At 37.6% G+C, this 57,671-nt stretch carries 41 protein-coding genes and 1 pseudogene (1 of these 42 running past the window's edge); 24 read left to right on the top strand and 18 right to left on the bottom strand.

Annotated elements, in window-relative coordinates; translation table 11 throughout:
- The 4 genes from AC59HC_RS16140 to AC59HC_RS16125 form a co-directional block, all read right to left on the bottom strand.
- Positions 1 to 734, bottom strand: partial view of a TIGR02757 family protein gene (locus tag AC59HC_RS16140; RefSeq protein ID WP_395972929.1) — the 5' portion only. 37 nt of this gene lie to the left of the window's left edge; the window shows 734 of its 771 coding nt (coding positions 1–734); the start codon lies at positions 732 to 734; the stop codon falls past the left edge of the window.
- Between the two features lie 6 nt (positions 735 to 740).
- Entirely contained in the window at positions 741 to 1,655 is a 915-nt protein-coding gene (locus AC59HC_RS16135; protein ID WP_496558993.1) for a ribonuclease Z, read from the bottom strand.
- A 68-nt stretch (positions 1,656 to 1,723) separates the two neighbouring features.
- The gene (rdgB, locus tag AC59HC_RS16130) at positions 1,724 to 2,299 is read right to left on the bottom strand and encodes an RdgB/HAM1 family non-canonical purine NTP pyrophosphatase (protein WP_395972927.1); all 576 of its coding nucleotides are present in this window, start codon (positions 2,297 to 2,299) and stop codon (positions 1,724 to 1,726) included.
- A gap of 41 nt (positions 2,300 to 2,340) precedes the next feature.
- A complete protein-coding gene (locus AC59HC_RS16125; RefSeq protein WP_110009300.1) occupies positions 2,341 to 3,171 on the bottom strand; it encodes a CPBP family intramembrane glutamic endopeptidase in 831 nt (276 codons plus the stop codon).
- A 109-nt stretch (positions 3,172 to 3,280) separates the two neighbouring features.
- Here AC59HC_RS16125 and AC59HC_RS16120 point away from each other — a divergent pair, with 109 nt between their 5' ends.
- From AC59HC_RS16120 to AC59HC_RS16105, 4 genes are all read left to right on the top strand, one after another.
- On the top strand, positions 3,281 to 3,982 hold the full coding sequence (locus AC59HC_RS16120; protein ID WP_202838516.1) for a hypothetical protein: 702 nt from the start codon (positions 3,281 to 3,283) through the stop codon (positions 3,980 to 3,982).
- A gap of 1 nt (position 3,983) precedes the next feature.
- The gene (locus AC59HC_RS16115; protein WP_496558992.1) at positions 3,984 to 4,694 is read left to right on the top strand and encodes a hypothetical protein; all 711 of its coding nucleotides are present in this window, start codon (positions 3,984 to 3,986) and stop codon (positions 4,692 to 4,694) included.
- A gap of 161 nt (positions 4,695 to 4,855) precedes the next feature.
- Entirely contained in the window at positions 4,856 to 6,451 is a 1,596-nt protein-coding gene (locus tag AC59HC_RS16110) for a peptide chain release factor 3 (RefSeq protein WP_482399380.1), read from the top strand.
- Positions 6,452 to 6,894: 443 nt separating this feature from the next.
- A complete protein-coding gene (locus tag AC59HC_RS16105; protein WP_496558991.1) occupies positions 6,895 to 7,839 on the top strand; it encodes a DUF4349 domain-containing protein in 945 nt (314 codons plus the stop codon).
- A gap of 240 nt (positions 7,840 to 8,079) precedes the next feature.
- On the opposite strand, the gene AC59HC_RS16100 is transcribed toward AC59HC_RS16105, so the two are convergent.
- Both AC59HC_RS16100 and AC59HC_RS16095 read right to left on the bottom strand, forming a co-directional pair.
- Positions 8,080 to 8,445, bottom strand: coding sequence for a hypothetical protein (locus AC59HC_RS16100; protein WP_034695305.1), 366 nt, complete (start codon positions 8,443 to 8,445; stop codon positions 8,080 to 8,082).
- Positions 8,446 to 8,466: 21 nt separating this feature from the next.
- Entirely contained in the window at positions 8,467 to 9,606 is a 1,140-nt protein-coding gene (locus tag AC59HC_RS16095) for an acyl-CoA dehydrogenase (RefSeq protein ID WP_110009295.1), read from the bottom strand.
- Between the two features lie 345 nt (positions 9,607 to 9,951).
- Here AC59HC_RS16095 and AC59HC_RS16090 point away from each other — a divergent pair, with 345 nt between their 5' ends.
- Complete coding sequence (locus tag AC59HC_RS16090; RefSeq protein WP_496558990.1) at positions 9,952 to 11,730, top strand: AMP-dependent synthetase/ligase; 1,779 nt, start codon at positions 9,952 to 9,954, stop codon at positions 11,728 to 11,730.
- Positions 11,723 to 12,397, top strand: a complete 675-nt coding sequence (locus AC59HC_RS16085; RefSeq protein ID WP_062671147.1) for a hypothetical protein — start codon at positions 11,723 to 11,725, stop codon at positions 12,395 to 12,397. The genes AC59HC_RS16090 and AC59HC_RS16085 overlap by 8 nt, the downstream gene beginning before the upstream one ends.
- 323 nt (positions 12,398 to 12,720) lie before the next feature.
- Here AC59HC_RS16085 and AC59HC_RS16080 read toward each other — a convergent pair whose 3' ends face one another.
- The 3 genes from AC59HC_RS16080 to AC59HC_RS16070 all read right to left on the bottom strand — a co-directional run bounded on the left by AC59HC_RS16080 (position 12,721) and on the right by AC59HC_RS16070 (position 15,572).
- The gene (locus tag AC59HC_RS16080) at positions 12,721 to 13,497 is read right to left on the bottom strand and encodes a zinc ribbon domain-containing protein (RefSeq protein WP_110009291.1); all 777 of its coding nucleotides are present in this window, start codon (positions 13,495 to 13,497) and stop codon (positions 12,721 to 12,723) included.
- 2 nt (positions 13,498 to 13,499) lie between these two features.
- A complete protein-coding gene (locus tag AC59HC_RS16075; RefSeq protein ID WP_496558989.1) occupies positions 13,500 to 14,597 on the bottom strand; it encodes a Nif3-like dinuclear metal center hexameric protein in 1,098 nt (365 codons plus the stop codon).
- 126 nt (positions 14,598 to 14,723) lie between these two features.
- Positions 14,724 to 15,572, bottom strand: a complete 849-nt coding sequence (locus AC59HC_RS16070) for a phage tail-like protein (protein WP_343643186.1) — start codon at positions 15,570 to 15,572, stop codon at positions 14,724 to 14,726.
- A gap of 250 nt (positions 15,573 to 15,822) precedes the next feature.
- Here AC59HC_RS16070 and AC59HC_RS16065 point away from each other — a divergent pair, with 250 nt between their 5' ends.
- Positions 15,823 to 16,650, top strand: coding sequence for an ion transporter (locus AC59HC_RS16065; protein ID WP_202838523.1), 828 nt, complete (start codon positions 15,823 to 15,825; stop codon positions 16,648 to 16,650).
- A 43-nt stretch (positions 16,651 to 16,693) separates the two neighbouring features.
- Positions 16,694 to 16,852, top strand: coding sequence for a hypothetical protein (locus AC59HC_RS16060; RefSeq protein WP_202838524.1), 159 nt, complete (start codon positions 16,694 to 16,696; stop codon positions 16,850 to 16,852).
- 185 nt (positions 16,853 to 17,037) lie between these two features.
- Here AC59HC_RS16060 and AC59HC_RS16055 read toward each other — a convergent pair whose 3' ends face one another.
- The 3 genes from AC59HC_RS16055 to dnaE all read right to left on the bottom strand — a co-directional run bounded on the left by AC59HC_RS16055 (position 17,038) and on the right by dnaE (position 27,832).
- Positions 17,038 to 19,362: a GEVED domain-containing protein gene (locus tag AC59HC_RS16055; protein WP_496558988.1), complete on the bottom strand. Its 2,325-nt coding sequence runs from the start codon at positions 19,360 to 19,362 to the stop codon at positions 17,038 to 17,040.
- A gap of 175 nt (positions 19,363 to 19,537) precedes the next feature.
- The gene (locus AC59HC_RS16050) at positions 19,538 to 22,819 is read right to left on the bottom strand and encodes a fibronectin type III domain-containing protein (RefSeq protein ID WP_496558987.1); all 3,282 of its coding nucleotides are present in this window, start codon (positions 22,817 to 22,819) and stop codon (positions 19,538 to 19,540) included.
- A gap of 345 nt (positions 22,820 to 23,164) precedes the next feature.
- Positions 23,165 to 27,832 carry a DNA polymerase III subunit alpha gene (gene dnaE / locus AC59HC_RS16045; RefSeq protein ID WP_496558986.1) on the bottom strand — a complete coding sequence of 1,556 codons (4,668 nt, stop codon included), beginning with the start codon at positions 27,830 to 27,832 and terminating at the stop codon, positions 23,165 to 23,167.
- 424 nt (positions 27,833 to 28,256) lie between these two features.
- On the opposite strand from dnaE, the gene AC59HC_RS16040 reads away from it, so the two are divergent.
- The 4 genes and pseudogenes from AC59HC_RS16040 (at position 28,257) to AC59HC_RS16025 (ending at position 34,946) form a co-directional block, all read left to right on the top strand.
- Positions 28,257 to 30,377, top strand: coding sequence for a S8 family peptidase (locus AC59HC_RS16040; protein WP_411413634.1), 2,121 nt, complete (start codon positions 28,257 to 28,259; stop codon positions 30,375 to 30,377).
- Positions 30,378 to 30,452: 75 nt separating this feature from the next.
- Positions 30,453 to 32,525, top strand: a complete 2,073-nt coding sequence (locus AC59HC_RS16035; RefSeq protein ID WP_411413633.1) for an alpha-ketoacid dehydrogenase subunit alpha/beta — start codon at positions 30,453 to 30,455, stop codon at positions 32,523 to 32,525.
- A gap of 115 nt (positions 32,526 to 32,640) precedes the next feature.
- Positions 32,641 to 33,672 (top strand): bestrophin family protein, encoded by a 1,032-nt coding sequence (locus tag AC59HC_RS16030; protein ID WP_110009282.1) that lies wholly within the window; start codon positions 32,641 to 32,643, stop codon positions 33,670 to 33,672.
- A gap of 179 nt (positions 33,673 to 33,851) precedes the next feature.
- A pseudogene (locus AC59HC_RS16025) lies at positions 33,852 to 34,946 on the top strand (serine hydrolase domain-containing protein).
- Between the two features lie 38 nt (positions 34,947 to 34,984).
- Here AC59HC_RS16025 and AC59HC_RS16020 read toward each other — a convergent pair.
- On the bottom strand, positions 34,985 to 35,443 hold the full coding sequence (locus AC59HC_RS16020; protein ID WP_202838532.1) for an Lrp/AsnC family transcriptional regulator: 459 nt from the start codon (positions 35,441 to 35,443) through the stop codon (positions 34,985 to 34,987).
- Positions 35,444 to 35,600: 157 nt separating this feature from the next.
- Between AC59HC_RS16020 and AC59HC_RS16015 the strand changes: the two genes are divergently transcribed.
- Positions 35,601 to 36,830 carry an aminotransferase class I/II-fold pyridoxal phosphate-dependent enzyme gene (locus tag AC59HC_RS16015; protein ID WP_496558985.1) on the top strand — a complete coding sequence of 410 codons (1,230 nt, stop codon included), beginning with the start codon at positions 35,601 to 35,603 and terminating at the stop codon, positions 36,828 to 36,830.
- A gap of 197 nt (positions 36,831 to 37,027) precedes the next feature.
- Here AC59HC_RS16015 and AC59HC_RS16010 read toward each other — a convergent pair whose 3' ends face one another.
- Positions 37,028 to 38,032: a glycosyltransferase family 2 protein gene (locus AC59HC_RS16010; protein WP_202838534.1), complete on the bottom strand. Its 1,005-nt coding sequence runs from the start codon at positions 38,030 to 38,032 to the stop codon at positions 37,028 to 37,030.
- A 210-nt stretch (positions 38,033 to 38,242) separates the two neighbouring features.
- On the opposite strand from AC59HC_RS16010, the gene AC59HC_RS16005 reads away from it, so the two are divergent.
- Together AC59HC_RS16005 and AC59HC_RS16000 are read left to right on the top strand one after the other, a co-directional pair.
- The gene (locus AC59HC_RS16005) at positions 38,243 to 39,256 is read left to right on the top strand and encodes an SDR family NAD(P)-dependent oxidoreductase (RefSeq protein ID WP_496558984.1); all 1,014 of its coding nucleotides are present in this window, start codon (positions 38,243 to 38,245) and stop codon (positions 39,254 to 39,256) included.
- Positions 39,257 to 39,295: 39 nt separating this feature from the next.
- Positions 39,296 to 40,102 carry an AraC family transcriptional regulator gene (locus tag AC59HC_RS16000; RefSeq protein ID WP_496558983.1) on the top strand — a complete coding sequence of 269 codons (807 nt, stop codon included), beginning with the start codon at positions 39,296 to 39,298 and terminating at the stop codon, positions 40,100 to 40,102.
- Positions 40,103 to 40,169: 67 nt separating this feature from the next.
- On the opposite strand, the gene AC59HC_RS15995 is transcribed toward AC59HC_RS16000, so the two are convergent.
- Both AC59HC_RS15995 and AC59HC_RS15990 read right to left on the bottom strand, forming a co-directional pair.
- Positions 40,170 to 40,337, bottom strand: a complete 168-nt coding sequence (locus tag AC59HC_RS15995; RefSeq protein ID WP_202838537.1) for a hypothetical protein — start codon at positions 40,335 to 40,337, stop codon at positions 40,170 to 40,172.
- Between the two features lie 570 nt (positions 40,338 to 40,907).
- Complete coding sequence (locus AC59HC_RS15990) at positions 40,908 to 42,074, bottom strand: THUMP domain-containing class I SAM-dependent RNA methyltransferase (RefSeq protein WP_496558982.1); 1,167 nt, start codon at positions 42,072 to 42,074, stop codon at positions 40,908 to 40,910.
- A gap of 137 nt (positions 42,075 to 42,211) precedes the next feature.
- Here AC59HC_RS15990 and AC59HC_RS15985 point away from each other — a divergent pair, with 137 nt between their 5' ends.
- The 4 genes from AC59HC_RS15985 (at position 42,212) to AC59HC_RS15970 (ending at position 48,349) form a co-directional block, all read left to right on the top strand.
- Positions 42,212 to 42,937: a class I SAM-dependent DNA methyltransferase gene (locus tag AC59HC_RS15985; RefSeq protein WP_202838539.1), complete on the top strand. Its 726-nt coding sequence runs from the start codon at positions 42,212 to 42,214 to the stop codon at positions 42,935 to 42,937.
- Positions 42,937 to 43,665 (top strand): ZIP family metal transporter, encoded by a 729-nt coding sequence (locus AC59HC_RS15980; RefSeq protein ID WP_202838540.1) that lies wholly within the window; start codon positions 42,937 to 42,939, stop codon positions 43,663 to 43,665. Before AC59HC_RS15985 ends, AC59HC_RS15980 begins: the two co-directional genes overlap by 1 nt.
- 282 nt (positions 43,666 to 43,947) lie before the next feature.
- Positions 43,948 to 46,686 carry a SusC/RagA family TonB-linked outer membrane protein gene (locus tag AC59HC_RS15975; RefSeq protein ID WP_496558981.1) on the top strand — a complete coding sequence of 913 codons (2,739 nt, stop codon included), beginning with the start codon at positions 43,948 to 43,950 and terminating at the stop codon, positions 46,684 to 46,686.
- A 10-nt stretch (positions 46,687 to 46,696) separates the two neighbouring features.
- On the top strand, positions 46,697 to 48,349 hold the full coding sequence (locus tag AC59HC_RS15970; RefSeq protein ID WP_496558980.1) for a RagB/SusD family nutrient uptake outer membrane protein: 1,653 nt from the start codon (positions 46,697 to 46,699) through the stop codon (positions 48,347 to 48,349).
- A 109-nt stretch (positions 48,350 to 48,458) separates the two neighbouring features.
- On the opposite strand, the gene AC59HC_RS15965 is transcribed toward AC59HC_RS15970, so the two are convergent.
- Together AC59HC_RS15965 and AC59HC_RS15960 are read right to left on the bottom strand one after the other, a co-directional pair.
- A complete protein-coding gene (locus AC59HC_RS15965) occupies positions 48,459 to 49,844 on the bottom strand; it encodes an OmpP1/FadL family transporter (protein WP_238349568.1) in 1,386 nt (461 codons plus the stop codon).
- Between the two features lie 53 nt (positions 49,845 to 49,897).
- Positions 49,898 to 50,998, bottom strand: coding sequence for a prolyl-tRNA synthetase (locus AC59HC_RS15960; RefSeq protein ID WP_343643944.1), 1,101 nt, complete (start codon positions 50,996 to 50,998; stop codon positions 49,898 to 49,900).
- Between the two features lie 144 nt (positions 50,999 to 51,142).
- On the opposite strand from AC59HC_RS15960, the gene proS reads away from it, so the two are divergent.
- The 5 genes from proS (at position 51,143) to dnaJ (ending at position 57,498) form a co-directional block, all read left to right on the top strand.
- Positions 51,143 to 52,618: a proline--tRNA ligase gene (proS, locus tag AC59HC_RS15955; protein WP_343644218.1), complete on the top strand. Its 1,476-nt coding sequence runs from the start codon at positions 51,143 to 51,145 to the stop codon at positions 52,616 to 52,618.
- A 118-nt stretch (positions 52,619 to 52,736) separates the two neighbouring features.
- On the top strand, positions 52,737 to 54,068 hold the full coding sequence (locus tag AC59HC_RS15950; RefSeq protein WP_496558979.1) for a DUF937 domain-containing protein: 1,332 nt from the start codon (positions 52,737 to 52,739) through the stop codon (positions 54,066 to 54,068).
- Between the two features lie 114 nt (positions 54,069 to 54,182).
- Entirely contained in the window at positions 54,183 to 55,517 is a 1,335-nt protein-coding gene (locus tag AC59HC_RS15945) for an Nramp family divalent metal transporter (RefSeq protein WP_496558978.1), read from the top strand.
- 224 nt (positions 55,518 to 55,741) lie between these two features.
- A complete protein-coding gene (locus AC59HC_RS15940) occupies positions 55,742 to 56,281 on the top strand; it encodes a nucleotide exchange factor GrpE (protein WP_395974916.1) in 540 nt (179 codons plus the stop codon).
- Positions 56,282 to 56,379: 98 nt separating this feature from the next.
- The gene (gene dnaJ, locus AC59HC_RS15935; protein WP_202838550.1) at positions 56,380 to 57,498 is read left to right on the top strand and encodes a molecular chaperone DnaJ; all 1,119 of its coding nucleotides are present in this window, start codon (positions 56,380 to 56,382) and stop codon (positions 57,496 to 57,498) included.
- Positions 57,499 to 57,671 lie beyond the last annotated feature (173 nt).

Genomic DNA, 57,671 nt, shown 5'->3' with positions numbered 1-57,671 from the left:
GCAAAATCATATTTTGCAGGGTCTTTTTCATCAAATTTTCTGATGGCAATATCCAGCTCCTCCACTGTTTTCCAATCATTTTGTGTCCTCGAAACCAATCCCAGTTTTCTGGAAATGTTCCCGGTATGTACATCCAGAGGAATGGAAAGATATTTTTGATCAATATTTTCCCAGATTCCAAAATCTACTCCTCTTTTGTCTTTACGCACCATCCATCTTAAAAACATAATAATCCTTTTGGCAGAGGAATTCTTATAAGGTGAACTGATGTGTTTATGGCTTCTGTGCTTTTCTGTTTCCAGAAATCCGTTTCTGAATCTTTCTATGGCATGCAGAAAGTTATTTTCTGTCTTTTTTACTTTAAATAAACTTTCCAGACTCTCATTTTCATTATAAATTCTGTTGAACTGTCTGATAAAATAAGAGAAATCCTGTCCGTTGAACGTTCTGTGAATACTTTTATCCTGAATACTTTCCAGATCTTTTTCAGAATAACTCATTACAAAATCATAGGGTGAATTTCCCATAATATCAAGCATTTTATCTGCAGAATTAATGATCGACTTTCTGTTTCCCCAGGAAATTGTTGCTGCCAGAAATCCTGCAATTTCAATGTCCTGTTTTAAAGAAAAGCGATGCGGAATCTGTATCGGATCATTTTCAATAAAATCAGGAGCGTTATACTGATCTGCTTTTTCGTTGAGAAAATCTCTGAGTTCTTCAAATTTCAGCATATTATTTTAAATCTTTACACTCTCCAATGCTTTTGGCAGAAATGTATTGGGAAATATTTCTCTCGCCTCATCAGTAAATACGGTCAGGTCCCCGTATCTATTAGAAAAGTGGCCTAAAATCAACTTTCCGACCTGAGCTTTCTGAGCTATCGTAGCAGCTTCCAAAGCTGTGGTATGACCTGTATAATCAGCCATTTCCTTAAGATCATGTAAGAATGTGGATTCATGGTATAGAACCGTTACATTTTTAATAATCGGGATGACACTTTCAAGATAACGGGTATCACTGCAAAATGCATAGGATACCGATGGAGCCGGATCAACAGTCAGAATTTCATTTTTAAGAACATAGCCATCACTCAGTACAAAGTCCTTCCCTGCTTTGATATTGTGATAATCGCAGGTTTCAATTTCGCTGCATTTCGCAATCTCCTTCATATTAAGATGTCTGTCTTTCGGCTTTTCTTTAAAAAGATAACCGTTACAGTAGATTCTGTGATCCAGCGGAATAGTATATACTTCTACCCTGTTGTCCTCATATATTTTTTCAGAATAATCTTTATCCAGTTCATGATAAATCACTTCAAAACCACGGTGGGTTTCTGTGATCTGAAAAATAGTTTCCAGCATCTTCTTAATACCTTTAGGACCGTAAACATGCAAAGGCATATCTCTTCCTAAGAGACGGAAAGAAGCTATAAGCCCTGGCAGCCCAAAACAATGATCTCCATGAAGATGAGAGATAAAAATATGATTGATTTTTGAAAATCTTGCTTTTGCTTTTCTCAGCTGAACCTGTGTACCTTCTCCACAATCGATCAGGAAGAGTCTTTCTTCCATTTCCAGCAGCTGTGCTGTGGGTGACGTGTTGATGGTCGGAATCGCAGAGTTAAAACCTAATATTGTTAAATAAGTACTCAAATCAATAATTTATGATGACAAATGTACAACAGAAAAACTAAATGGGGATTTCGCCCTGATATGTAAACTTAATCGGTTACTTTTAAAAAATCCATAAACAGGTCTAATGCCTGTTTGCGGTGGCTGATTTTATTCTTGTCTTCAGGATCCATTTCTGCAAAGGTTCTTTGATATCCTTCAGGAACAAAAATCGGATCATATCCGAAACCTTTGAAACCTTTATTTTCTGTCAGTAAATTTCCATGAACTCTGCCTTCAAAATATTGCGCCCCGTTTTCATCATAATAGCAAAGAACCGTTACAAAATAAGCCTTTCTGTTTTCAATTCCCTGCATTTCTGCCAATACCTTTTCGATATTTTTTGCAAAATCATGGTCTCCGGCATAGCGGGCTGAGAAAATCCCAGGTCTTCCATCCAAAGATTCTACGACCAAACCGCTGTCATCTCCCAAACTTGGAACACCTGTTTTTTCAAAGCAATATTTAGCCTTGATCAGGGCATTGGCATGAAATGAATCTCCGTCTTCTACAATTTCTTCGTGAATATTATAATCGGTAAGACTTTTCACCACGCAGTCACTTCCCAGGATCTGTTGGATTTCTTCTTTTTTATGTTCGTTGTGTGTAGCTACTAATAATTCCATTTCTATATTCATTTTCAATTTTACTTTTTAAATCGGGTAACTTACATTTCAGCATAATGCACTTTATACTTTTTCATAAACAGGTAATAGAATAAGGAGAAAAGTACAATTCCTGCAGCTAATACAAGCCATTCTGAAATATGAAGAACTTTTGCAAAACTCTCATCTTTACCATAAAGAACCAACAATGACAGTGTTAAATTATTAAACGCATGCAGTAATATCGGCATCAGTAAAGATTTTGTTTTATAATAAACCAATCCAAGCACACAGCCCAGCATCACTGCACTGATAAACTGCCATGGATTTCCGTGAACTATTCCAAAAATAATGGAAGCATACAAAATTGCTTTCCAGGGTTCTACTCCTTTATTAATCAATCCTTTCTGGATAATTCCTCTGAAAATAATTTCCTCAAAAACGGGAGCCATAATAACAGTCATGATAATCATTATCACCGGATTATCTGTCAATTGACTCATCAGCCTTGTAAAATATTCATAAAAATCTCCAAAAAAAGGCCCTGTAGTTGGGATCTGAGCGGCTACAAATTCAGAAATAAACATCATTCCCGCCATCATTGGAAAGATGAGGAGATAGGTTGAAAAATTAACTGATGACATGTTGAAATTAAGCTTTTTTTGCGTGGTACGCCTTACGATAAAAAAGTCAAAAAAGGCAATAGCAGTAAGGAATCCTACAGAATTCGCTACCATCAGAAACCAGTCTTTCAATTCAATATTTTCCCTGAAAACCACTTTCCAGAAAGTACTGAATAAAGAAACAGCCATTGTTCCCACGAATAATCCAACCACCAAGACTACACCGCCCAACCATGTAAACGTAAACTTCGGATATTTGCTATTTTCCATCCTTTCTCTCTAAAAAAGTTTATGAAAACAAAGATAATTTTTTTGACTGCTACAGGCAACTAAAAAAGGATTTTCTTATTTTCGTTCCTTTATCCATGAACATCACAAAATGAATACAGAATTTCCATTCCAAAGATTTGAGTCTGCAACCAACAGGTGGATGACTGTTGTTCTGAATGCTCTTTTCTTTGTGATGTTTATTTCTTTCGTTTTGCTTTTTGTTTTAGGTCCTGCTTACGGAATTTACAGAAGAGGGTTTGAAGCTATGCTGTACCCTGCCTTGATCAGTTGGGGACTTTCATTGTTGATTTTGATTCCTGCGATCCGTTATATTATTAAAAGGAAAAAGCCGGCCCATACAATTGTGGTTGATGAAACCGGCCTCTTATTTTATAATTCAAGAAATGAAATTGCAGATCAGATCCTCTACACAGATCTCCGGCCTTCAAAACAGAATTTTGATATTTACACAGTCAATCCGGTAGGATCAGGAATCACTCCTTTACTGGAAGTAACAGTCTTATCAGATAAAAAAGAAGAAACAACAAGGCGTATTGATATGAATCTACCTTTTAAAGTGGTTAAAAATAAATCTGCTTTGTATGCTCATTTTCTGCACGGCATTGTTATTTTCCGTCCTGATTTAACGATAGATCCTTTTGCTTTCCGTAACTACTCTATTGACACAGAAACATGGAAAGTAAACAGCAATGGAATTTCTCTGGGAGGCTGGCTCTTATTTCTGGCAGCACTCATAATTACCGCACTTATATGCGGGCTAGTTTTTTTGTTAACTGAAATCAAGAATTAAAATGATTGAAAAATTCCAGGCCATAGAATCCAAAATCAATACACCGATTACTTATTTTCTCATGGGAATTCTCTGGATCGCTGTTATTCTGATTATGGTGGTAATCGGGGTTGTTTTTAATTTTATCTACAATAATTTCAGACAATATGCAGGAAATGATCCTGGAATCTTTTTCACGATTCTTATTGCCCTGCTTCTTCTTATTTTTTGCTGGGTCGCTTTGATCATGGCTTTAACATACCGTATAAAAGAAAGAGCCAGAAAAGTTGTTGTCAATGAAAAAGGAGTTACTTTTTACAACAATCAAAATACTATTATTGAAACGATCCTGTACAGCGATCTTCAGCCCGCTGAAAATTCATCTGATGATGTATATGTCCGCAACACTCAGACTATAAAATATGGCAAAACAACATTGCAGGTTTACCTGAAAAATAAAGTTGGGGAAATTATACCTTCAACGGTAGACTTTAATTTTAACTTAATAATTCTATGCAACCAATATCAGCTTTACCGTCATTTTCTTAAAGGAATTCAACACTTTCGTCCGGATCTGAAAATAAGCCAACAGACAATTGATCAGTACAATCTTAGTTCAGAACCACAAAAAACAAAATTTGGAATATTTGAATATATCATATCTGCAGTTTTTATACTGATTGCTGCCGGATTGGTTTATGTCTTTATATTGCTGATCAAAATGTTTGTCTGATAAGTAATGTTGACGCAAAGCCAATTACTGATGAGTTTATAGCCATATCTTTCATTCTCAAATGCGGTTATCCTTCTATTCTTCTGCATAATGAACATTGTCTTCATTTAAATTTGAAAACCTCATAAAAAATCACGATTTTTGCAACTTCAAAATACGATATGTCAGACTTAATCAAAGAAATACAAAAAAGAAAGACCTTCGGGATCATTTCCCACCCGGATGCCGGAAAAACAACTCTTACAGAAAAGTTACTTCTTTTCGGGGGAGCGATTCAGGAAGCAGGTGCGGTAAAATCCAACAAAATAAAAAAAGGAGCTACCTCCGACTTTATGGAAATTGAACGACAGAGAGGAATCTCTGTAGCGACTTCTGTATTGGCATTTGAATATAGAGATCATAAAATCAACATTCTCGATACTCCGGGTCACAAAGACTTTGCTGAGGATACGTACAGAACATTAACTGCTGTAGACTCCGTAATCGTTGTAATTGACGTTGCAAAAGGGGTTGAGGAACAGACGGAAAAGCTGGTTCAGGTATGTAGAATGAGAAACATTCCGATGCTGGTTTTCATTAATAAACTGGATCGTGAAGGTAAGGATGCTTTCGATCTGCTGGATGAAGTAGAACAAAAACTGGGTTTAACCGTTTGTCCGCTTTCTTTACCGATTGGTATGGGAAGTGACTTCCAGGGAATTTATAACATATGGGAAAACAATATTCAGTTATTCCTGGAAGAGAAAAAGCAGAAAGTTGGGGATTCTATTAAGTTTGATGATATCAATGATACTTCAATTGATGATGTTATTGGTGAAAAAGCTGCCAAAAATTTAAGAGAAGAGCTTGATCTGATCCAGTCTGTTTATCCTGAATTTAATCGTGAAGATTATATGAAAGGTGATCTTCAGCCGGTATTTTTCGGTTCTGCTTTAAATAATTTTGGAGTACGTGAACTATTGGATGCTTTCATTGATATTGCTCCTATGCCGCAGCCAAAAGAAAGTGATATGCGTCTGGTAAAACCTGAGGAAAGCACTTTCACAGGTTTTGTTTTCAAAATCCATGCGAATATGGATCCTAAGCACAGAGACCGACTTGCGTTCGTAAAGATTGTTTCAGGAACATTTAGGAGAAACGAAAACTATTTACTGGTAAGAGAAGGTAAAAAAATGAAATTCTCCTCTCCCAACGCATTCTTTGCTGATAAAAAAGAGGTGGTAGAAGAAAGTTTCCCGGGTGATATCGTTGGTTTACATGATACGGGAAGTTTCAGAATCGGAGATACATTAACAGGTGGAGAGAAATTAAGCTTCAAAGGAATTCCGAGCTTCTCTCCTGAACATTTCCGTTATATCAATAACAACGATCCGTTAAAAGCCAAGCAATTAGCGAAAGGTATTGACCAGCTTATGGATGAAGGAGTTGCACAGCTGTTTACCCTTGAAATGAACGGAAGAAAGATCATTGGAACGGTAGGAGCACTACAGTACGAAGTTATCCAGTACCGTTTGGAACATGAATATGGCGCAAAATGTACTTACGAACCTCTATCCATGCACAAAGCCTGTTGGGTAGAAGCTGACGAAAAATCTGAAGAGTTCAAAGAATTTGCAAGATTAAAGCAGAGATTCCTGGCGAGAGATAAATACAATCAATTGGTATTCCTGGCGGATTCTTCATTCACCATTCATATGACGCAGGAGAAATTCCCGAATGTGAAACTGCACTTCATCAGTGAGTTCAGAGAAAGTTAAGAAGCAATCAGGCAAACCGAAATTGTTTACAATACAGATCCGCAGAATATTTCTGCGGATTTTTTTATAATATATCGTATGAAACCACCTCGTCTAAAATTCTTCGAATTTTTGCCACCACTCCGGAGAATGGGAATTTTTAGATTTCCCAACTCATATTTGGTAAAACGACAAAGTGTATGAATAACTGAGTACTCTGTTTGTCATTCTATAGAAATCCAAATCCACAAGCAATAGAATACTGTTATTAAATGCTCCTTTGCGAAGTATAAATCCTAATCTTATTCCATCAAAACTCAGAAAAACGCTTTGTAAATCTTTTGTAAAACAAATACAAAACCGTGATAATATATGAGTTAGCATTTTACCAGTATAATACATTTCACTTACAATCTTTACAAGAACTTCCCTTCTAATTTTACTTCATCAAAAAAATTAATCTTATGAAAAAGTTCATCTTACTCGCTGCTGCAGCAGGCACTTTCATTATGTGCAAAAAAGCAGAAGCTACCCAGGATAGAATCAATGAAGCAATCCATTCAGCGGACAGTGTTGCCACTGTTGCTACAGAAACCATGGATCATGTCAGTAAAACGGCTGATAAAGTTCTGGACTCGGCCAGTATTAAAATAAAAGATTTTGAAAATTCGAAAAACGACCTCCGTCAAAAGGTAGAAAACACTTCCAAAATGGTAGATTCTTTATCGGATAAAATTGCGAATACAAAACTGGAATCCAACATAGAGAAAAAGGATTCGGTAGAAAAGAAGACTGAAAAGATTGCAGCAAAAGTTCCGGCTCCCAAGGTTATTAAAGAAACCAAAATCATCTATAAAGAAAAGCCTAAGAACGGCAGTTACGAACTGAATATGCCACAAGATAAAATGGTAAAATCAGGATATCTATCTATAACCGCAGAGAATGTGGAGACAGTAAAGGAAATCATCAGAGAAGAAATCAGCAGAAATAACGGCTATATCAAAAGTGAAAATCTTTCTTATGTAGAATCCGCCTATCTGCATGGGGAAAACCAAAAAGTATACAGTCTGGATATCAAAGTTCCTATGCAACATTTTGACAGTTTAATGAATGCTATTAACAGCAATGTTGGAGATATTGACACAAAAGATATTCAGATTTCAGGACGAAACTATACGGACAATGCAATCTGTACGATCAATGTAAATATCAGTGAGAAAGCTAAAACAGAAACAGAGCCTGAAACCTTCGGTGGAAAATCCCTGGCAGCCATTGAATCCGGATGGAATGTTATTACTTCTATATTCCTGTTTATCCTGCCGCTGTGGCCTTTATTTCTTATTGCCGGCATTGGATATTATTTCTATAAAAAGAAGAATGGGAACACCGCTGATCGTGATTCTCATTAGATTTTTAATTTTTTTTTAATGAGGTTTGGAATTGGTGTTCGATTCTTATGTTTAATTTTACCAAATATTCAACAGAAGTGTTGTTTATTAGAAAAATAACTCTTAACTTTAAGTATAAGCAAAATGCAATGAATCTCCGATCAGACGAGGTTCAAATAAATTTGGAAATTTTATTTCATATATTAATATTTTGTGATTTGGTGTAAAATAAGGCCCTCATATTGAGAGCCTTATTTGTTTTTATTTCATATTCACTACCTTATCTACGATAAATTTTGTGTTTCCTCTCCAGGGAAGTGCGCCATTATACTCTTTGTAATGCAGATCAAAAGTTTTACCACTGTTGGTTTCCAGTTGTTTGAAAACTTCAGGATCATCTACAGAAAATTCGAACTCATAACTTGTAATAGTTCCTGTTTTTCCTCTTCCAAAGCCTTCCTGAATCAGCTTGCCTTCATAAGTTTTGAAGACATAACCTTTTTTCATAGCATAATTCAGGTATCCGGATTTTACTCCTTCTCCGAAAACGAAATAGTACTTATACCAGACAAATACGCCCAGTAACAGCAGTACGACACCGAGGGTGATCCACAAAGATTTTTTCATAGGTAGTGTGTTTTATAAATGTTATTTTGCGATGCTTCTTGAAATAACGATTTTCTGAATTTCAGAAGTTCCTTCATAGATCTGAGTGATTTTCGCATCTCTCATTAATCTTTCTACGTGGTATTCTTTCACGTATCCATATCCTCCATGGATCTGTACTGCTTCAATAGTAGTATCCATTGCCACCTGAGAAGAGTATAATTTTGCCATAGCTCCGCTTTCAGAGATATCTTTTCCTGCATCTTTTTCACACGCAGCTTTGAAACATAACATTCTAGCAGCAGTGATCTGAGTTGCCATATCAGCCAATTTGAATGCAATCGCCTGGTGATTGATGATTTCAGTTTTGAAAGCTTTTCTTGTTTTAGCATATTTCAATGCCAGTTCGTAAGCACCTGAAGCAATACCCAATGCCTGAGAAGCAATACCGATTCTTCCTCCGTTCAACACTGCCATAGCAAAGTTGAATCCGAACCCGTCTTCACCGATTCTGTTCTCTTTTGGAACTTTTACGTTATTAAAGATCAAAGAGTGAGTATCACTTCCTCTGATTCCTAATTTGTCTTCTTTAGGTCCGATTTCAAATCCTTCCCATCCTCTTTCAACGATAAAAGCATTGATCCCTTTGTGTTTTTTCTCAGGATCTGTCTGTGCAATTACGATATAATAAGTAGCTGTTCCACCGTTCGTGATCCAGTTTTTGATACCATTTAAAAGATAGTAATCTCCTTTGTCTTCCGCAGTAGTTTTCTGAGAAGTAGCATCAGAACCAGCTTCCGGCTCAGATAATGCAAATGCTCCGATTACCTGTCCGCTGGCCAGTGGAGTAAGATATTTTACTTTTTGCTCTTCAGAAGCGAATTTTTCAAGACCGGCACAAACCAATGAGTTGTTTACAGACATTACAACAGCTGCAGAAGCATCTACTTTTGCAATTTCTTCCATAGCAAGCACGTAAGAAACGCTGTCCATACCTGCACCGCCGTATTTTGGATCTACCATCATTCCTAAAAGTCCCATTTCTCCCATTTTCTTCACCTGTTCAGCAGGGAATTTCTGGTCACGGTCTCTTTCAATCACTCCAGGTAAAAGTTCGTTCTGTGCAAAGTCTCTTGCTGCCTGCTGAATCATCAGCTGTTCTTCCGATAAATTAAAGTCCATAAAAAAAATAATTAGATAGCCGTAAATTTACACTTTTTAAGCAAATCTGAAAAAATAAATTAAAAGCGGGAAAAAGGCAGGTTTGGGGAGATTCAATGATGATGGATACGTGTTTCGGGAAACGGGATAATGCATTAGGAAGACAATATAAAATGTATTGAGAAAAATAAACCTTTATAAAAGATTAATTGAAAATATAAAATCCCCTTTTCAGGGCTTCCGGTCTCCTTTTTGATTCAAACTGTTATGGTAAGCATTTAACTAATTTCTAATTATTATCTTCGGATGGTTTCAATTAAAAAAAATGCTTATATTTAAATTTCTTTATAAATTACGTAAAAAATCATGACAATCAAGAGATTATTCGATATTCCACACTATGCTTTAGAAAAATATCCTAAAACGGATATGTTTGTAACCAAATATCATGGTGAGTGGAAAAAAACTTCTACACAGGAGTTTATTAATGAGGGAAATAAGGTATCCAGAGGATTATTGAAGCTTGGTATAAAACCAGGGGATAAAATCGCTTTAATTACAACCAATTCCCGCACAGAATGGGCCATTATGGATTTCGGACTTTCTCAGATCGGGGTTGTTTCAGTACCGGTTTATCCAAGTATTTCTCCTGAAGATTATGAATTCATCTTCAATAATGCTGAAATCCAGTATTGTTTTGTTTCTGATAAAGAGCTGTTGAATAAAGTAATGAAAGTAAAACATAATATTCCGAGTTTGCAGGGAATTTTTACTTTTGACAGTATCAGCGGGGCTGCCAACTGGAGAGAAATTCTGGATCTGGGCAAGGACGAATCTACACAAATTGAAGTGGATGATCTTTCTAATGCGATCAATACAGAAGATCTGGCAACGATCATTTATACTTCCGGAACCACCGGAAGACCTAAAGGAGTAATGCTTACCCATAATAATATTGTTTCAAACATATTGGGATCCATTCCAAGAATTCCAAAAAAGAGAGGCTTTGATTACAAAGATGCCAGAGCATTAAGCTTCCTTCCTATCTGCCATATTTTTGAAAGAATGCTTTTCTATCTTTATCAGTACAATGGTTTTTCTCTTTATTTTGCTGAAAGTATCGAGAAAATGGGTGAAAACGTAAAAGAAGTGAAGCCTCATTATATGACCGTAGTTCCGAGACTGGTAGAAAAGGTATATGACAAAATCTATAATACAGGATCTTCAGCCGGAGGATTAAAATCCAAAATATTCTTCTGGGCATTGAATCTGATCACCAAAAAGAAAACCATTTCAAAGCCATCCGGACTTCAGGAAATCATCGCAGACAAGCTTGTATTTTCTAAATGGAGAGAAGGTTTAGGCGGTGAAATCGTAACTTTGGTTTCAGGATCTGCTGCACTATCTACAAGACTTAATTTAATGTTCCAGAATGCCGGAATTCCAATTCTTGAAGGGTATGGTTTGACAGAAACATCACCTGTAATCTCTGTGAACAGTTTTGATAAGATGAAAGTGGGAACTGTAGGAATTCCATTGGATAATTTAAAGGTTAAAATTCAGGAAGATGGTGAAATTACGGTAAAAGGGCCATCTGTATTCAAAGGATATTTCCGGAATGAGGAAATGACAAAAGAAGCTTTCACAGAGGATGGTTTTTTCAAGACCGGAGATATCGGACATATCGATAGTGACGGATTTTTACAGATCACAGACCGTAAGAAAGAAATGTTCAAAACTTCCGGTGGAAAGTATATTGCTCCCCAGACTATTGAAAACCTGGCAAAAGCTTCAAAATTTATAGAGCAGATTATGGTGGTAGGTGATGGTGAAAAAATGCCATGTGCTTTGGTACAGCCTGATTTTGAATTTGCAAAAAACTGGGCTATGAGAAATAATCTTAGTTTAGGCTCAACACCTGAAGAAATTGCAAAAAGCCCTGAATTGAAGCAAAGAATTGAAAAGGAAATCGAAGGCATTAATGAACACCTTGGAAACTGGGAGAAAATCAAAAAAATTGAGCTTACTCCTGAAGTATGGAGCATTGAAAGCGGATTACTCACTCCAACATTAAAACTGAAAAGAAAGGCCGTAAAAGAGAAATTTATTGCTTTGTATAATAAGATGTACGATCATCATGATTAATTATTCAATGAAATTATGTAAGCATAGATTCATCTACCAATCCACTTTTGTAGGATTGGTATTTTTTATGTTTTCATGTAAACAACAGATAGAAAACACAAAATCAATATCTGAGAAAAAAATTGAAATTCCACAACTTTTGTCAGATTCCACTTTAAAAGAGAAAACATTGAATGATTATATTCAAACTGCTGAAACCATAAAACCCAATGTAAAAAACGGGGTTCCTTTTAACAAGCTTGATTATGATAAAATTATTGCTTATGATTTTGCTGGTGACGAAGAGACCTATCCTAATCCTATTGATAGAAAAGGAAAATTTACACCTGTGATCTTGAAACAACAGTTTCTGACTCAAAAACAAGCTGATCAGATCTTATCTGCTTTAGCAAAAAATTCAAGCTATGGTGAAAGCTCTGCGGCATGTTTTCAACCTCATCTGGGATTAGTATTTTTTAAAGGCAATAAAAAAATCAATCAGATCAGTATTTGTTTAAGCTGTAACACTTCGATTACAGAAATTGAAATTCCCGCCAGAACACATAAAATATTTAATAAGGGAACAGATAATGAGTATTCCTTTACTGGTTTCAAACCGTCTGGAAAAACAGCAATCATCAAACTGTGTAAGGAGATTAACTTTCATTATGGAAACAAGAAAGAGTAATATATTAATAAAATAGATTGAAGAATAACTTTTTATTTATAACAAAGTATTTTATTTCGGATATTTCTATAGTTTTGGCTAAAATTTTATTTTGATTAAACAGGCTAAAGCCCGTTCCTACTGATCCCCATCATTTAGTTTTTTAATCAATTACAACACTATCACCGTCATTCCGTATGAATCCATGCTATGTCGAAAAAAGAGCCGAGATTCTACGGAATGACAAAGACTCTGATTAAATTGTACTGCTATGTTTATATCAGTTCAGATAAAAAAAGCTGCTTCATTTTTGAAACAGCTTTTGTATGTTATAAAATCAATAATTAGAATTTAATTACAGATTTCATTTTTTCGTTTTCTTCCATTACCAACTCATCATCAACAAGGATTTTTCCAGAGTGCTCATCAATGATGATTTTCTTTCTCTGAGCAATTTCCATTTGCTTCTGAGGAGGAATAGTGAAGAAAGATCCTTTTGGAGCACCTCTTTCTAATCCTACAACAGCAAGACCGTTGATAGAGTTTGTTCTGATTCTGTTGTAAGAAGCCAATAATCTCTCATCGATTTTAGCTGCAAATTCTTTAGACTGCTCTAAAAGATATTCTTCTTCTTTCTGAGTTTCAGAGATCAAACCATCCAATTCTTCTTTCTTGAACTTTAAGTGGCTTTTCAAATCGTCGATCTTTGCATTCAGTTCAGCTAAAGTTTCGTTTTTGTGAGCAATTTTAGCTCCGAATTCTTTAATTCTTTTTTCAGCAAGCTGAATTTCCAGCTCCTGGAATTCCATTTCCTTTCCTAATGCTTCAAACTCTTTATTGTTTCTTACATTATCCTGCTGAGATTTGTATTTCTCAATTAAAGTTTTAGCATGGTTAATTACTTCATGCTTTGTTTTGATCTGATCTTCCTGATCTTTGATATCAGCATGAAATTTTTCAGCTCTTTTTTCAAGACCTTCAATCTCGATTTCAAGATCTTCAACTTCAATTGGCAATTCTCCTCTAGTATTTCGGATTTCATCCAATCTTGAATCTATGATCTGTAAATCGTATAAAGCTCTTAATTTTTCTTCAACTGAAATATCGTTGGTTTTTGCCATATTTAAATGAAATAATTTACTGGGTTTGTTTTTTCAATAGATTTTGAAATTGCAAATGTACTAAATTTTTGTGATAAAATTTCAAATAATTGTTGAGCAACAAATTGTTCGGACTCATAATGTCCTATATCACAGATCAGCATTTTAGACTCTGCTAAAAAATAATCGTGATATTTAAGATCTCCTGTAAGGTAAGCATCACATTTTCTGGCCGCTGCAGATCTTATCCCACTTGCTCCCGAGCCTCCCAGAACCCCCACTCTTTTGATTTTTTTATTGTTAAAAGAAGAATGTTTGATCACCTCCAGTCCAAATTTTTCTTTTACAAACCCAAGGAAATCTTTTTCATCCATTTCCTCTTCCAGATCACCGTACATTCCCAATCCGGCATGATGATTTTTATTATCCAGACTATAAACCTGATAGGCTACTTCTTCATAAGGGTGTGCTGACTTCATAGCGTCTACAATCTGCCCTTGTTTAAAGCCTTCAAAAATTACAGAAATCATATCTTCATCTGCATTTTCACGAATACCCTGCTGTCCGGAAAACGGATTTGAGCCTTCCACAGGCCTGAATGTCCCATTACCATTCACTGTAAAACTGCATTCGTCATAGAATCCTATATTTCCTGCTCCGGCTGAGAACATGGCTTCTTTTACTTTTTCTGAGTACTCTTTAGGAACAAAAACCGTTAACTGCTTTAAGTTATTTTCTTTGGGCTGAAGAATCTTCATATTCTTTAATCCTAACTGACTGCATATACCGTGGTTCACTCCAAAGAAATCATTGTCAAATGCAGTGTGGATGGCATAGATTGCTACTTTATTTTCAATAGCTTTTAAAACAGCCCGCTCTACATAATTTTTCCCTGTTAAAGATTTTAATCCGGAAAATATAATGGGATGAAAGCACACAATCAGATTACAGTTTCTCTCAATCGCCTCATCTACTACATTTTCCAGCGCATCATGACAAACCAGAATTCCTGATACATCACGATCATAAACACCACACAGCAATCCTACGTTATCAAAATCTTCTGCCTGCCTGATGCTTATCTCCTCTTCAATCTTTGCAATTACAGTTTTTAGCTTCATTAATTTATATTTTACGGTTACAGCGAAGATATTAATTTTACCAAAAACCTGGAAAAATTTGCAATAAAAAACCGGCTTTCTTCAACCGGTTTTGTTTTGATATTAAAAAAGAAATCAATAAGACTATTAATCTTTGAAAAGCGATACTCTTGTAAAGGAATCTACTACTACGCCACAGTTGATATCGGATTCCATAAAAAGCTGATAGCCTTTTCCCGGCTCAAGACTCGCTGGGTCCGCAATGGTATAGAAATAAAAGGTAAGAATATTACCTGTTCCACTGGAGCCGCTTGGAACCAGCTGGATAGAATTGATTTCAAAACCGGAATCGGGATTTTTAAAAGTAGCTTTTATGGATCCTGAAGAGTTGGAACCTGGAGTAATTGTAGCGATTGCTCTCCAAAAATGCACCTGCCCGTTAATTTCATTTTCCCTCCATTTACCGGTAGCCGCAATATAGATATTGCTCGTAACTCCCGGAAATGGAACGGTAGTTTCCGGCCAGCTTGTAGTAGGACTTGCCGCAAAAACCAGCGGTGTGGCATAAAGCACCTGTTGTCTCGGGCCATAGCCGCTTCCTGATGCACTTAAATTGAATGAGGGTTTTACATTTGCGTTTCCAGAATTTACTTTAACGACACCGTCGTTACCAGCCTGAGAAGATGTGGGAACAAAAAGCTGTCTCCAGAGGGTACCATCCCAATACTGGAAGTTATTCGTTGTCGTATTATAAATAAGAGTTCCTGCAGTAAGGTTAGCGTTTACTACACCTGCAGGAGGTACAGTGGAAACGTCATTATCAGCCAGGTTGGTATCCCGGTCAGTATCAGTAAGACGAGGAATGAGAATTCCTTTCTGGTTGGAAACTATATCCAGTACTGAAGCACTATTTGGCGTTACAGTATTAATCCCAACCTGAGCATACGCAAAACTGCTTATCAAAAACAGCATTAAAAAGGTTAAAATTTTTCTCATGATATAAAGCTTTTGTAGAATAAAATTACAAAGTTGAACTGTAAAAATGTTAAAAAAAATATTTTTATATGTCATATTTTATTCGTATTTTACTTAATATAATATATTGATAACCACTATATTAAATGATAATAATTCACTTTTACATGATGAATTTTATTTTAACATTTGCAGGATTCTTTTAACAATCATATATTTACCCTATTCTATATATAAATTATTAACTTCGCTGTGAAATAACCCTATCTAAATGGAAAGAGAACATAATCTTATTCCTGAGGAGACTCTATGGAAAAGATTCCTTTACCGGATAATTTATCGCTCCGATACGAAGCTTGGAAAACTGTTCGATATCATATTATTGTTTTTAATTCTTGCAAGTACTGCCATTATTATGATGGAAAGTGTACCTAAGCTTGATAAGAGATTCCATTATACTTTTCTGATTCTTGAATGGATCATCTCCATTTTCTTTACAATAGAATATTCCATGCGGATTGCAGTGGTAAAAAATAAGCGGAGCTATATATTCAGTTTTTTCGGAATTATAGATTTTCTGGCTCTGGTTCCCTTTTTTCTTAGTTTTTTCTTTCCTATTACCAAGTATTTTCTGATTTTCAGAATGTTGAGAATGTTGAGAATATTCAGGATTTTCAATTTACTGGATTTTATGAATGACGGGTATTTCATTGTAAGGGCTTTAAAGAACAGTTCGAGAAAAATTTACATTTTCCTTCTGTTCCTAATCATTTTCTCAGTCATTGTAGGCTCACTTATGTTTATGGTAGAAGGTGGAAGACCTGGATTTGAAACGATACCGCAATCTATCTATTGGGCAGTCGTTACGGTAACTACTGTAGGATATGGTGATGTATCTCCTATTACGCCTTTAGGCAAGTTTTTTGCGGTTATTCTTATGTTGGCCGGTTATTCTATCATCGCAGTTCCTACCGGTATTGTAACAGCAGAAATGAGAAACAAAAGACAAAACCTGGAAATGGTATGCGAACGCTGTGGTAATGAGGATATTGATGATGATGCAAGGTATTGTAAGAAATGTGGCAAGAAATTAGCTTAATATTTGATATAAGTAAAATTCATTAATCAAACACCACAAAATCATGGAACCAAAAAAGAAAAACAGACCCAATAGCTTAGTAATTATTCTTTTTGCACTGATTGTACTGATGGTCATCATTTATTTTATATTAGTAATGTTCTTCCCTGCTGTTTTTGATCTTATGAATACAGGCGATATACAGCCAGTATCCGATAAATGATGAGTGATGAGTAATGTGCAATTGATGACGATAAACAATTTACAAGCATTGCAAACCTGAATAAAATAAAAGATGGGCTGAACATTTCACTCATCTTTTTTATCAATATTTTCAAATACTGTTCAAGCTCAATAAAAAAGACGGATCACATATGACCCGTCTCATTTTTTTATTTAAATGATGAATTATTTTTTAATGGCTTTGATCGTTTGTTTAGATCCGTCTTTCATTTCAAGCGTTATCAGATAAACTCCCTGCGTTACATCTCTTAAATGGATCGTAGATTCGGGATTACCAATGGTTTTCACTAATCTTCCCGTAACATCTGTCACAGATACATTTTTCACATTTTTCACATCGGAGATATTCAACACATCTGTAAATGGATTAGGATAAATCTGGATATTATTCTTCGCTGCAGCGACTTCGGATGTTGCCAGGTTGGCATTGTTAATACTGATATCGTCTATATACAGATTATACTGATCCGGATCTGAATAAGCATTAAATCCAAAGAAATACACCCCTGTTGCAGGAACTGTAAATGTTATAGATTCTGTATGAGCAATTCCATCATTGATTGAAGGATAATCTGCTATAGAACCCGTCATAGCGGCCGCATCAGGCGAAGTACCATATGCTACTTTCAGTTTTTCAGCATAAGTTGATGAATTATTACCATATTGATAACTGATTGTATATTGTACCCCTGCTGTTAAGTTCAATCCTTGTGTAAAGAACCATGCGTTGGCAGAATTGGAAGAGTTATACTTATATTTCAGTACATTGGTAGTGAATCCCTGGCTGTCAGAAGGAGGATCCGCTGTTTCCCAGTCATTTGCAGCCCCTGCATTAACATTCATTGTACAACCTGGAAGTTCTGGAACAGTAACATTTTCAAAATCTACAACATAAGGAAGGTTTGCACTTGAACATAATGTTGCAAATGTGGCAGAATCACTCCATGCACTTTTGCTTGTTGCGCTACACGCAGATCTCACCCATACATAATATACAGAGGAAGATGCTAAACCTGGAATATTATAGGTAGTTGCTGTAACTCCCGTAAAATTAGGTGTGCTTGTTGCTGTAGGTGCTGTATTGGTTGTGCTGTAATAAATATCATATCCGTTTGCAGGAACGGGAGTAGCCGCTGCCCAGGAAACGGTAGCTCCTGCAGCAGTAATATTTGAAACAACTAATGCATTAGGTTCACTACAAGCCGGTGCTACATCAATTTTAATATCATCAACATATAATTGATTCATATTAGCATCAGAATACGCCTGGAATCCAAAATAATAAACACCTGTAGCTGCTGGCGTGAAGTTCACAAAAGCGCTTGTTGCTGTACTGGTAACAATATCCGGGTGATCCGCCAGTGTATTGACCATTCCTGCACTGGTAGCTGAAGTTCCATAGGCTACTTTTAATTTTTCTGCGTATACAGTTCCTTCTGCATTGGCATATTTGTATTTAATTCTGTAGGTAGTTCCTGCGGTAAGGTTAATTCCATTGGTAAAAAACCAGGTATCGGCGTTATTAGCATAATCGTAAGAATACTGAAGTACATTACCTGTAAATCCCTGGGCGTCCAGATCACCTGTTTCCCACATATTTCCGGCACCATCATTAATCACCGATGTACAATCCGGCATTTCAGGCGGAGTTATACTTTCGAAATCCAACGCGTAAGGTACTCCCACAGCGACACATGATGTCATAAATGTTGCCATCTGGGACCATGCACTTTTGTTCGAAGTACTGCATACAGAGCGTACCCATACATGATAGGTAGTGGCTGGTGCAAGGGATGGCAGATTTGTAGTCAATCCATTGATAGATCCGGAAACAACTGTTGTAGCAGTAGGATATGTACTGGAAGTTGAATAATAATATTCGTAACCGCTTCCCGGCGCAGAAGAAGGAGCTGTCCATCCGATCTGAGCAGAATTGGCCGTAACAGCAGATACGGTTAAAGCAGATGGCGCAAAACAGGTCGGAAGGGCACCAATGTTTACCGTATAATCATGTGCTTCTCCGTACCCATCCGTATTACAAGGTATAGGATCACTGGAGAACCTGTCTCCTACTCTCATCCTGTAAGTACCTGGAGTAACAGTAGCAGGAATGGTTATAAGTCCAGCCGTAATATTATTGCCTCCTACAAGAGTACTGCTTGCCGTAGCTACAAGTTCAGGAGCGGCATCATCAAAAGTTCCGTCGTTATTGAAATCTATCCAGATACGGACATTCTGATCACTGTAATCATGTTTAACACTAAAATCATAACTCAAACCTGCACTCAGGTTGATCGTCATAGAGGTATAATCTCCATAGGCATCAGTAGAACAACCTGTATTAGGATGATCAAATCCGGCACCCGGAATTGCAAAAGAATCTATCACATCTCCTCCACTACACCCACTGGCAAAAGCAGGCGTACAGTAAGTCTGCGCAGAAGATAAAAAGCCGGCCATTAAGAAACCAACAAGTAAAAAATTTCTCATATAAAAACAGTATTAGTTAATCAAATCTAGTGAAAATCAGCAATAAAAAAAATATTTATTTAATTATATCACAATGAATTAAACTTTTTCTTTAATAAAAGGCAATTTCACCTATATAAAGAGAGGCCGCTCAAATTGAGCAGCCTCTCTTTTCCTGTTTTTTCAAGAAACTATTTTATCTCTTAATTGCTTTAAGGGTTTGTTTAGATCCGTCTTTCATATTCAGGACCACTAAATATAACCCTTCTTTCAGATCTCTCAGCTGAAGCTCTGAAGATGGTTTATCAATGGTCTTAATCAACCTTCCGGAAACATCAACAATTAAAACAGACTGTACTTTGGATACATCAGAAATTGTCAGCATATCAGTAAACGGATTAGGATATATATTAATCTTGTTTTCTTTTACTGCAGTTTCAGACGTTGCCAGATTAGGATTTTGTTTTATTTCAACATTATCTAATAGAACATCATCATAGTAATATCCGCTACCATTCACATTTTTATCTACAGTAAATCTCACCTGGATAGTAGTTCCGATGTAAGAAGCCGCCAAAGGAACAGCAACTGTTCTCCATTGGTTTGAGTTGGTATTATCACTAAAAATAACTACCCATCCGTTTCCATCGTTTACTTCTACCGTAAGCTTGTTATTATCATAAGTGGAAGGTGAAACCGTTGTAGAAGAAGTGGTAGAATGGTTTTTAAACCAGTCAAAAGAAACAAGAGGTGCGGTTAATCCTGTTAAATTTACAGGAGGAGTAACCAGCTGAACCGTGTTGGCACCCGCTCCATTATATGGTGAACTTGCATCTACCCATGCATATGTACCTGCCGCTTTTTGGTTATTAGCCGGACTTGCACCATAATCTGCAGACCCTGAGAACTTCCAGAACAGATTGGCGTCGGTACCTGTTGCCGTAGGGTTTATACTGCTCCAACAGTTGGGTGCTGCTCCATTATCAAAGTTTTGAGCAAAAGGAGCCATAGCAGTTCCACAAAGTGTATTGAAAACAGCAGCCTGAGAACTCCACGCACTCTTATCGGAAGAACTACATACCGATCTCACCCATAAATAGTAAGTACTGGAAGGAGATAACCCGGACAAAGGAGCTGAAGTGGTAGTGCTGGTTCCGGAAGCTGTAGTAGACGCCGTAGGAGCTGTACTGCTTGTAGAATAGTAATACTCATATCCACTTCCAGGAGCAGTAGCCGGAGCAGTCCAGGAAGCATCCGCTCCATTGGTTGTCATCCCCGAAACAGTAACAGCCAATGGTTCAGAGCAGCTAGGAGTCACATTTATATTGATATCATCAACATAAATCTGGTTCATGTTAGCAGCAGAATAAGCCTGGAATCCTAAATAATAAACTCCTGTTGCGCCTGGTGTAAAGTCTACAAATGCATATGTAGCAGTTCCACCTGTAATATTAGCGTGGTCAGCTAAAGTATTTGTCATTGAAGCACTTGCAGCAGAAGATCCGTAAGCAACTTTTAATTTTTCAGGATATTGTGTGGTTCCTGATGCATTCGCATACTTATATTTGATTCTGTAGCTAACTCCTGCAGTAAGATTTAAACCTTGGGTAAAGAACCATGTATTGGCAGCATTAGAACTATTATAGGAATAATTAAGCACTTTCCCTGTAAATCCAGCCGGAGCAGTTGCTGTTTTCCATGAATTTCCGGAACCACTGTTTACCACTGTTGTACAAATTGGCAATGCAGGTGTTGTAACATTTTCAAAATCTAAAGTATAAGGTAAATTAGATGAATTACATACCGTCTGGAATGATCTTACCGTACATGCGGTAGCAGGTCCTGTAATATTAGCTGTATAAGCAGTTACAGAATAATAATAGGCAGCACCAAAATTTAAAGGAGCAGCGAAAGTATAAGAATTATTCGTTCCGCCTGCAATATCCATATCTACAATATCATTTCCTCCAGAGGTAGTTCCAACTTTCAGTTTATACCCGGCAGCGCCATTTATTGCATTCCATGTAATCGTAGGGGTTACACTTACTCCTGTAGCATTGGATGCAGGAGCGGTAACGGTAGGACATAACCCAAGTGTTGTAAAGTTTGCAGAGCTTGACCAATTTCCTTTATCTGTTCCATTACAGTTTCCTCTTACCCAATAATAATACTGAGTTGAAGGAGTCAGACCAGATAAATCAGCTGTTATTACCCCGGCACCTACAGATCCTGAAGGCGTAGCCGTTGCAAGCGGAGTTGTTGAAGATGTAGAATAATAATACTCATATCCATTACCCGGAGGTGTTGTAGAAGCTGTCCAGCTTATTGTTGCGGATTCAGGAGTCAGGGCAGAAGAAGAAAGACCGGTTACTGTACTTGCACAGTTAGGTGTAGTGGTAAAAGACCCTGAGGAGACATACCCATTCCCCGTTCCGGCTGCATTTGGAATATGAGAATATATAGATTTTACTGATCCGTTTAAAGCCTGAACCTGAACCTGGTAGCTTGTATTCTGAGTTAACCCTGTAATTGTAGCAGTTGCAGCAGAAACCGGATTACCAACAAGATCTGTCCAATCACAGTTTCCGACTTCTCTAAACTGAACATTGTAAGCTGTTGCACCTGTCGGAGCCGTCCAGTTTACAGTAGCAGCATTGTTGGTAATTGCAGTGGCAGCTGCAAAAGTCCTTACCGGAGCCTGTGTGCCTGGTGTCCATTTATATTGCAGCCCGGCAGGGATTTTAACACTTGCGTTGGTTGTGCTGGAAAAAAGCATTGTACTGCTAGCAGCATTACCGGTAACAGCTTTAGACCAGTCACAGGTAGTTCCTGACGGCACGTTTCCGATCATCAGGGAATTTACATTGGACGCATAAGTAGTACTGTTTCCTCTTATCCCTACCTGTGGAGTACTGCCTGAAGTGCTGGTACCCGGATCTGTACAGCTTCCATAAATGATCTTTATTTCACCTGTAGCATAAACCAATCTGATCTGAAAATTTAATTTTTCAGTAGATCTGTTAAAGTAATTGGCATGATCCTGCCACTGTACAACAAATTCAGTTCCCAGGTCTTCATATCTCACTTCATGATTTCCTGCTGGTTGTGTTGCATCTGATGATGAAAAGCCTCCATCCTGCCCAAAAGCAGAAATTGCCCCTGTAGTTGATCCCAGACTTGACATTGGAGTATAATTTGTCCCGGAAGGAGCTGCTCCAAACGTGATAAATCCATTGGCACTCACATAACATGTGGTCATAGCAACACCACCGAAATTAAAAGGAGAAGACAATGGAATTGCTGCGGATACATCATTGTCATAAGTAGTATTAGTCCCAGAAGGGAATAATTTTGTACCTCCTGTAATGGAAGTATAAGCCACCCCGGTACTTTTTGAAAAAGTATAGTTAGCGACGTCGGTTTGCGCATAGACTCCCATACTCAGGGAAGCCAGACACGAAAGTAGTAATTTCTTCATAAAATAGTAATAATAACAGTTAGGGCGGTAAATGTATAAATATTAATTCAAATTTTAAATAAAATATTAAAAAATATCATAATTTTTTATACAAAAACAACAAAAAACATCATTAAAACACTATATAATTAAACATTTATTTAAATTAAATAATTATTTCGCAATATAATGAAAAAACAACAACCAATTAAATAACAGATACTTAACTACTATATAATCAAAATAGACTTCAGTAAATTTTTCTATTTTAAACGAAAAACTATTTAAAATTTTTCATCAATATTGATAATATATAAACAAAAAAAAGAGTGGCATAAGCCACTCCTTTCTTTATCATGTATTTTTCTAGTTTAAATAAAATTCATATTTATTAAGAAGTTGAATTTCTTTTATCAGATCACCATTCAGATCCACCGAATGTTTCATAGACTGAACTTCAATATAGGAGTCATCTTCCAGGTTTTTGATAAAGAATTTCAATTTTTGGTTTCCTTTGTTTCTGTCGAGAACCGTTCTGAAAAAGTCGAGATCTTCAGGTCTTACATCCATCACATCCATCACCAATGATATACTCTTTGCAAATCGTTCAAATGCTTCCTGAAGTTCAATTACATCATTTACATTAACGAAGACCCTGCCATCTTTTACCTGAGCAAATTTTATCTTAAAAATCACAAATCTCTGTACTTCCAGCTTTTCTTTCAATCTCATGTAATCTCTGTCTCCCAGCCTGAATGAATAGGATCCGGAATAATCTTCAAGTGTAACAAAAGCTACTTTCTCACCACTTCTGAAACCATCCTGAACCCTGTATTCGGTAATAAGACCGGCTACAGTATATTCTTTACCACCACCGCCATTTTCCCTCTCTTTCTGAAGGGTTTTCCAGTCTTTCTTTTTCTCTTCAAACAGTTCTTCCTGTTTATTAGAGAAAGCCTGTTCTTTGTAAGCATCCACCTCATCCAGATTCAGGAATAAGAAATTCCCTTTTGGCTCTGCCTTCTTAGTAACTTCTTCTATCACTTCCTCTTCTCCTGCCACTATATCATCTGAAACAATTTCCGTAAGATCCACAGCATCGTCCAGGGCATCCTGTTCCAAAACAGGCGCTTCATCGGTAACAACCTTTTCTTCTTCATTTTTCTCAAGAACTGCTTTTTTAGAAAGCTGCCCCTGCATAAACTGGAACTGATATTTAAATTCGTCCAGCGGATGAGCAGAAAGATAGAAGCCAATGATCTCTTTTTCTTTATTAAGCTTATGCATATTGGGCCATTCCGGACATGGAGCCAGTTTCGGCTGTTCAATCTGAACTTCTTCTGCGAAATCCGCAAATAAAGAGTGCTCCATCTCGTTTTTGCTTTCCTGGAAACTCTGCCCGTATCTGATCAGTCTTTCAAGATTGGTCTTTCCTGCCATGTCAATATCAAAATACTGTCCTCTGTGGAAAGCATCCAGTTCATCAAAAGCACCTGCAAGCACCAAACTCTCTGCTACCCTCTTGTTCATCTGTGAAGGCAGTATTCTTTCGAAGAAATCATAAATATTTTTAAACCTTCCGTTTTCTCTTTCTCTTGTAATTGCTTCACTCGGCCCTTCTCCAATTCCCTTTATCGCTCCCAACCCAAAGCGGATCTGTCCCTTTTCGTTTACGGAGAATTTGTATTGAGATTCATTCACGTCCGGTCCCAGAACATCCACCCCCATACTTTTACAGTCTTCCATGAACATGGTGATAGAATCCGTATTGTTAATGTTATTACTCATTACACTCGCCATGTATTCTGCCGGATAATTAGCTTTCAAATAGGCGGTCTGATAGGCGATGAATGCATAACATGTTGAGTGGGACTTATTGAAGGCATATTCTGCAAAGGCTTTCCAGTCATTCCAGATTTTCTCCAACCTTTCTTCATTAAGGTTATTTTTTCTACCTCCTTCAATAAATTTCGGGTACATTTTATTAAGAACATCAATCTGCTTTTTACCCATTGCCTTTCTTAAAGTATCGGCTTCACCTTTGGTAAAGTTGGCCAGTTTCTGGGATAAAAGCATTACCTGCTCCTGATAAACGGTAATTCCGTATGTTTCTTTTAAATATTCTTCTGTTTCCGGTAAGTCGTAGACAATCTCTTCAATTCCGTGCTTTCTGTTGATGAAGTTCGGGATATATTTAATCGGACCGGGACGGTACAAGGCATTCATAGCGATAAGATCGGCAAAAACCGTCGGCTTAAGCTCTCTCATGTATTTTTGCATTCCCGGACTTTCATACTGGAAAATCCCGACCGTTCTTCCTTCTTTAAACAACTGATAGGTTTTGGCATCATCCAGCGGAATAAGATCCGGATCAATATCCACTCCATATCTTGCTTTAACAAGCTTCAATGCATCTTTAATAATAGTCAGCGTTCTCAGCCCCAGAAAATCCATCTTCAAAAGACCGGCACTTTCCGCAACAGAGTTATCAAACTGCGACACCAGGATATCAGCATCTTTTGCCGCAATGGTAACCGGAACAAGATTACTCACATCTTCCGGCGTAATAATCACCCCGCAGGCGTGAATTCCGGTGTTTCTGATACAGCCTTCCATTTTTTTAGCACTTGCTAAAACTCCGTGTCGTGCATCATCAGGACTTTCAAGAACATATCTCATCTCATCAACGAGCATCTGTTCTTCCGGTTTTAATTTATCATACTTCGCTAAAGCTTTTGCAATATTCATCCCTGGACTTGGAGGAATCAGTTTGGCAATATTATTGGTATCAGGAATAGGCACATCCAAAACCCTTCCGGCATCTTTAATGGCAGATTTTCCTCCCAATACCGAGTATGTAATAATTTGTGCTACCTGAGTTTTTCCATATTTTTCAACAACCCATTTGATAATTTTATCGCGCCCTTCATCATCAAAGTCAATATCAATATCGGGCATGGAAACCCTTTCCGGGTTCAGGAATCTCTCAAAAAGGAGATCATATTTGATAGGGTCTACATTGGTAATTCCGATACAGTACGCCACCGCAGATCCTGCAGCAGAACCCCTTCCCGGACCTACCCAAACGCCCATATTACGGGCTTCATTACAGAAGTCCTGAACGATAAGGAAGTAACCCGGATAACCGGTATTAGCAATTACTTCGAGCTCAAAGTCAAGACGTTCTTTGATATCGTCGGTAATACCATCTTCTCCATATCTTTTCTTAGCACCTTCATAGGTGAGATAGGTAAGATAAGCCATCTCCCCTCTTTTTCCGCCGTCTACCTCATCTTCTGCATGGATAAATTCCGCAGGGATATCAAATTTAGGAAGAAGTACGTCTCTTTTTAAGGTGTAAGGTTTAAATTTTGCTGTAAATTCTTCATATGCATCAAAAGCATCTGGATAGGCTAAAAAGGCTTCTTTTATTTCATCAGAATTTTTGATGTAATATTCGCCTGTCGCCAGCCCTCTTCTTTTACCGAATCCTTTTCCAATAGGTGTAGTAAGCTTTTCACCATCTTTGATACAGCTTACAATGTCCTGAATATTAGAATCATCTTTATTGGTGTAAAAGGTTTCGTTCTGAGCTAAAATTTTCACATTATATTTATCTGCCAGATACAAAAGAACTTCATTTAAATGTTCTTCTTCAGGCAGTTTGTGATTCTGAATCTGCACATAAAAGTCCTCTTCAAAGGTGTCTTTCCACCATTTGAAAAGCTCCTCTCCTTTCTGCTCACCGGTATTTAAGATCGCATCAGGAATATCTCCCATAATTCCGGATGTTAAAGCTATGACTCCTTCTTTATATTGAGCAATCAATTCCCTGCTCACCCTGGGAACTCCAAAATAGAATCCTTTCAGGAATCCGATACTGGAGAGTTTTGCCAGGTTTTTATATCCATTAAAATCTTTCGCCAAAAGCACAACCTGTGTTCTTCTGTCCGGATCATCTTTGGTAAACTGCTTTTGTTCGTAACGGTCTGAAATATAAAATTCACAACCCACTACAGGAATAAGCGGTTCTGAAACAGGTTCTTCTTCAGTAAATTCTGTACCATTTTCTTCTGCTTCCTGTTTTTTTGCCAGGTATTCTTTATGCTTTTTCGCTCTGTCTGCATTAGCTCCTTCTACTGCTGAGACGAACTTGAAAGCTCCCATCATATTTCCAAGATCCACCATTCCGACAGCAGGGAAATTTTCATCAGAGGCTTTTTTAATCAGGTCATTAATGCTTGAGGTAGCCGTAAGCGTAGAGAAAACACTATGGTTATCAAAATTGAAATATTTACCTAAATCAATTTCATCAATGCTTCCGAAATCCTGCTGCTTTTTCTTATTATGAAAATCAGCAACCTGCCTTCTGATAACAATATTGAAAGGCTTGATCGGGTCCGGATAAAGGCTTCTGAAATAAGCAAGCTGATCTTCTGAAATCTTTAATGTTTCAGCAGGAACTACGCCAATTCTTACCATTTCAAAGAAAGCTCTGGCTGTTGCGTTAACGTCGGCTGCAGCATTATGAGCTTCATCAAATTTGTTCCCATAAAGTTTTTCATATAATTCTTCAAGTTTCGGAGGTTTAAAACGGCCTCCGCGGCCTCCTCCAAGCTGGCAGAAGTCCGTTCCCAAAATCATGGTATCCGCCTTTGGCTTTTCCTGAAGGTTATCTTTCAGGTTTTTTCTGTAAAATTCTGCTCCTACGATATTGTAGTCGAATTCCACATTATGTCCGGAAACCACCCTGATTCTTTCAAGAACCTTAGAAAATTCTTCAAGAACTTCCTGAAGGTCACGTCCTTCTTCATTGGCGATTTTTGTTGTAATTCCGTGAATGCGGGCAGCGTTGAAGGGAATATCATACCCTTCAGGTTTTATTATATAATCCTGGTTTTCAATCAAGTTTCCATCATCATCGTGCACCTGCCATGCAATCTGGACCATTCTGGGCCAGTTATCCGAGTCTGAAAGCGGAGCGTTGAAATTTTTTGGTAAACCGGTTGTTTCTGTGTCAAAAATTAAATACATATAATGTTCTAACTTTTTTATAAAAAGAGAATGTAAAGTTACTTCATTTTTTTCTAATCACACCCTGGTTTCAGAATATAAATCTCGGCCTTTTTTAAAAATACAAAGCTTAATTTCTTCTACTCCTATGGGTTTGCTTTTTTTCAATTAATTCTCCATAAAATGATAAATTATAACATATAAAACACAATAGAGTGCTAATCTCAGAGTTTTTCCAACTGTTTTCCTGTCAAAAAGCATCAATTCTCATTTAGATCCAGTAAAATAAAAACTATAAATACAAATTAAAATATTAAATCATTCATAAAAACCCAATTAAAATATTAAAACAATCAATAAAAACAGTATTTAATTAAATAAAACAAATAATAAAAGCATTTTATCTATATATTTATCAATAAACAACCATAAAAAAAATACCACAATGAAAAAAATTTTTATTTCGATCGGCATACTGACAACCATTGTCATGAATGCACAAAACAATAATGAAGTTTTAAAAAAAACATTAGAACGACAACGAATAGAAAACAACAAAAAATTTGATCTGTTTCTCTCAAAACATTTTGAGTCTGATAAAAACCCTGGGACACTTAAAGAACTTGAAGAACAGCGAAAAAATCTGGCAGGATTCGATCCGGATGGAAAGCCTTATTTCTATCAGTCGGATGATTTGGATCAAATAAAAAACTCCAATGCAGACTTTTTACAGAATGGCACCATCACAGGGTTGACAGGTTCATTTAACGGCGAAAATATTAAATATACCATCTTTGATGGCGGAAGAGCATTTGAAGGACATGAACTGTTTAACAACGCAGCAGACAGGGTTAATAATAAAGAAGCCAGTACCATGAATTACAGCTCACATGCCACTGCTGTTACAGGATTTATCGGCGCCAAAGACTATCCTTATACGCTTACATTTACCAATGGAACAACCCGGGTTACGAATTTAAGAGGAATAGCACAAAATTCAACTTTTGACAATTATGCCTTCGCTACTACAACATTACCCGGAGGTTCTGCTTCCAGTACGGTATTTGAAAAAATAGTCCTGGCACAGCCCAAAATATCCAATCATTCATACGGTACAAACCCTGGCTGGAGTAGCCTTTATGGAATTGCCTGGATATGGGGCGGGCAGTTCATAAGCCCTGGAACCACTGCTGATCTACAAGGAACCTATCTTGATAGCGACCAGACTTATGACAATATCGTGTATAATAATCCCACCTATGTTATCGTTAAATCAGCCGGAAATTCATATGGAATGGGGCCAACAGGAAACACCTTAGCTAAATATTATAAAAACAGTGCAGGAACTTATGTACAATTTGCAGCTACAGACACACTTCCACAAAACAACTGCGCTTTAGGATATGACTGTATTGGTTTTGGTTCTTTGGCAAAAAACATTATTGTAGTAGGTGCTTCTGATATCCTGACTGCCAGCGACAAAAGATACTCCTCTCCTTCTGATGTTATAAAATCAAGCTACAGCAGCGCAGGTCCAAGAGATGACGGCGCTATAAAACCGGACATTATTACTACAGGAACTAATGTAGGATATGGTTCCACAGCGGAAAATACAACAGGCAGCAGCTTATATAACGTGGGCAGTGGAACCTCTTTTTCCGGGCCTATTGTTACCGGAATCATAGGAGTCTGGATGCAGATTTATAAACAGCTATATCCTGCTCTTGAGCTTAATGCAGCCTCTGCAAAAACCTTAATGATCCACTCTGCATCGGAAGCAGGAACTGTCGGCCCGGACCCATGGAATGGCTGGGGGTATATAGATGCAAAAAAAGGAGCAGAACTTCTTGTAGGAAAATCCAACAATACCATACTATTTAATGATGAAACCTTAAATAATGGTTCGGTTAATGCTCGAACAGTGAAAGCATCCGGATCTGAACCCTTAAAAGTAACCCTATCCTGGATTGATCCGGAATATGTTATCCCCACAAGCATAACATGGGCAGAAGCCTACAACAACAGAACTTCCAGATTAATAAACGATCTGGATGTAAGAATTATAGATACCGGAACAGGCATCATTTATCAGCCTTGGAAATTAAATGCATTAGATCCAATGACTCCTGCTACAAAAGGAGACAACACAGTAGATAATGTAGAGCAGGTTGTTATTGATAACCCAACACCAGGAGCTGTTTATAGAATTGAGATTTCTCATAAAGGAACATTAAAAAATAACGCTTCTCCAAGTGTTACTTCCCCTCAGAATTATTCTATCATTGCATCAGGATTTAGCGAAGTGCTGGGAACCAAGGATGCCGGATTAAGAAAATCTGATGGCATAACGATCGCACCAACGGTTGTAAAAGATTTCACCAATGTATTAAAAGCTCCTAAAAATTCCACATTCAATGTCTATGATCTTTCAGGTAAGAAGTTACAGAAAGGAAAGATCAACAATCACAAAGAACCAATAGATTTATCTGCGTACACCAATGGAATTTACATCATTGAAATAAAAACAGACAAAGATGTTATTTCTAAAAAAGTGATCAAGGAATAACCTATATAAACAAAGATTTTTCACAAAATACTAACAGTTGTTAGTATTTTGTTTTTTTATGTATATTTGCTTCCTATGGAAAATGCACTTCACGAAAAAGTTTCTCAGGATATATTACTCAAAGCGTATAATCATATGATGCTGGCCAAGGCAATGGCTGACATTTACGAAGAAAACAGAAATGTATGCAAATACGTTCACAGTACTTCCAGAGGTCACGAAGCCATCCAGCTTGCGACAGCCTATCAGCTTAAAAAAGAAGACTGGGTTTCTCCCTATTACAGAGACGAAAGCATTCTTTTAGGAATCGGTTTTGAACCTTACCAACTAATGCTTCAGTTACTGGCTAAAGCTGATGATCCTTTTTCGGGAGGAAGATCTTATTACTCCCACCCTTCAAGCAGGGATGAAAACAAACCAAAAATCGTTCACCAGAGTTCCGCTACTGGAATGCAGACTATCCCAACGACAGGAGTTGCACAGGGAATCAAATACATTCAGGATTTCAATCTTCAGCAATTTGAAAACAATCCTGTTGTGGTTTGTAGTCTTGGAGACAATTCCGTTACAGAAGGTGAAGTGAGTGAAGCTTTACAGTTTGCAGCTCTGCATCAGCTTCCGATCATCTTCCTTGTTCAGGATAACGAATGGGGAATTTCCGTAACGAAAGACGAAGCAAGAACCTGTGATGCATACGATTTTGTAGCAGGATTCACGGGGTTAAGCAGAATGAGAGTAGACGGAACTGATTTTGTGGAAAGTTTCGAAGCCATGAAAAAAGCCGTAGATTTTGTAAGAACAGAAAGAAAACCTCTTGTTGTCTGTGCAAAAACGGTATTGATCGGTCACCACACTTCAGGAGTAAGAAGAGAATTCTACAGAGATGAAGAAGATTTAACAAAACATAGGGCCAAAGATCCGGGAGAGATCCTTAGAAAACATCTACTGGAAACAGGTGTTGATGAAGATCTTTTAAAGCAAATCACTAAAAAGGCGCGTCTTGAAGCAGAAGAAGCTTTTGAAAAAGCTAAAAATGCAGAGGATCCAAAACCTGAAACCGTAATGCAGCACGTTTTTGCCCCAACTCCCATTACTGAGGAGACAGGAACACGTGAACCTGCCAACGGAGAAAAAATTGTAATGGTGGATGCTGCCATCCATGCCATCCAGGAACTGATGTGGAAACACCCTGAAGCACTTCTTTACGGACAGGATGTAGGTGAAAGAATCGGTGGAGTTTTCCGTGAAACGGTTACTTTAGGAAAAAAATTCGGAAGCAAAAGAGTATTCAATACGGCCATTCAGGAAGCTTATATCATAGGATCTACTGCCGGAATGAGTGCTGTTGGACTGAAGCCAATTGTTGAGGTTCAGTTTGCAGATTATATTTATCCGGGGATCAACCAGTTGATTACGGAAATTTCAAAATCAAGTTATTTAAGCGGCGGAAAATTCCCGGTAAGCAATATCATCCGTGTTCCTATCGGAGCCTATGGCGGCGGCGGTCCTTACCATAGTGGAAGTGTGGAAAGTATCTTAGCCAATATCAAAGGAATCAAAATAGCATACCCAAGTAATGCCGCTGATTTTAAAGGTTTGCTAAAAGCAGCTTATTATGATCCGAACCCGGTAGTGATGCTGGAGCATAAAGGATTGTACTGGAGTAAAGTTCCGGGAACTGAAGATGCCAAAACGATAGAGCCTGCTGAAGACTATGTTCTTCCATTTGGAAAAGGTAAAGTAATTATTGAAGCAGATAAGGATGAAACCGAAAAAGGCAGAACTTTATTGGTAGTTACTTATGGAATGGGAGTTTACTGGGCCAAAGAAGCGGCTAAGAGTTTCAACGGAAGAGTTGAAGTGATCGACTTAAGAACATTGATCCCTCTTGATGAAGAACTTGTTTTCGAAAGAGTGAAAGCACATGGAAAATGCATCGTTCTGACAGAAGAACAGCTTAATAACTCTTTTGCAGAAGCTTTTGCACACCGTATTTCCAAAAATTGCTTCAGGTATCTTGACGCACCGGTAGAAACAATGGGATCACTGGATGTACCTGCTGTTCCTATCAACCTTGTTCTGGAAAAAGAAATGCTTCCAAATGCTGAAAAGCTCAGCAGTAAGATCGAAGAAATGCTGAAATATTAAATAATTGAAACCTCTGAAAAATCAGAGGTTTTTTTTATTAATTTTAATCAACAGAACAGATGTCTCATTTTGGTATCTATTTTGTTTATATGCACCAAAAATTCGATACTTCTTTATGATCACTACTAAATACGTCAATTATAAGCAGGTTCTCAATTTATCAGGTTTTCATCTTATACTGATTTCAATCTGGTGTACGCTGATCGCTGTCCTATTCTATTTTTTCAATTGGCAGTGGATGACGATTCCATGGGTTCCAGTAGCTTTGATTGGTACGGCAGAAGCATTCCTTGTTGGTTTTAAAAACAATCAGGCTTATGACAGACTTTGGGAAGCCAGAAAAATCTGGGGCGGAATTGTGAATTCCAGCCGTTCATTTGCCTCTATGGTGTATGCCTTCGATACTAAAAACGAAGAAATTGGTGTTTTTGATCTTGAAGACCGTAAAAGAAGAATCGTTTACCGTCATATAGCATGGTTATATACTTTCCGGGAACAGCTTTTGATTCCTACAGAATGGGAGCATATCAGTACAGAAAATAATAAATTCGGGAATATCAACCTGAGAAGAAACAGGTTAATAAAAGCCGGTTTTCCTGACTACGGAAGAGCTCCTATTTTCCTGCACAAATATCTGTCAGAAGAAGAGTATGATCTTAAAAATGATTATAAAAATTTTGCTACCTATCTGATTGCCCAGCAGGCAAAAGACATCAACGAGCTGAAAAATATGAATGCCATTACGGATTTCAATCAGACTCAGCTTCAAAACAGCCTGAATGAATTCTACAATTTCCAGGGACAGGCGGAGAGAATTAAAAAATTCCCTTCTCCAAGACAGTTTGCCAGTACAGCTTTTGTTTTTAATATACTGTTCATCATGCTTCTTCCACTGGGATTAGTGAACGAGTTTGCCAAATTGGGAGATTGGGGAATATGGACCTCTATTCCTTTCTGTATTATTATCGGATGGATTTATATCATTATGGAACTGGTAGGAGATTATTCTGAAAATCCTTTTGCGGGATTAATGTTTGACGTCCCTATGCTGTCTATCTGCAGAACGATTGAAATAGACCTTCTTCAGATGAGCGGAGAAACAGATCTTCCGGATCCTATTGCTTCCAAAAACGGAGTATTAGTATAATTTCTGAGGATCATTTATTAAAACAAAACTGCAATAAAAATATCAGGTAAAATATATTTTAAAAGTTCATTGTTTTTCATAATTTAGGGCATTGAAAGCATCAGCTATATAGATTCATCCGGATCAGTATAGTTGTTACTTTTTCGATCAGCTAATAATTTATCCCTTCTTTGTAAACAATGAGATCCAGGCAACTTCTGCAGGCTATCACAATGTTGTGCCTTACCCTATTCTGCCCTAAAGTAAAGTCGCAGGCGGCTTTCAATAAAGAGTTACCAAAAGAATTTACAGATCAGTTCAACCAGGAGATCAACGACAGTATTCCTTCTTTGGGATCGTTCATTGTTTCCCAAAATGACAAACTGATTTATGAGCATTATTCCCACGGAGCCAACAAAGAAACCATCTTCAGTATAAAGTCCGTTACCAAGAGTATCGTCTCTGTTCTGGCAGGCATTGCGCAAGATAAAAACATACTTCCCAATCTCAATACACCGGTTTTAAAAATTCTTCCGGAATACAATATATCGAGAAGCAGTTTCAAAAATATCTCCAATATTGAAGGAAAGGTAGCTCATGATTCGATCAGAAATACGTTAACGTTAAGAAATCTGCTGACCATGCAAGGTGGTTTCGATTGGATTGAAAATTCAAAAATTTCAACAGCCATGTCATTTTCCGGTGATCCTGTAAAATTTGTACTGGATCTTCCTTTTGAAGAGTATCCGGGAACCGTATTCAATTATAACAGCGGTGAAACCCACCTTTTCTGAGCAGCACTGGCAAAAATTGTGAAAACCAATCTGAAACAATTTGCAGCAGAAAACCTTTTTAAACCATTAAAGATCAATGTTCCCCGATGGGATACAGATTCCATGAACAGAAATATTGCAGGTTCGGAAATGTTTATGAAACCTGAAGATATGCTGAAATTTGGTTTGATGATCCTGAATAACGGAAAACTTGGAGGCAGACAGATTGTTTCCTCAAAATGGATTCAGGAATCGACAGCTGAGCATGTCAAACTGGATTCCTGGGATGTAATGCCAGGTGCCAATGGATACGGCTATTACTGGTGGCGGAGAAAAACCAACGGACATCAGGCTTTCGTAGCTACCGGATATGGCGGACAGCTTATCTGCATCATTCCTGATTTAAAAATGGTTATCGTGACGACCTGCTTTCTGAATGACAAAAACAGAGGCAGAAGCGAGATTAAAAGACTTCACTATTTTATCGACAATATGACCAAAGAAGATATTTATAAACATTGATCTTCCACACAGTTTAAATCAAAAAACCTGCGATAAGCTTACAATACAATCGCCGTCGTATTTTTAACTTCGGAAATCATAAATGAGCTGTGCGTACTTGCGATGTGCTGAAGTGTTGTTAGTTTCGTCAGCATAAAACTGCGGTAATCTTCAATATCTTTCACTCCTATTTTAAGGATATAATCATAATCTCCGCTTACATGGAAACATTCCGTAACTTCCTGAAGGTCCATTACCTCTTTTTCAAACTGAAGAACAAATTCTTTTTTATGCTGGCTTAGTTTCACATGACACAAAACGATAAAATTTTTCTTAACTTTACCCTTGTCCAGCAAGGCTACATATTTTGAAATAACACCAGCATTTTCAAGCTTTTTTACACGCTCATAAATTGCTGTAACGGACAATCCAAGCTTAGCGGACAGTTCTTTGGTGGTTTGTTTACAGTCTTCCTGTAAAAAAGACAAAAGTTTCTTATCAGTTTCGTCAAGTTCCATAGATAATTTTTTGGTAAAAGTTTAATACCATCGAAGATACTAAATATTTTTTCTAAATAAACAATATTTTACAGTTTTATTTTCTATAAATTCAAATTTATGTTGTAATAATTAACAAATTAATGCAAATTGAGACCATAAAATAAAAACAATATTTATGGAAAACTTTAACGCAGCCAATGAGATCCAGGATCTTCAGTATTTTGGTGAATTCGGGGGAGTGAATCCTTCTATCTCTGACAGCTCTACCTATACCTTCCTTTCTGCAAAGACAATGTTTGATACTTTCGAAGGCAATGCGGAAGGATGCTATCTGTACTCCAGACATTCATCACCGATGAATCTTTATCTGGCACAGGCTCTTGCCAAGATGGAGAACACAGAATCTGCCAACGTTACAGCATCCGGAATGGGAGCAATAACTTCTGTTTTGATGCAGGTGTGCAAAAGTGGAGACCATATTATTTCAAGCCGGACTATCTACGGAGGAACCTATGCTTTTCTAAAAAATTTCTTCCCTCAGTTCAATGTAGCGACCACTTTTGTAGATATCAATAATTTTGAATCTATAGAAAAAGCTATTACTCCCGATACTAAAGTCATTTATTGTGAAAGTGTCAGCAATCCGCTGCTTGAAGTAGCAGATCTTAGAAAGCTTTCCGAAATCTGTAAGAAACACAACCTGAAACTGATTGTAGATAATACCTTCTCCCCTCTTTCAATTTCTCCGACATTATTCGGGGCTGACGTCGTGATTCACAGCCTCACAAAGTTCATCAACGGAAGCAGTGATACGGTAGGAGGAGTATATTGCGCCACTCAGGCGTTTATTGATGATACCAAAAATGTCAATTCCGGAGCTTGTATGCTTCTTGGCCCAACCATGGACAGCTTACGATCTTCAAGTATCTTAAAAAATCTGAGAACATTACACATCAGAATCAAACAGCACAGCCACAATGCCATGTATCTGGCTGAAAGATTTGAAAAAGATGGTTTAAAAGTATCTTATCCGGGCTTGCCATCCCACAAAAACCATGAATTAATAAAAAGCATGATTCATGAAGAATACGGATACGGAGGATTACTGACTCTGGATGCCGGAACAACAGAAAAAGCAAACGAACTGATGGAACTGATGCAGACAGAAAACCTGGGTTATCTTGCTGTGAGTTTAGGGTTCTATAAGACCTTATTCTCATGCTCAGGAAAATCTACCTCATCTGAAATCCCTGAAGAAGAAAGAGCATCTATAGGAATTTCAGACGGACTGATCAGGTTCTCCATCGGTCTTGACCACGATATCAAAAGAACTTACCAAAAAATGAAGGAATGTATGCTGAAAGTTGGAGTTCTTAACCACCATGAAAACATTTCCATTTCCTAAATTTATTGTAAAAAGGCTGTTTCATTTGTGAGAAACAGCCTTTTTTATTTATCAATCTACCTGTTTTGATATTGATTAACAAATGTTATGTGTAGTCTTTTACAGGTTTAGGCTAAAGCCATTGGAAGATTTTATTTATTTTGATGAATGGGCTAAAGCCCATTCCTATTGAATTTTCTTTTTGATAATCCCTCATGTTATTTCTTATAATAATGATGCGGAAAAGCATCCTCGGGCTTCATTCTGAAAACATTCAACAAAATCCAGGACTTTAAAAATCCGTATCCGTAAGAAAACATCTGAATATACGTGGAAATAACTGCCATTCCGGCAATACTGATATTTTTTGTCAGTAATAAAGCGTGAAACAACACCAGAAAGGTATACAATCCATAAAAGGCAAGGATGATTCCTCTTCCCATAATAAAATACTCCAGAAAGCCCATCACATATCCCAGCATAAATAAAGTAGGAAAAGCAAAGGAAATCTTTACATAATTCGGGTGTCTCTGGTTAAGAATCGGTCTTGCACAGCCAAACTGATAGACCTGTTTGGAGAATTTTCCAAAATCGACCCTACGTTTGTGATATACAGCGATATCATCAAAAAAAGCAGTAGTAAAACCATTTTCCCATAGGGTCATGGAAAGATCCGGATCTTCACCAATTCTCATTTCGGAAAATCCGCCTACTTTTTTAAAGACTTCTTTTTTCACTCCCATATTAAAACTTCTGGGCTGAAATTTTGAAACCGCTTTCTTACTTCCCCTTATTCCTCCGGTTGTAAATACAGACGTCATGGAATAAGAAATAGCTTTCTGCATCAGATTAAATCCTTTATGCGCTTTATCAGCCCCGCCAAACGCATCACAAGGAATGGTCAGGATATCATTTTTAATATGCTCAATATAATCTTTTTCAACAATGACATCACTGTCTACAAATACCAGCCATTCGTTAGCGGCTCTTGCTGCTCCGTAATTTCTTGTCAGTCCCGGTCCTGAGTTATCTTTTCTGAAATATTTAATATCCAACCCCTGTTCAAAGTTTTTGATAGTAGGTTTCAGATCGATCAGAGAACCGTCATCCACGATAATGATCTCAAACTCCTTATCTGTCTGTTGAGTAAGAGAAGTCAGCAACTCAAAAAGTTCATCTTTCCGGTTGTAAATGGCAACGACAATAGAAATAGTAGGCTTCAAATTGAAAATTTTTCAAAATTACTTATTCGCAGAACAACCTACAAACAGTTTAACAGCTTATTCAGATAAATTAACGATGTTACCTTGTATTCTTCTCACTGTATGTATTTTATCAATGAAATTCTGAACCAAGTAATTTGGCATTTTAAACAAAATAAACATCCGGAATCCCTCCTAATTTTGCTATAGAAATTTAAACCAACAAAAAAAATGGAACCAATTATCAGCACATTACAGCAACCCGTTCAGTCAGGCTTTAACGCTTATTCAACAGCACAGGAAGTTATTCAGGGAATTGATCTTACCGGAAAAACAGTAATCATTACCGGTGGCTATGCAGGAATCGGTCTTGAAACTACAAAAGTACTTACTTCGGCCGGAGCCCATGTCATTATTCCTGCAAGAGATATTGAAAAGGCAGGAAAAAACCTTACAGGAATTGAAAATATCGAACTTGAAAAAATGGATCTGATGGATCCGGCATCCATTGATGCCTTTGCAGAAAGATTTGTCTCATCAGGCAGAAAACTGGACCTTCTTATTAATAATGCCGGGATTATGTGGGTACCGCTCCGCAGGGACAGCAGAGGTTTTGAATCTCAACTGGCGACCAATTATCTTGGACAGTTCCATCTCACCTCAAAATTATGGCCGGCTCTGAAAAAAGCAAATGGAGCAAGGGTTATCAGTGTTTCTTCGTATGGACATCAGATGGCTCCTTTTAATTTTGAAGACCCCAACTTTGAGAAAAGAGATTATGATACCCTTTCCGGATACGGCCAATCCAAAACAGCCTGCAACTTATTTGCTGCAGAACTGGATGAAAGGGGAAAAGAATTCAATATCAGAGCTTATTCTCTCCATCCCGGTTCTGTATATGGTACTGATCTGGGCAGAGAAGAACCTGTTGAGCTTTTTAAACAGCTTGGAACGCATGACGAAAACGGAAATATAAAACCTGAAGTTGAAGCACGATTAAAAACAATTCCACAAGGTGCTGCTACTACAGTCTGGTGTGCCGTGACGCCTCAACTTAACGGAATTGGCGGAGTGTATTGTGAAAACTGTGATATTGCAGAAGTAGACAGAGGGCAAATTGAGCACAGATTTGATGAACCGGCTACAATTCGTGGGGTACAACCTTATTCCATCGACAAAAACAATGCTGCCCGTTTATGGAAATTAAGTGAAGAGATGCTGGGATTTGAGTTCGATACCCAATAACTGTTTTTTAAATACATTTGTAATGAAAAACTTTTGACAATGGATTTCCAGATACAATACCTCACCCCGGATATCAAGCTTTCCAGTTATGATGACAAGCTCTTCAAAACGGAAACAGTTTTTGAATACCATATGCTGGTTTGGTTCATATCAGGAGAAACGAAAATTATTCAAGCAGATAAAACCTATGTTTTCAAAGCTGGAGATATTTTCCTGATTCCAAGAAACCATCTTGCCACGATTATCAATTATCCTAAAGACGGGCTTCCGCATAAAGCGGTAGTCATGCATCTTACCACAGAACGCCTGAAGAATTTTTACAGTTCTGTTGATAACCACAGGAAAACCGGAAATCACAAAGCCGGCATTCATAGTTTCAGTAGTCATCCGCTTCTGAGCAGCTGTCTTGCGTCGCTCATACCTTATTTTGAAATGGAAGGTCCGCTTCCTGAGAATATTGCCCAATTAAAAATCACTGAAGCCATCAGTATTGTAAGGGAAATTGATCCGGATATAGATTATATACTCGCCGATTTTGATGAGCCGGGAAAAGTAGATCTGATCAGTTTTATGGAAAAAAATTATATGTTCAATATGCCATTGGAAAGGTTCGGATATCTGACAGGAAGGAGTTTATCTACTTTCAACCGGGATTTCAGAAAGATTTTCCAGACAACACCACAGCGGTGGCTTACTCAAAAACGTCTTGAACTGGCCTATTATCATTTGTCAGAAAAAAATAAAAAGCCTTCCGATGTTTTTCTGGAAGTAGGTTTTGAAGACCTCTCGCATTTTTCGCATGCCTTTAAAAAACAGTATGGGTTTGCGCCATCAATGGCACGATAAATAAAATAGGTTGTACTAATCTGTACAACCTTTTATTATTTCAATTAAACTTATAATGTATGACAAGTTAATTTTTCTTTGGAATATCTGTATCTTTTAACTGCTTCTTTTGAGATATCACATGATGATTTAAAGCTTTTCTTTCAGGTTTTGAAGGTGATGATTTTGATCCGGAACCAAGCAGACCAAATAAATCAAGAACCACATCAAATATATCTAAAAAATTCCAGGACATTTCAATCTCCGAGTTTATGAATTATGATCTTCTAATTTATGTATTTTTTTCGTTTCTTCATATATTTTTTCCGACTTTCCATTGTTCTACAGCCTCTATCCTTTTACTTTAAAACCTGTTTTTGTTTTGTTATATGAACCATCCTGACTTAAAGTAGACATATAATATTGCAGAAATAATGAAAATTATTACTGAACAGCTAAAGAATAGTAATTTGAACAATGTTTTAAAGTAATAAAGCTTTAAAACGTGCAACACAAAAAATACTAAAAATGAAATCCCGGCTCCTATTAAAGAAGCCACCACTAGGGTTGGTGTATAGTTTTGTACAGGTAAAGGATCTTTAAAAACAATAAAAAAAGAAAATGCTGCCAACAACAAAGCAACTGCACTTACTATCTCTGTGAAGTATTTTGATTTCTTAAATTCTTTCTTTTGAAGTTTATCATCATAATTCAGGCTCTTTCTTTCAGAACTTAAATGTGATGATCCCGAACCGCTCTGAAACAGTCCGGACACACTAAATAGAGTATCTAATAGATCAAAAAAATGTCCCAGCACTTTTTCTTGCTATTTATTTTCTTCCAGTTTATGTACCTTTTTCGTTCCTTCATACATTTCATACTGTAAAAATCTTGTTTCCAGTTTTCCGTTGAAAAGTTTGATCTTTCTTGAAGGACGTAAACCGATTTTCTTCACCGCTTCAAGGTCTGAAGAGATCAGCCATGCTAAGGTATTCGGATAATGGGTTTTAAAGGTATCTCCTATTTTCTTGTAGAAATCATCGTCATTAATGGAAATTCTCTCATCGTATGGCGGATTGAATACCATTAATAAAGGGAACAGATCTTTTTTAGAATCAAAGAAGTTTTGTTTTTTAATCTCAATAACATCTTCCATTTCCGCTGCTTCCACGTTCATTCTTGCCGCATTCAGCATTCTCGCATCGATGTCATATCCAACAATTTTTCCATCAAACTGTCTGATTCTGTTAATTCTGAATTCTTTAATTTTTGCAAACAGGTCTGCATCATAGTTATTCCAGTTCTGGAATCCGAACCTTTTTCTGAAAATCTGAGCCGGAAGATCCATTGCAATCATTGCTGCTTCAATCAATAATGTTCCTGAACCGCACATCGGATCAAGGAAATTACCTTTTCCGTCCCAGCCTGCCAGCTGAAGCATTCCGCTTGCCAATACTTCATTGATAGGCGCTTCTCCCTGCTCTCTTCTATATCCTCTTTTAAACAAAGGATCTCCTGAAGAATCCATAGAAATCATTACCAATTCTCTGTCTATGTGAAGATGGAATTTGATATCCGGATTTCTCGTTTCCACATTCGGGCGTCTTTTGAATTTTTCCTGGAAATAATCCACGATGGCATCCTTCATTTTCAAAGTCACAAACTGAGAATGTTTGAACGTTTCAGAATTGACCGTAGCATCAATAGAGAAAGACTGATCAACATCCATGAAATTATCCCATTCAAATTTGAATAACCTGTCATAGAACTGATGCTGATTAAAAGCCTTGAACTCATGAATGGGCACCAATATTTTCAATGCCGTTCTTGCAGAATAATTGATTTTGTAAAGAAAACCCAGATCTCCTTCACAATTTACCGCTCTGTTTTTAATTTCAACATTTCTTCCGCCCAATTTTTTGATTTCTTCCGCCAGAATCTGCTCCAATCCGAAGAATGTCTTTATCTGTATTTTAATATTTTCTGTATCCATAAGTATGTATTAAAAGATTTAAAGCTTTAAAAACTAAAAGATTAACCACCCAATTTCTTATCCAATTGAATTTTTCAATCTCTTAATGTTGTAAAATACTTTGCTTTTAACCGCACAAATTTAGTTATTTTTGCATTATGGAATGGTTTGAATCTTGGTTTGATACCCCTTATTATCATTTGCTTTATAGCAACAGAGACTATACTGAAGCTGAAAACTTCATTACAAAGCTCACAGCGGATCTTCAGCTTCCGCCTCAGTCGAAAATCATAGATCTTGCCTGCGGAAAGGGAAGACACTCTGTTTTCCTTAACAAATTAGGGTATGATGTTTTGGGACTGGACCTTTCAAGACAAAGTATTGAATCTGACAAACAATATGAAAATCAGACACTTCTTTTTGAAGTTCATGATATGAGAAACCCTATTGATGCAGATCCTATGGATGCTGTATTCAATCTGTTTACCAGTTTTGGGTATTTTGACAATGAAAATGACGATAAGAAAGTATTTCAATCCGTTTACAATGCTTTAAAACCAGGAGGATATTTTGTATTGGACTACCTGAATGAGGAATTTGTAAGAAGTACTTTGGTTCCTGAAACAACGATCACGAGAGGAAATATTGAGTTCAGAATCCTAAAGAAAATCGAAGGAAGACATGTCATCAAAGACATCCGTTTTGAGGCTGACGGTAAGCCGTTTCATTTCTTTGAAAAAGTAAAGCTCCATACTTTGGAAGCCATTCATGCCTATGCTTCTGAATGTGGGTTTGAAAGAATAAAAATCTGGGGAGATTATCAGCTGAATGAATTTAAGAAAGAAAATTCCCCGCGTTGCATCAATTTATTTAAGAAAAAATAATGACAACAGTACTTTTACTGATTTTAAGTGTCGTAACAGGAGTATTCCTTGGAAAACACTTTGGTAAAAAAGAGAAGCTGGCCAAAAATCTATTGATACTGAGTGCCGGTTTTTTGATTACAATCTGTCTCAACGAAGTCTTTCCTCAGGTGTATACCTCTGCAGGAAGCAGCAGCCTTGGGATATTTGTAATTGCAGGAGTTCTTCTCCAGATGATCCTGGAAGCTCTTACCAAAGGTTTTGAACACGGGCACTTCCATCATCATAGCGAACACAATATTCTTCCTGTTGCTTTAATGGTAGGATTATTCATTCATGCTTTTATTGAAGGAATTCCTTTGGCTAACGAGCAGCACGAAATGTCGCCTTACCTTTGGGGAATTGTATTTCACAATCTTCCTATTTCATTTATTCTGGGTGCATTTTTATTTAACAGAAAAGGAGAATCAAAAAGTTCCTCATCTTATCCTTCTATTCTCATTGTAGCTTTATTTGCATTGGCTTCTCCAATGGGAATGTTATTAGGAAATTATTTCAATCCTGACCTTCAGCCTTATTTCCTGGCTATCGTAGGAGGAATTTTCCTTCATATCTCATCGGTGATCATTTTTGAAAGCAATAAAAATCACAATATCGATTGGGTAAAAATCGGGCTGGTTGTTTTAGGAGTTTCACTCGCATTGATGATGCATGTTTTCCATCAACATCCCCCTGCTCATTCTCATTAAACAATAAAAAAAGCTTCGGAATCCGGAGCTTTTTCATTTTAGGTTGTATTAATAATATATATTTTCCACGATATGCCCCGTGGATTTTTACTTATAGCATTTTAGACAAATAAGTTAAAATTTGTTTTTTTAAAAATATTTTACATTAAAAAATAAATAAAAATTAAATATTTACATTTAAAAACACAATAAAACATATTGTTTAACATTTTTTAACAAAATATTAACAACAATACATTGTTTTTCGTACATTAGCCACATTACCATCATCTAAAAAATTGTATGAAAAAACAAAAAAACTTAACAACATCAGTCTGTTTTTTCTTAATGACGGGTTTTATGGCAGCCCAGACCACAAAGAAAACAGATTCTTTAGAAGAAAAAAAAATTGATGACATTGTAATTATTGGCTACAAAGCACAGAAAAAATCCAGTCTTACAGCCGCTGTCTCTGTTATTTCCGACAAAAAACTTCAGGATTCCAATACTCCAAGCGTATCCGGTCTTCTGCAGGGAAAAGCTGCCGGTGTTCAGATTTTGCCAGGTGGAGGTTCTGCTGGCTCAGTAGCCACTGTAAAAATCAGGGGTACTTCCACTATCAATGGTCCCAGTTCTGCCCTTTGGGTGGTGGATGGTGTAGTAATGCCCTATACTCCCAATCTGGATCCCAACCAGATTGAAAGCATCAACATCCTGAAAGATGCTGCTTCTACAGCCTTGTATGGTTCCAGAGCTGCCAATGGTATTGTACAGGTGTTTACCAAATCAGGAAATTCAGGGAAAGGAACATTAAGTGTTTCTCTTAATAATTCTTTTAATGTGTTTAACAACGGACGCTTCAAACTGATGAACGGAACACAGCTGTATGATTATTTCACTTCATTAAAAGGAGCCCCTGAAATCCCTGAAGCACTTAGAAATGATGGCTACAACTGGCTGAAGGGTGGTACACAAACAGGAATTGTACAAAATTACACTATTGATTTCAAGGGAGGATCATCAAGCTCCAAAACCTATATTTCAGGAAATTATTATAATGAAACCGGGACAATAAAAGGAGATGAATACAACAGATTCTCATTCAGAATCAATCATGAGCAGACCATAAAACCGTGGCTGATACTGAAACCCAAAATCAGCTTATCATATACTACCGGAAAAGATACTCAGGCTTCGCTTTATCAGATGTACCTTAATATGCCATGGGACAACCCCAGAGATGCCAATGGAAATCTGATCCGGGTGGATGAGGATTACACAGATTGGTATGGAAGGGATAAAAGCAATTATCTGTATGACCTTCAATGGAACTATGGTAAAAGCAATCAGTTGGATCTTATCGGAAATATAGATGCTGAAATCCGACTTACCGATTATCTCAAATTCATCAGTACCAACAATATTACCTATAAAAACTACGATGATATGTACTATACTGATCCCAGATCGATCAGCGGAACAAGTAATAAAGGTGAACTGACAGAAAACTATCAAAAAGATATCAGCAAATTTTTCAACCAGATGCTGAGGTTTGATAAAGATTTCAGAAATCATAATATCAATGCATTAGCTGCGTATGAATATACCGACAGATTCTACAAAGCCTCAAAAGCAGGTGTTTATGGGATAGTACCTGATACAGATATTTTCAACACAGGTGCCACAACAGGTGAAAAACCATCGGGAACCAAATCAGACAGAGCTTATAATGCTTTTCTGTTTAACGTTGAATATGTGTTTAATAAAAAATATTTCATTCAAGGGTCGTTAAGAAACGAATCATCGTCTGCATTTGGTGCCAACAAAAGAAACGGCTTATTCTATGCATACAGTGTAGGATGGAATATTCATAAAGAAAACTTTTTCAAGATAAAACCTGTTAATGAATGGAAATTACGCGCGAGCAGGGGTCTTGTGGGAAATACACCCAGTCCTAATTATGGATGGCAGGACTTATATGCGTTGACACAAAAATATGACGGACAAATAGGAGCAACATGGTATCAGCTAGGGAATCCGGAATTAACATGGGAGTCCATCTATCAGAATAATATCGGTTCAGATATCAGGGCATTTAACAACAGACTGACTTTAAATATTGATTATTTTAACAATAAAACGAAAAACTTACTGATGCTTGTTACCCTCCCATCAGTGACAGGGGTTGACAGACAGTACCTGAATATTGGTGACGTCAAAAACAAAGGCTGGGAATTCAATATAAATTATTCCATCATCCGCTCAAAAGATATCAGCTGGGATCTGGGATTCAATATCAGCACTTATAAAAACAGTGTACTTTCGACCCGAAATAACGGCACACAGGTATTAGGTAATTATCATGTAGCCATACCGGGATATGACGTTAATTCTTTCTATATGAGAAAGTGGCTGGGAGTAAATCCGGACAATGGCGAAGGACAATGGGAAGTAATCAACCCGGACGGAAGCAGAAGTGCAACTTCAAAGTATAACCTGGCTACCGTACAGGTAGTAGGAACAGCCACGCCGGATTATTACGGTTCTGTAAGCACTAATCTCAATATCAAAAATTTCTATCTTACTGCAAATCTTTATTTCTCACAGGGTGGGCAAGTATATAATAGGTACAGGGAATTATATGATTCAGACGGCGCCTATCCTTATTACAACCAGATGGTTTTAGAAAACGGGTGGACAAGATGGGAAAAGCCGGGAGATATCGCAACCCATCCGGCTGCTGTATACAACAATAATTCATTAACCAATAAGCCCTCGTCACGTTATCTTGAGGATGTCAGCTTTGTCAAATTAAGATCCTTGAGAATAGGATATAATTTACCAACATCTCTAACAGAAAAGATGAAAATAAAATCAGCGAATATTTATATTATGGGTGAAAATTTATTTACTATCACCAAATTTTCCGGGGTAGACCCAGAAGTTGGTAATGCAGACAACCAAAGTGTCTATTCTGGCAATGCCGGAGCTATCTACCCTATTCCAAGAAGATTTTCATTAGGCTTAAACTTTACTTTCTAAAAAAATAATTATGAAAAAAATACTTATTCCCATTCTTATAATATCGTTGACGGCATGCAACATAGACCGTTCGCCATATGATTCAAAAGAGTCTGATGTGGTCCTGGCAGACGCAACAGGACTGCAGACTATCACCTTAGGAAATTATGCATTGCTTAAAGGTGATGCTGACGGTGGCGGCTTTTATAACAACCTGTACAGAATCAGTGAATACGGTGGTGATAATGTTGATATCAGCGGAACGACCAGCGATTCATTCTTTTATTATTATAATTATAAAAGCATTAAAAACAATGCACGCACCAACACCATCTGGAACTCAGGATATAAAGCTATCATCGGTTGCAACAGATTGATCTCAAAGATTGCTGAAGGAAAAGACACAGAAACAGATCAGCTGATCGGCGAAAATTATTTCCTGAGAGCTTATGTATACTTTTCTATGGTCAACGTTTTTGGAAGACCGTATAATCAGGGAACAGGTAATCCCGGAGTCCCCTTAAAACTATCTGACGATGTCAACGATTTGCCCGCCAGAGCCACTGTAGGAGAAGTATACAATCAGGTGTTAAGCGATCTTTTAAAGGCTGAAAAACTGATAACACTGGACAAAGGGAACAAATATGCATCCAAAGAAGCAGCGCAGGCTTTACTTTCCAGAGTCTACTTGTACATGGAAAACAATGATAAAGCGATAGAATATGCAGATAAAGTCATCAATTCCGGAAAATATACACTCCTGCCCAAAGCAGAGCTGTCAGCTTATGCCACCAAAACTCCGGAAACCAATACAGAAACCATTTTTGCATTTAAATATAATAAAGATGGAGACTATAGTGATGGCTGGTCTACTATAGGCTCCATGTATGCTACCATACAGAATGTAGGCTGGGGTGAAATGTATGCATCTTCCACTTACCTGGATCTCATCAATCAGAATCCCCAGGATGTAAGGCTGAAGTTTATTTCTCCAAAATACAGCAGCCCGGTAGTTCCCGTAGCCTATTGGGTGCAAAAAGGAACCAGCTCATCCGGGGCCGCTACCTACAACTATCAGTTCCAAAAAACCTTCCAGCAGAATGGAAATACTTATTTTACCATGAATAATATCAATTATCAGGTACTATCTGAAGCAGCACCCACTAAAACAAATTATTATTTTGTTAACGCAAACGGCGGGAAAACTTACGTCTACCTTGATAATGATATGGATAAAAGAAACGGATATCCTAAATTTTATGTTTTAAAATGTTCATTACAGGAAGGGGTTCCTCAGTTATGGTCGCCGGTTATTATAAGACTGGCAGAACTATACCTGAACAGAGCTGAAGCCTATGCAAAAAAAGGAAATACTACCTCAGCACTCGCAGACATAAACATTATCAGAACAAGAGCAGGAATACCTGTATATAATTCAGTCCCTGCAGGGCAGACTATTCTGGACATTGTTCTACAGGAGAGAAGGTTGGAAATGGCTTTTGAAGGACATAGAAGATACGATGTCTTCAGAAACAAACTGGATCTCGACAGACAATATCCCGGAACTCATTTAAGTGGAAGCAATGCTTTTTATACAGTACCTTATACCCATAACAGAGTGGTAGAATATATTCCGGAACAGCAGATCCAGATCCAGCCAAATCTGGTGCAGAATCCGGATTAAGAATAATACGGAAATTAAAACCTTTCAAAAATCGGATATTCAAAACCAACAAAAAAAGAGGCTGTCCTAAATATGGGCAGCCTCTCTTTATATATTCTGATATTCTAACTTAGAATTTCCATCCTACTGTAAGGAAGAAATTATTCCTGTTGTTTTTCACCTCACTTGCCGCATACGCATCACTTTCAAAGATGTTATTAGCAGAATAATAAGATGAATCAGAATTTCCATCCATATATCCTCTCATGAAAGGATTAGTATACTTAGATGAGATATTCTGATAAGATGCATCTACATAGAATGATTTGAAGTCATACCCGATACCAAAAGAAAGGGTATTTCTGTCACTTAGCATCATATTGCTGTACGATTGATCTCCTACAGTACCTGCATCATTAAATCTGCTGATCGTAAGGGCATCAAAAGGAGTTGACTGGTAGGCGTAACCTCCTCTCAATCTGAACTGCTGTAGTCTGTACTCCGCTCCCACTCTTACTTCAGAAAGATTCTTGTAATTTTCTTTGAAGAAGTCATTCAAAGCTCTTTCCGCACCTCCATATACCTTATAATCAGGTTTTGTAAGTCCAAGGGTATAATCTACGTTCAATGAGAAATTTTTACTCGCTACAAAAGCAGCACTCACTGTTGCTTTAAGCGGTGAAGTGAACTTTCTGTTTTCAGCTCCCATATCATCTCCATACACAGGATCGTTATAGAAATAATAATTTCTGTCTATTGTCCAGAATGTAGGCGTTTCAAGAGATGCTCCCAATCTGAAATTTGGACTTAGCTTACCGATTACCCCTAATGAAGCAGAAAAACCTGATGATCTTTCTGAATAAGGAGTATCCTGCTTACTGAATCCTTCTGTGGAATTATTGGTCAGATTTCGGTAAAACAAACTATCATACTGATCCAATGAAGCATTGAAAAAATTGAAACCTGCTCCTAAATATAAATTATGATTATAGTTGGCACCTACCCCAAAACTCATCTTTGACAGGTTACCGTATCTTTCATACATATGTCCTGCCAATGCCGCGTCTTTGGTAATATCATCCTTATCAAAAGCATAAACGATATTATTATTACCCGGCGTCTGGATTACATTATCCAGCGTCTGGTTAGAAAAATTAATACCAATATTGATGAATTTCCAGCCGGTTTCTGTCATCAAAGGAAAAGCAATAATCCCTCCGGCATTACCCAGATCTCCTTTGGTTTTGCTGTAGTCTATTGAAGACCCCGCCAGCGAACTCGTGTTTTTATTTCCTAAAATAGATAAAGTTCCTGAAACCTCTCCTGAAATAGCGACTCCTAAACCTGCAGGGTTGGTAAGCAAAGAATTTGCATCACCTCCCAGTGCACCATTAGCTCCAGCCATTGCATTAAACTTAGCTGATCCCACCATAGGAGTACTTGAATAAACCTCTACCGTATTTCTTATGACAGAAACATCCTGAGCCTGTGCATAAAATGCAGCAGAAATACTCATTAATACTAAAGATTTTTTTAACATTATTTTTAAATAGTTTATTAATTTGAAAATTATCTGAAGCCACCTCTGCCTCCGCCGCCGGATCTCATTCCGCCGCCTCCTGAAGAACCGCCTCTGAAGCCTCCTCCTCCTGAGTTGAAGCCACCACTGGATCTGAAACCTCCTGAGTCGTTAGATCTGAAACCTCCGTTATTGTTGTTGTATCTTGGCTGTGACTGCTGATAATTGTAATTGGGTCTTGTTTGTGGTGCAGAATTACGGAATCCACCGTTAGACTGTGTATTTCTGAAACCTCCTGAGTTACCATTTCTGAATCCGCCATTACTGTTACTGTTTCTGAAACCTCCGTTGGAATTAGTGTCTCTGAAACCACCATTGTTATTGGTATTTCTGAAACCACCATTCGTATTTCTGAAACCTGAATTGTTGGTATTCGTTCTGTAAACTGCGTTGGCTACCCCTGTATTCTGGAATCCGCCTCCGCTGACACCACTTCTTCTGTAAACAGGTCTGTTGTAGTAGCCACCACCCCAGTAACCTCCACCGTATCCCCAATATGGGTTACCGTAGTATCCGCCCCAGAATGGATCATAGTATCCGCCATAGCCGTATCCCCAGTATGGACTTCCCCATCCGAAAGAGCCTCCCCAGCCCCAGCCGAATGATCCGCCCCAACCCCAGGACATACTTGCACCCCAGCCCCAGCCGCGGTTCCAGCCCCAGCCCCAATATGGGCTGTAACCACCATACCATCCCCACGGAGATCCCCATCCCCATGAGTTGTCATAGTAGTTCGTTTGTGAACCTGCATAAAGTCCCCAATCTGAATCTGTAGCATTAGAATTCCAATTGGTGTTGGTACTGCTCCAGTCATTATATCTGTTTTGCTGCTCTCTGGAATTCGTCTGTGCATTCTGAATTACATTGGAATCCTGATAGTAGTCATAATATTCTCCTACTCTGTTTCCGCTATCATTGATGATAACTCCTTCAGGTAGCGTATCCTTATTGGGGTCGTAATACACCCCGTCTGTCTCGCTATACCCTCCCATCTGAGCACCACAAGACACAAGTAATAATCCGCCCGATACAGCCAATATCCCTTTGGATCTTAGCAGACCAAGCAAATTTTTATGTATATTTCTTTTCATGATAACGTAAAAATTTTTAATTTAAATTATATTTGCAATCTGTACCAAAAATGTACCAAAATACTGGTAAAAAAATCTATCAAAAATAGATTTTTATTTTTAGATAACAATAATGTACAAAAGTTAAAAAAATTAAAAAAAATAATGGCAAAATTAACCTCAAGAAGCGAAGATTACAGCAAATGGTATAATGAGCTGGTTGTAAAAGCTGATTTAGCTGAAAACTCAGGCGTGCGTGGATGTATGGTGATCAAACCGTATGGCTATGCGATCTGGGAAAAAATGCGTGATGAAATGGATAAAAAGTTCAAAGAAACAGGTCACGTTAACGCATACTTCCCGCTTTTTGTGCCCAAGAGTTTGTTTGAGGCTGAGGAAAAAAATGCAGAAGGTTTTGCAAAAGAATGTGCTGTTGTTACCCACTACAGGTTAAAAACCGATCCGGACAACCCATCCAAACTGATTGTAGATCCGGATGCAAAACTGGAAGAAGAACTTATTGTCCGTCCTACTTCAGAAGCAATTATCTGGAATACCTATAAAAACTGGATTCAGTCTTACAGAGACCTGCCGATATTAATCAACCAATGGGCGAATGTTGTTCGTTGGGAAATGAGAACACGTCTTTTCTTAAGAACCGCAGAGTTCTTATGGCAGGAAGGGCACACCGCTCACGCTACAAAAGATGAAGCTGTGGAAGAAGCAGAAAAAATGAATAAAGTATACGCTGATTTTGCAGAAAACTTTATGGCTATTCCAGTTATTCAAGGGTTGAAAACACCTTCTGAAAGATTTGCAGGAGCCGATGAAACTTATTGTATTGAAGCATTGATGCAGGACGGAAAAGCTTTACAGGCTGGAACCTCTCACTTCTTAGGACAGAATTTCGCAAAAGCATTTGATGTAAAATTCACCAACAAAGAAGGAAAAATTGAACATGCATGGGCTACCTCATGGGGAACTTCTACCCGTCTGATGGGAGCATTAATCATGACCCACTCTGATGATTTCGGATTGGTACTGCCTCCTACCCTTGCTCCAATCCAGGTCGTGATTGTTCCTATCTTTAAAGGAGAAGAGCAGCTGGAGCAGATCAGTGAAGTGGCTTTGGATATTCAGGCTAAACTGAGAGCAAAAGGAATTTCCGTGAAGTTTGATAATGACACCCAGAACAAACCAGGATGGAAATTTGCAGAATATGAATTGAAAGGAGTTCCTGTAAGAATCGCAATGGGACCTAGAGACCTTGAAAATAAATCTGTGGAAATCGCGAGAAGAGATAACCTGACTAAAGAAGTTCGTTCTATTGAAGGACTTGATTCTTATATTGAAGATCTGTTGAAAACCATTCAGCAGGATATTTATAACAAAGCATTTGAATTCAGAAAAAATAATATCACGAAAGTGGATACTTATGAAGATTTCAAAAAAGTTCTGGAAGAAAAAGGTGGATTCATCTATGCACACTGGGATGGTACAGCTGAAGAAGAGGAACAGATCAAGGATGAAACGAAGGCTACCATCAGATGTATTCCTTTGGATGATGATGTAGAAGAAGGAATTTCTTTGATCTCAGGAAAACCATCTAAGAGACGTGTATTATTTGCAAAAGCTTATTAAAAATTTTAATGATTTTTTTCTAAATCATTAAAATTCAAAGAAATATTCAAAAAAAAGTGACATTTGGACGGATTTTTGTTTAAATTTATCTCAACATTAATCAAAAAAATTTATTATTATGTCTTTAAATGTCATTGATTTAATTAAAGGACAATTAGGTCCCGCATTGGTTTCACAGGCTGCATCGCAGTTTGGAGAAAGTGAATCTGGTATTTCTAAAGCAATTGGCGGATTATTACCTGCTGTAGTAGGTGGATTAGCCAATAATGCAGATAAGCCTGGCGTTGTAGATGCAATTACACAAGCCTCTTCAAGTGGAATTTTAGGAAATTTATTAGGAGGTTCGTCGAGCAGTCCTGTTATTTCAAACTTATTATCTTCCATTTTTGGAGATAAAGTAGGTGCATTAGTTAATTCTATTGCCAGTTTTTCAGGTGTCAGCAATACCTCTGCGGGTTCTTTGTTAAACCTGGTGACTGGAGCTACAGTAGGCACTATTGGAAAATATGCAGCAGACAATAATCTGGGTGCTTCAGGTATTTCCAGCCTACTGCATGATCAGAAAGGCATTGTTTCTTCTTTATTGCCGGCAGGTCTTTCTTTAGCATCCTTTGGATTAGGAGCAGAGAATTGGTTTGGACAGGCTAAAGAAACAGTCTCTTCAGTAACATCTACTGCTAAAGATAACATCGCTGAAAGTGTTGCTACAGCAAGAGAAAATGTTTCAGAAGGAGCCAGAGAAGTAAGAGAACGATTTGAAAATAATAACAACAATAATCAAGGCGGAGGTTCAATCTGGAAATGGTTGCTTCCGCTTTTATTATTGATCGCTGCTGCTTATTTCTTATGGAAACAGTGTGAGAAAAAGCAGACGACTACCACTACTACCACAACATCTGACTCAGCAGCAACCAGTACAGCAACAGATACTGCTGCTACAACGGGAACAGCAACACCTGCTCCGGCAACAGCTAAAACAGATGAAGACATTGATCTTAACGGAGTGATGTTAAAAGGTTATAAAGGAGGAATGGAAGATCAGATGATTACATTCCTGAAATCCGGAAACTACAAAAATGCAGCTGATGATGCAGCATTGAAAGATAAGTGGTACGATTTCGATCACGTCAATTTCAAATTGGGAAGTGCAACTGAGCTTGAGGCAGGTTCACAAGGACAATTGGATAACTTAGTGGCTATCCTTAAGGCTTTCCCAGATGCAAAAATCAAAATCGGAGGTTATACGGATAAAACCGGAAACGAAGCCAACAATGTAAAACTATCAAAAGCCAGAGCTGAATATATCAAGGCTGCTTTAGTAAAAGCAGGAGTTGGTGCTCAGGTTTTAGAAGCTGAAGGCTATGGAAGTAAATTTGCTAAAGTTGATGCTACAGCTTCTGATGCTGAAAGAGCTGCAGACAGAAAAATGGCTGTAAGATTTGCTAAATAATCTTTAGATTCAATAAAAATTAGATCCCGGAAAGCAAATTTCCGGGATTTTTTTATGCGATGATTTTTCTGTTTACATTTATTTAATTAAATTTGTTAGTCATTTCTAACATTTATGAACTTCAATATAAAGAGCGCCTGGCGAAAAGATAAAACAAAGCATTCCCTATCAGAGGTTTATTCATCAATCAAAGTCCCTAAAAATGCAACTTTCTGGAGAAAGTATCTTGCATTTGCAGGACCAGGACTGATGATTGCCGTAGGTTATATGGATCCGGGAAACTGGGCAACAGATATTGCAGGAGGAGCCCAGTTTGGATATACCCTTCTTTCAGTGATTCTTATTTCAAACATTTTTGCAATGGTTTTACAGCACTTGTCTGTAAAACTTGGGGTAGTTGCAGAAAGAGATCTTGCCCAGGCCTGCAGAGACCACTTCAGTCCTACCACGAATTTTATTCTTTGGGTGTTCTGCGAAATCGCCATTGCGGCCTGTGATCTTGCCGAGGTTATCGGTTCTGCTATTGCGTTAAATTTGCTATTTCATATCCCACTGACTTGGGGAATTGTTATTACAACAGTAGATGTATTAATCATCCTTTTACTTCAGGCAAAAGGCTTCCGATGGATCGAAAGTATTGTAGGAGGACTTATTTTCATTATTTTGGCGTGTTTCGTATATGAAATCATTATTTCAAAACCTGCTTTCAATGAGATTCTGGGAGGTTTGGTTCCACAAAAGGAAATCATTCAGAATCCTGCCATGCTTTATATAGCAATCGGGATTTTAGGAGCTACCGTAATGCCACACAATCTGTATCTGCACAGCAGTATTGTACAGACCAGAGATTATACCCGTGATACCGAAGGAAAAAAAGAAGCCATAAAGTTTGCCACCATAGACAGTACCGTTTCATTAATGTTGGCATTTTTCATCAATGCAGCAATTCTTATTCTGGCTGCTGCTACATTCCATACTACAGGTAATGAACATGTGGCGGATATTCATGATGCCTATAAAATGTTAACCCCTATTCTGGGAGCTTCTATGGCCAGTATTGCATTTGCCATTGCTTTATTAGCATCCGGACAAAATTCAACATTAACTGGAACTCTTGCCGGACAGATCGTCATGGAAGGCTTCCTGAATATCAGATTAAAACCATGGCTGAGACGATTGATCACAAGACTTATCGCTGTAATTCCTGCACTTATTGTCGCTATTCTGTATGGTGAACAGGGAACAACCGAATTATTGGTGTTAAGCCAGGTCATTTTATCCATGCAGCTGAGCTTTGCCGTTGTTCCGCTGGTAATGTTTACCAATGATAAAGCCAAAATGGGTGAATTTGTCAATAAACCATTCCTGAAAGTCTGTGTATGGATTATTTCCATTATTATTATTGTTTTAAACCTTTATCTGTTATATCAGACGTTTACGGGAGAATAGAAAATATAACTATAGTTTTAAAATTGACCATTGGATATTCTTTAGTGAATAGTCAATGGTCAATTTTTGCTGCGCAAAGTCAATTATTAATCTTACCCTACAACAAATTCACACGCGAAGCGCATTGATGTATTCACGATTCACCATTACTTCTTTTTCTGCCTTAATGTCCAGATTTTAGATTTGGCAGACTCTTTGTCAAACAATCAGTAAATAAATATTGAATTATGGAAAACCAGGATATTAACGAAGAAAGCATCAATAATCAGGAAGAAAACAATGTTCAGAATGACGCAACATCACAGGACAATGTGACAGCTGCCCCTTCTCCAGAGGAACTTTTGGCAGAAGAGAAAGACCGTTACATCAGACTGTATGCTGAATTCGAAAATTATAAAAAAAGAACAAGCAAGGAGAAGATGGAATTCTTCCAGTATGCCAACCAGGAAATGATGGTTTCAATGTTAGGAGTTTTGGATGATTTTGAAAGGGCTTTAAAAGAAATCGCTAAAAACGGAAATCCGGCTGATCTTCAGGGTGTAGAGCTTATCTATCAGAAATTCAAGAATAAACTTACCGAAAAAGGCTTACAAACAATGGAAGTAAAGGCTGGTGACAGCTTTAATGTTGATTTCCATGAAGCGATTACCCAGATCCCAGCTCCATCGGAAGATTTGAAAGGAAAAATCGTAGACGTTATTGAAACAGGGTACACTTTAAATGATAAAGTAATCCGTTTTGCAAAAGTAGTAACAGGAAATTAAAATTCATAAATGATAAATGATGAGTGATAATTGAATGTTTCACTTATTAGCTTTAGAATATCTTTTATCATTTATCAACAATCAATTATAAAATTGTCATGTCAAAAAGAGATTATTACGAGGTTCTTGAGATCAGCAAATCTGCATCAGCCGACGAAATAAAAAAAGCATACCGTAAAATGGCCATCAAATTCCACCCGGATAAAAATCCGGGAGATAAAGAGGCTGAAGAAAAATTTAAAGAAGCTGCTGAGGCTTATGAAGTTCTGAGCGATGATCAGAAACGTGCCAGATACGACCAGTTCGGACATGCCGGAATGGGTGGAAATGGTGGTTTCGGAGGCGGAGGCTTCGGAGGCGGAATGAATATGGAGGATATTTTCAGTCAGTTTGGAGATATTTTCGGTGGCGGTTTCGGTGGATTCGGCGGTGGCGGTGGAGGCCGTCAGCAGGTGAAAGGTTCTAATTTAAGAATCAGGATCAAGCTGAACCTTGAGGAAATGGTAAACGGTACTCAGAAAACCATCAAAGTAAAGAAAATGAAGATGGCAGAAGGTGCCACTTCAAAAACATGTCCTACCTGTAACGGTTCCGGTGTTCAGTTAAAAGTAATGAATACCATGTTCGGTCAGATGCAGACTCAAACTACCTGCGGTACATGTCAGGGAATTGGAAAAGTTGCTGACAAAATTCCTGCAGGGGCAAATGCACAGGGTCTTATTAAAGATGAAGAAGAAATTACCATCAACATTCCGGCAGGTGCAAGAGACGGTATCCAGCTTAATGTAAGAGGAAAAGGAAATGATGCCCCATTTGGAGGTGTTCCGGGAGACTTATTGGTGATTATTGAAGAGGAAGTAGATCAAACGATCAAAAGAGAAGGTGATAATCTTCACCAGGAATTATATGTTTCATTTGCTGAAGCTGCTTTAGGAACCAAGAAAGAAATTCCTACCGTTGGCGGAAAAGTGAAAATTACCGTTGATCCGGGAACTCAGTCCGGAAAAATCTTAAGATTGGCTGGAAAAGGACTTCCAAGCATCGACAGCTATGGTAAAGGAGACATGTTCATCCACATCAATGTATGGACACCGCAAAAGCTTACCAAAGAGCAGAAGGAATTCTTTGAAAAGCAGATGTCCAGCGGAGAAATGGTTGCAGAACCATCCGGAAAGGAAAAAACTTTTTTTGATAAAGTAAAAGATTTATTCAATTAATATAAAAAAGAGACTTTTTACAGGTCTCTTTTTTGTTTAACGTTCAAAGTTTTATATTCAAAGTTTAAATCTAATCATAAAAAATCCTGCACTCTCTGGACTGCCCCCAAAAAGTTAGACACTTTTTAGGGGCATTTTTTTATGTATAGAAAGGAAAAATTTAGCGTTGCTTT

It is taken from the genome of Chryseobacterium sp. DZ-32 (genome assembly GCF_059587025.1).
Note: the sequence above shows the minus strand (reverse complement) of the source record. Positions and strands in the feature narration are given on the sequence as shown.

Excerpts from the sequence above, each read along its gene's own strand:
- AC59HC_RS15945 (WP_496558978.1), top strand. The coding sequence starts at position 54,183 with ATGAACTTCAATATAAAGAGCGCCTGGCGAAAAGATAAAACAAAGCAT.
- AC59HC_RS15965 (WP_238349568.1), bottom strand. The coding sequence starts at position 49,844 with ATGAGTATTTCTGCTGCATTTTATGCACAGGCTCAGGATGTTTCTGTC.
- AC59HC_RS16125 (WP_110009300.1), bottom strand. The coding sequence starts at position 3,171 with ATGGAAAATAGCAAATATCCGAAGTTTACGTTTACATGGTTGGGCGGT.
- AC59HC_RS15970 (WP_496558980.1), top strand. The coding sequence starts at position 46,697 with ATGAAAAAAATACTTATTCCCATTCTTATAATATCGTTGACGGCATGC.
- AC59HC_RS16100 (WP_034695305.1), bottom strand. The coding sequence starts at position 8,445 with ATGAAAAAATCTTTGTGGATCACCCTCGGTGTCGTACTGCTGTTACTG.
- AC59HC_RS16090 (WP_496558990.1), top strand. The coding sequence starts at position 9,952 with ATGACAATCAAGAGATTATTCGATATTCCACACTATGCTTTAGAAAAA.
- AC59HC_RS15960 (WP_343643944.1), bottom strand. The coding sequence starts at position 50,998 with ATGAAAAGAAATATACATAAAAATTTGCTTGGTCTGCTAAGATCCAAA.
- AC59HC_RS16040 (WP_411413634.1), top strand. The coding sequence starts at position 28,257 with ATGAAAAAAATTTTTATTTCGATCGGCATACTGACAACCATTGTCATG.
- AC59HC_RS16020 (WP_202838532.1), bottom strand. The coding sequence starts at position 35,443 with ATGGAACTTGACGAAACTGATAAGAAACTTTTGTCTTTTTTACAGGAA.
- AC59HC_RS16070 (WP_343643186.1), bottom strand. The coding sequence starts at position 15,572 with ATGAGAAAAATTTTAACCTTTTTAATGCTGTTTTTGATAAGCAGTTTT.
- AC59HC_RS16065 (WP_202838523.1), top strand. The coding sequence starts at position 15,823 with ATGGAAAGAGAACATAATCTTATTCCTGAGGAGACTCTATGGAAAAGA.
- proS (WP_343644218.1), top strand. The coding sequence starts at position 51,143 with ATGGCAAAATTAACCTCAAGAAGCGAAGATTACAGCAAATGGTATAAT.
- dnaJ (WP_202838550.1), top strand. The coding sequence starts at position 56,380 with ATGTCAAAAAGAGATTATTACGAGGTTCTTGAGATCAGCAAATCTGCA.
- dnaE (WP_496558986.1), bottom strand. The coding sequence starts at position 27,832 with ATGTATTTAATTTTTGACACAGAAACAACCGGTTTACCAAAAAATTTC.
- AC59HC_RS15975 (WP_496558981.1), top strand. The coding sequence starts at position 43,948 with ATGAAAAAACAAAAAAACTTAACAACATCAGTCTGTTTTTTCTTAATG.
- AC59HC_RS16060 (WP_202838524.1), top strand. The coding sequence starts at position 16,694 with ATGGAACCAAAAAAGAAAAACAGACCCAATAGCTTAGTAATTATTCTT.
- AC59HC_RS16115 (WP_496558992.1), top strand. The coding sequence starts at position 3,984 with ATGATTGAAAAATTCCAGGCCATAGAATCCAAAATCAATACACCGATT.
- AC59HC_RS16050 (WP_496558987.1), bottom strand. The coding sequence starts at position 22,819 with ATGAAGAAATTACTACTTTCGTGTCTGGCTTCCCTGAGTATGGGAGTC.
- AC59HC_RS16080 (WP_110009291.1), bottom strand. The coding sequence starts at position 13,497 with ATGGCAAAAACCAACGATATTTCAGTTGAAGAAAAATTAAGAGCTTTA.
- AC59HC_RS16120 (WP_202838516.1), top strand. The coding sequence starts at position 3,281 with ATGAATACAGAATTTCCATTCCAAAGATTTGAGTCTGCAACCAACAGG.
- AC59HC_RS16015 (WP_496558985.1), top strand. The coding sequence starts at position 35,601 with ATGGAAAACTTTAACGCAGCCAATGAGATCCAGGATCTTCAGTATTTT.
- AC59HC_RS16035 (WP_411413633.1), top strand. The coding sequence starts at position 30,453 with ATGGAAAATGCACTTCACGAAAAAGTTTCTCAGGATATATTACTCAAA.
- AC59HC_RS16085 (WP_062671147.1), top strand. The coding sequence starts at position 11,723 with ATGATTAATTATTCAATGAAATTATGTAAGCATAGATTCATCTACCAA.
- AC59HC_RS15950 (WP_496558979.1), top strand. The coding sequence starts at position 52,737 with ATGTCTTTAAATGTCATTGATTTAATTAAAGGACAATTAGGTCCCGCA.
- AC59HC_RS16030 (WP_110009282.1), top strand. The coding sequence starts at position 32,641 with ATGATCACTACTAAATACGTCAATTATAAGCAGGTTCTCAATTTATCA.
- AC59HC_RS15980 (WP_202838540.1), top strand. The coding sequence starts at position 42,937 with ATGACAACAGTACTTTTACTGATTTTAAGTGTCGTAACAGGAGTATTC.
- AC59HC_RS16005 (WP_496558984.1), top strand. The coding sequence starts at position 38,243 with ATGGAACCAATTATCAGCACATTACAGCAACCCGTTCAGTCAGGCTTT.
- AC59HC_RS16105 (WP_496558991.1), top strand. The coding sequence starts at position 6,895 with ATGAAAAAGTTCATCTTACTCGCTGCTGCAGCAGGCACTTTCATTATG.
- AC59HC_RS16000 (WP_496558983.1), top strand. The coding sequence starts at position 39,296 with ATGGATTTCCAGATACAATACCTCACCCCGGATATCAAGCTTTCCAGT.
- AC59HC_RS16095 (WP_110009295.1), bottom strand. The coding sequence starts at position 9,606 with ATGGACTTTAATTTATCGGAAGAACAGCTGATGATTCAGCAGGCAGCA.
- AC59HC_RS15985 (WP_202838539.1), top strand. The coding sequence starts at position 42,212 with ATGGAATGGTTTGAATCTTGGTTTGATACCCCTTATTATCATTTGCTT.
- rdgB (WP_395972927.1), bottom strand. The coding sequence starts at position 2,299 with ATGGAATTATTAGTAGCTACACACAACGAACATAAAAAAGAAGAAATC.
- AC59HC_RS15990 (WP_496558982.1), bottom strand. The coding sequence starts at position 42,074 with ATGGATACAGAAAATATTAAAATACAGATAAAGACATTCTTCGGATTG.
- AC59HC_RS15995 (WP_202838537.1), bottom strand. The coding sequence starts at position 40,337 with ATGTCCTGGAATTTTTTAGATATATTTGATGTGGTTCTTGATTTATTT.
- AC59HC_RS16110 (WP_482399380.1), top strand. The coding sequence starts at position 4,856 with ATGTCAGACTTAATCAAAGAAATACAAAAAAGAAAGACCTTCGGGATC.
- AC59HC_RS16055 (WP_496558988.1), bottom strand. The coding sequence starts at position 19,362 with ATGAGAAATTTTTTACTTGTTGGTTTCTTAATGGCCGGCTTTTTATCT.
- AC59HC_RS16075 (WP_496558989.1), bottom strand. The coding sequence starts at position 14,597 with ATGAAGCTAAAAACTGTAATTGCAAAGATTGAAGAGGAGATAAGCATC.